Source organism: Type-D symbiont of Plautia stali (assembly GCF_001485335.1).
Taxonomy (GTDB): Bacteria; Pseudomonadota; Gammaproteobacteria; order Enterobacterales; family Enterobacteriaceae; genus Pantoea; species Pantoea vagans_C.
In genome coordinates, this window is sequence record NZ_BBOC01000004.1 from 1 (window position 1) to 57,671 (window position 57,671).

Genomic DNA, 57,671 nt, shown 5'->3' on the forward strand with positions numbered 1-57,671 from the left:
TAGCTTTTTTTTATGCCTGTTAACTTGCGTTTTTTGACGCTATTTAAGTTACATAATTTTCCTTGTTTCCAAAAAAATGAAATGCGTTCCATTTTTAATCAGGGTAGAACGTTTTTATCATTCCGTGCCATCTTTTCCAGGGTATCTGCCTGTACCGATCGGCGTTTTTTCGGGCAAAAAACACCATTCTGTGTCTTAGATCAAAAAAATACCCCCTCTAAGGGGGGGGAAATCCCCGCAAGACCTGTCAAAATATGATTGTTAAATGCACGATCCATGCATGTGAATACCCGCTACACTAAAATTAACCTCACAAACTGAAGCGATTTAGCTGGCATGAAGGGGTTCATTTGTTAATAATATGATGCTGGTGTTAATTAATGTTTGAATGCTTTTGTCAAAGTTGACAAAAGGTTATAGAAAGGAGTAAAAAACCCCATAAAAGTGCTGCTTATTTGATAATGACGGCATAGTTTATAAGGTTTTTATCCTTCCCTTGAATCGATGTGGTGTGTTTGCTGCAACAGTGCAGGATGCCAACGCCACTTTTGATGAGTAAGCAAAGAGTATGTCGACAACTACAGAAGTGATCGCTCATCACTGGGCATTTATTGTTTTTATTGTTATCGCGTTTGGCCTGTGTGCCTTTATGTTGACCGGTGGTTGGCTGTTAGGTGGCCGTGCACGAGCGCGTCACAAAGACACCCCGTTTGAATCGGGTATCGAATCCGTTGGTGATACCCATATACGCCTCTCCGCTAAATTCTATCTGGTTGCGATGTTCTTCGTTATTTTCGACGTCGAAGCCCTCTATTTATACGCATGGTCGACCTCAATCCGCGAAAGCGGCTGGGTGGGCTTTGTCGAAGCCGCAATTTTCATTTTGGTGCTCTTGGCTGGCTTGGTTTATCTGGTGCGCATTGGTGCGCTGGATTGGGCCCCTGCGCGTCGTCGCGTCGTGGTCAAATCAATCCCGGTTAGTCACAACCACACCAACCCTCATAAGCAGTAAAAGCGAGGCAATAACATGGACTACACGCTGACACGCGTAGACCCGAACGGCGGCGGTGATAACGATCGTTATCCTTTGCAGAAACAGGAGATTGTGACCGATCCCCTGGAGCAGCACGTTCATCGCAGCGTCTATATGGGCAAGCTCGAACACGCCCTGCATGACATGGTGAACTGGGGTCGTAAAAACTCTCTCTGGCCTTATAACTTCGGTCTTTCCTGTTGCTACGTGGAAATGACCACGTCATTCACTGCGGTGCATGACGTGGCGCGTTTTGGTGCGGAAGTTATGCGTGCCTCTCCACGTCAGGCTGACTTTATGGTAATCGCCGGTACGCCATTTACCAAAATGGCGCCGGTTATTCAGCGTTTGTATGACCAGATGCTGGAACCAAAGTGGGTGATCTCAATGGGCGCCTGTGCTAACTCGGGCGGCATGTACGACATCTATTCCGTGGTACAGGGCGTGGATAAATTCCTGCCTGTCGACGTGTACATCCCAGGCTGTCCGCCGCGTCCAGAAGCCTACATGCAAGCGCTGCTGCTGCTGCGTGAGTCCATTGGTAAAGAGCGCCGTCCACTGTCGTGGGTGGTAGGTGATCAGGGTGTTTATCGCGCCAACATGCAGCCAGAGCGTGAAAGAAAACGCGGCGAGCGCATTGCCGTGACTAACCTGAGAACGCCAGACGAAGTCTAAGCTTCCCGTACACGGATGGCACAGCGGCCGCAGCAGAACATCACAATTTAATGTGCGCCGCCATCCTGACGCCTTCTTTTGAGTGCCTGATAACAGGCCGGAATGGTGAGTAACGTATGACAGATTTAACCACGCAAGATCTCGCACAGCCGTCATGGCAAACCCGCGATCACCTGGACGATCCAGTGGTCGGCGAGCTGCGTAACCGTTTTGGGCCGGATGCCTTTACCGTTCAGGCCACCCGCACCGGCATTCCGGTCGTTTGGGTGAAGCGTGAACAGCTACTGGAAATTGTCGAGTTCCTGCGTAAGCTGCCGAAGCCGTATGTCATGCTCTATGACTTACATGGTTTCGATGAGCGTTTGCGTACTAACCGCGCGGGTCTGCCTGCCGCGGATTTTTCCGTTTTCTATCACCTGCTTTCGATTGAACGCAACCGCGACATCATGCTCAAGGTGGCGTTGTCTGAAAACGATCTGAATGTGCCGACCATCACTAAAATCTTCGCCAATGCCAACTGGTATGAGCGCGAAACTTGGGAGATGTTTGGGATCACCTTTAATGGCCACCCGCACCTGACGCGCATCATGATGCCACAGACCTGGGAAGGCCATCCGCTGCGCAAAGATTACCCGGCGCGCGCGACCGAATTCGATCCGTTTGAACTGACAAAACAGAAAGAAGATCTGGAGATGGAGGCGTTGACCTTCAAGCCTGAAGACTGGGGCATGAAGCGCAGTACCACCAATGAGGACTTTATGTTCCTCAACCTGGGTCCTAACCACCCCTCTGCGCACGGTGCATTCCGTATCATCCTGCAGTTGGATGGTGAAGAGATCGTCGACTGCGTACCGGATGTCGGTTACCACCACCGTGGTGCTGAGAAGATGGGCGAGCGTCAGTCATGGCACAGTTACATTCCGTACACCGACCGCATCGAGTATCTCGGCGGCTGTGTGAACGAAATGCCTTACGTACTGGCGGTGGAAAAACTGGCCGGTATCACCGTGCCGGATCGCGTTAACGTGATCCGCGTGATGCTGTCTGAGCTGTTCCGCATCAACAGCCACTTGCTGTACATCTCCACCTTTATTCAGGACGTCGGCGCAATGACGCCGGTGTTCTTCGCCTTTACCGACCGTCAGAAAATTTATGACGTGGTCGAAGCGATTACCGGTTTCCGTATGCATCCCGCCTGGTTCCGCATTGGCGGCGTGGCACACGACCTGCCGAAAGGTTGGGAGCGTCTGCTGCGTGAATTCCTCGACTGGATGCCAAAGCGTCTGAAAGAGTATGACAAAGCGGCACTGCGCAATACCGTATTGATGGGCCGTTCACAAGGTGTGGCAGCTTACAACATGGACGAAGCACTGGCGTGGGGCACCACCGGTGCTGGCCTGCGTGCCACCGGGCTGGACTTCGACGTGCGTAAATGGCGTCCATACTCAGGCTATGAAAACTTCGATTTCGAGATCCCGGTTGGTGCTGGCATCAGTGATGCCTACACCCGCGTTCAGCTGAAAATGGAAGAGATGTGGCAGTCACTGCGTATTCTGGAACAGTGTCTGAAAAACATGCCGGAAGGCCCGTTCAAAGCGGATCATCCGCTGACCACGCCGCCGCCAAAAGAGCGCACGCTGCAACACATCGAAACCCTGATCACTCACTTCCTGCAGGTGTCGTGGGGCCCCGTCATGCCGGCCAACGAATCCTTCCAGATGATCGAGGCGACCAAAGGGATCAACAGCTACTACCTGACCAGCGATGGCAGCACCATGAGCTACCGCACCCGCGTGCGCACGCCAAGCTTCCCGCACCTGCAGCAGATCCCATCCGTGATCCGCGGCAGCCTGGTATCCGACTTGATCGTTTACCTCGGTAGTATCGATTTTGTTATGTCAGACGTGGACCGCTAATCATGCACGATCAAAAAATTGCTATTCACACTATCGACCCTGATGAGGTCTTTGTGCTGAGCGAGACCGAGCACCACGCTATCGAGCACGAAAAACACCATTACGAAGATGCGCGCGCCGCCTCGATTGAAGCGTTGAAGATAGTGCAGAAACAGCGTGGTTGGGTGCCAGATGGTGCCATTAATGCCATTGCTGATGTGCTGGGCATTCCAGCCAGTGACGTGGAAGGTGTCGCCACCTTCTATAGCCAAATCTACCGCACGCCGGTTGGCCGTCATGTGATCCGTTACTGCGACAGTGTGGTATGTCACATCACCGGTTTCCAGGGCATTCAGGCTGCACTTGAGCAGAACCTGAACATAAAGCCAGGCCAGACCACAGCCGATGGCCGCTTCACGCTGCTGCCAACCTGCTGCCTGGGCAACTGTGATAAAGGCCCAACCATGATGGTGGATGAAGATACCCACGTTCATCTGACGCCGGAAGGCATCGCCAACCTGCTGGAGCAGTATCAATGACCATTAAACAGATCATTCGTACTGCGGAAACGCACCCTCTGACATGGCGTCTGCGCGACGACAAGCAGCCGGTGTGGATCGATGAATATCGCAGTAAAAACGGCTATGTCGGTGCGGAAAAAGCCTTAAAAGAATTCAGCCAGGACGAAATCGTGGCGGCGGTGAAAGACTCCGGCCTGAAAGGCCGTGGTGGTGCAGGCTTTAACACCGGCCTGAAATGGAGCCTGATGCCGAAAGACGAATCCATGAACATCCGTTACCTGCTGTGTAACGCCGATGAAATGGAGCCGGGCACCTATAAAGACCGCTTGCTGATGGAGCAGATGCCGCACCAACTGGTGGAAGGCATGCTGATCAGTGCGTTCGCTTTGAAGGCTTACCGTGGCTACATCTTCCTGCGTGGCGAGTACATCGAAGCGGCTGTTCATCTGCGCCGCGCGATTGCCGAAGCCACCGAAGCCGGCTACCTCGGTAAAAACATTCTCGGCACCGGATTCGATTTTGAGCTGATCGTGCACACCGGCGCAGGGCGTTATATCTGCGGTGAAGAAACGGCACTGATCAACTCGCTGGAAGGCCGCCGCGCGAATCCGCGCTCTAAGCCGCCATTCCCGGCGAGTGCGGGCGTTTGGGGCAAGCCAACCTGCGTTAACAACGTGGAAACCTTGTCCAACGTGCCTGCGATCTTCCTCAACGGCGTTGACTGGTACAAAAATATCTCTACCAGCGAAGACACCGGCACCAAAATGATGGGCTTCTCTGGCCGCGTGAAAAACCCAGGCGTGTGGGAACTGCCATTTGGCACCACCGCGCGTGAAATTCTGGAAGATTATGCGGGTGGCATGCGCGATGGCCTGAAATTCAAAGCCTGGCAGCCAGGCGGTGCGGGCACCGACTTCCTGACCGATCAGCATCTCGATCTGCCAATGGAATTTGCCAGCATCGGCAAAGCCGGAAGCCGTTTGGGTACCGCGCTGGCGATGGCGGTCGATCACGAAATCAACATGGTTTCACTGGTGCGTAACCTCGAAGAGTTCTTTGCGCGTGAATCCTGTGGCTGGTGTACGCCATGCCGTGATGGATTGCCGTGGAGCGTGAAGATCCTGCGTGCGCTGGAGCAGAAAAAAGGCCAGCCGGGTGATATCGAAACCCTGCAGCAGCTTTGCCGCCAGCTCGGTCCAGGTAAAACCTTCTGTGCCCACGCACCAGGTGCCGTTGAGCCATTGCAGAGCGCGATTAAATATTTCCGTGAAGAGTTTGAAGCCGGCATTGCGCCGCAGGTGTTTGGCAATACCCGATCGATCGGTGGTATTCAGCCCAACCTGCTGAAAGCGCGCTGGTAATCAGCCGCCGTACACGGAATTCACCCTGAGCCGACCCGGCTTAGGGGACAGAATTAGATGTTTAACGCTCGTCTTAGGGCGAGCCTTACGGAAGCATGTTCACTATGGCTACAATCCATGTAGACGGTAAAGAATATGATGTGAACGGAGCGGACAACCTGTTGCAGGCGTGTCTCTCTCTGGGCCTTGATATTCCTTATTTTTGCTGGCATCCGGCGCTGGGAAGCGTGGGAGCCTGCCGCCAGTGCGCGGTGAAGCAATTCCAGAATGCCGAAGATACCCGCGGTCGCCTTGTCATGTCCTGTATGACACCGGCGTCGGACGGCACCTTTATCTCCATCGACGATGGCGAAGCCAAAGAGTTTCGTGAAAGCGTGGTGGAATGGCTGATGACCAACCACCCGCACGACTGTCCGGTGTGCGAAGAGGGCGGTAACTGCCACCTGCAAGATATGACGGTAATGACCGGCCATAGCTTCCGTCGTTATCGCTTCACCAAACGTACTCACCAGAATCAGGATCTCGGCCCGTTCATCTCGCATGAAATGAACCGCTGTATCGCCTGTTATCGCTGTGTGCGTTACTACAAAGATTACGCAGACGGCAAAGATCTGGGCGTCTACGGTGCCCACGACAACGTCTACTTTGGCCGCCCGGAAGATGGCACGCTGGAGAGCGAATTCTCCGGTAACCTGGTCGAAATCTGCCCAACCGGCGTGTTCACGGATAAAACCCACTCAGAACGCTATAACCGTAAATGGGATATGCAGTTCGCGCCAAGCATCTGCCAGCAGTGCAGCGTGGGTTGTAACACCAGCCCTGGCGAACGTTACGGCGAACTGCGCCGTATCGAGAACCGTTACAACGGTACCGTGAACCACTACTTCCTGTGCGATCGCGGACGTTTCGGTTACGGCTATGTGAACCGCAAGGATCGTCCACGCCATCCGGTACAGAAACGCGGCAACGATTGGGTCAGCCTCAATGCTGAACAAGCGGTCAATGCAGCGGCTGACGTATTGCGTCAGGCGAAAAAAGTGATCGGTATTGGTTCACCGCGCGCCAGCATTGAAAGCAACTTTGCGCTGCGTGAACTGGTCGGTGCAGAGAACTTCTCAACCGGCATGCCAGCAGGTGAACAGGCTCGCGTCGAGTTAATGCTGAAAGTGCTGCAGGAGGGCGGAATCTACACGCCTTCTCTGCGCGAAATTGAAAGCTACGATGCCGTACTGGTGTTGGGTGAAGACCTGACTCAAGTGGGTGCGCGTGTGGCGTTGTCTGTGCGTCAGGCAGTGAAAGGTAAAGCACGTGAAATGGCAGCCGCACAGAAAGTGGCGGACTGGCAGATCGCGGCGATCCTCAACATTGGCCAGCACGCCAAACATCCGCTGTTTGTCACCAACGTCGATGAAACCCGCCTGGATGACATCGCGGCGTGGAGTTATCGCGCTCCGGTGGAAGATCAAGCGCGCCTTGGTTTTGCTATCGCTAATGCGCTGGATGAAACTGCACCTGCGGTAAATGGCTTCGACGCTAAGCTGAACGGCAAGCTGGATGTGGTGGTACAGGCATTAGCGGGGGCGAAAAAACCGCTGATCATTTCCGGTACTCACTCCGGTAGCATTGCAATGATTGAAGCGGCCGCCAACGTAGCGAAAGCATTGAAAGGTCGCGGTGCCGATGTAGGTATCACCTTCCTCGCTGGCGCAGCGAACAGCTTTGGTCTCGGCCTGATGGGCGGACAATCGCTGGATAGCGCACTGGAACAGCTGGATAAAGGCGAAGCGGAAGCGCTGATCGTCTTAGAGAACGATCTCTACCGTCACGCGCCAAAAGCCACCGTTGATGCAGCACTGCACAACACCGCACACGTCATTGTGGTGGATCATCAACGTACCGCCACGCTGGAGAAAGCCGGCCTCGTGCTGTCAACTGCCAGCTTTGCGGAGAGCGACGGCACCTCGATCAACCAGGAAGGCCGTGCTCAGCGCTTCTTCCAGGTTTACGATCCCGCTTACTACGACAACAGCGTTGTCATGCTGGAGAGCTGGCGTTGGTTGCACTCGCTGCACAGCACGGTAGAAAGCCGTCAAATCGACTGGACGCTGCTTGATCACGTCATTGACGCCACCGTTGCGGCGCTGCCGCAGCTGAAAGGTATTAAAGACGCGGCACCGGATGCCAGCTTCCGTATCCGTGGTCAGAAACTGGCGCGTTCACCGCACCGTAACAGTGGCCGTACCGCCATGCGTGCCAATATCAGCGTGCACGAACCGCGCCAGCCGCAGGATAAAGACACCATGTTTGCCTTCTCGATGGAAGGTAACAACCAGCCAAGCGCACCGCGCTCGCAGATTCCATTTGCCTGGGCGCCAGGCTGGAACTCCCCGCAGGCATGGAACAAGTTCCAGGCTGAAGTGGGTGGCAAACTGCGTCATGGCGATCCGGGTGTGCGTCTGTTCGAAGCCGGTGAAGGCTCATTGCCTTGGTTCACTGCGGTACCAGAAAGCTTTGTTGAAGGCAGTCAATACCGCGTTGCGCCTTACTACCAATTGTTTGGTAGTGAAGAGATGACCCAGCGTTCACCGACCTTCCAGAAGCGTATGTCACCTGCCACATTGGTGATTAACCCTGCTGATGCGGAAAAACTGGGTGTGAACAACGGTTCTGCAGTTGAGCTGGTGTGTGCCGGTGAAACCTTGCGCCTGCCGGTCCGTTTCTCTGCTTCCTTGCAAGCAGGGCAGGTGGGGCTGCCGCTGGGAATGCCGGGTGTGCCGCCATTCCTCTCGGGCGCGCAAATTGACAAATTGCAGGAGGCCGCGCAATGAGCTGGCTGACACCGGACGTTATCGACATCCTCATCCAGATCCTGAAAACCATTGTGATCTTGCTGGTGGTGGTGGGTTGTGGTGCCTTCATGAGTTTCGCCGAGCGTCGTCTGCTCGGCTTATGGCAGAACCGTTACGGTCCGAACCGTGTGGGTTGGGGCGGCTCGCTGCAGCTGGCCGCCGACATGATCAAAATGTTCTTTAAAGAGGACTGGGTTCCGCCGTTCACCGATCGCTTCATCTTTACCCTGGCACCCGTGATTGCCTTTGTGTCACTGCTGCTGGCGTTTGCCATTGTGCCGGTTTCACCGACCTGGATGGTGACAGACCTGAACATCGGTTTGTTGTTCTTCCTGATGATGGCAGGTCTGGCCGTTTACGCCGTGCTGTTCGCCGGTTGGTCGAGTAACAACAAATACTCGCTGCTGGGTGCGATGCGTGCGTCGGCGCAAACGCTGAGCTACGAAGTGTTCCTTGGCCTGTCGCTGATGGGTGTGGTGGCGCAAGCCGGTTCGTTCAATATGAACGCCATCGTCGAAAGCCAGACGCATTTGTGGAACATCATTCCGCAGTTCTTTGGCTTTGTGACCTTCTGCATCGCGGGTGTTGCGGTTTGTCACCGTCACCCGTTTGACCAGCCAGAAGCGGAACAGGAACTGGCTGATGGTTACCACATTGAATATGCCGGTATGAAGTTCGGCCTGTTCTTTGTCGGTGAATACGTGGCCATCACCACGGTTTCAGCGCTGATTGTCACGCTGTTCTTCGGTGGCTGGCACGGTCCATTCCTGCCGCCATTCATCTGGTTCGCCCTGAAAACGGCGTTCTTTATGGTGATGTTTATCCTGATTCGTGCTGCGCTGCCGCGTCCACGTTATGACCAGGTGCTGTCGTTCGGCTGGAAAGTATGTCTGCCGTTGACGTTATTGAACCTGCTGGCGACCGCCGCAGTGATTCTGTACAGCGCGCAGTAAGGGGTTTTGAGATGACTTTAAAAGATATTGTCGTTGGCTTCGGCACGACAGTGCGCAGTATCTGGATGATAGGCATGCATGCCTTCGCCAAACGCGAAACCCAGATGTATCCAGAAGAGCCGGTATATCTGCCGCCGCGCTATCGTGGCCGTATTGTGTTGACGCGCGATCCGGACGGCGAAGAGCGCTGCGTTGCCTGTAACCTGTGTGCGGTAGCCTGCCCAGTGGGATGTATCTCACTGCAAAAAGCAGAAACTGTCGATGGTCGTTGGTATCCAGAATTTTTCCGCATCAACTTCTCACGCTGCATTTTCTGCGGTTTGTGTGAAGAGGCTTGCCCAACCACCGCAATCCAGCTGACCCCGGATTTTGAACTGGGTGAATTTAAGCGTCAGGATTTGGTGTATGAGAAGCAAGACTTGCTGATTTCCGGTCCGGGTAAATATCCGGAGTACAACTTCTATCGCATGGCGGGTATGGCGATCGACGGGAAAGAGAAAGGCGAAGCGGAAAACGAAGCCAAGCCAATCGACGTCAAAAGCTTGTTACCTTAAGGAGCCAGGTATGGAATTTGCGTTTTATCTTTGCGGACTGGTGGCGGTGTTGACGACATTGCGCGTCATCACGCACACCAATCCAGTACATGCGCTGCTGTACCTGATTGTTTCACTGCTGTCGATTGCGGGCGTGTTCTTCTCGATGGGAGCTTACTTTGCCGGTGCGCTGGAAATCATCGTCTACGCCGGTGCCATTATGGTGCTGTTCGTGTTCGTGGTGATGATGCTGAACCTGGGCAAAAGCCAGCAGGATCAGGAGCGTGAATGGCTGAAGCCTTCGCTGTGGATTGGACCTGGCATCGTTTCTCTGCTGTTGCTGGCGGTCATGATTTACGCCATCAGCACCGCGCAGGATCAAGGTATTGATGGCACCGTCATTGATGCGAAAGCGGTCGGTATCAGCCTGTTTGGCCCATACGTTCTGGCGGTTGAGCTGGCCTCAATGTTGCTGCTGGCCGGTCTGGTGGTAGCCTTCCATATCGGACGTGAAGAGCGTCAGGGCGAAGTGTTAAGCAATCGCCATGCTGATGCACATGCGAATAAGGAGGATCACGCATGATCCCGTTACAACACGGCCTGATGTTGGCCGCTGTGCTGTTTGTCCTTGGCCTGACCTCACTGGTGCTGCGTCGCAACCTGCTGTTTATGCTGATTGGTCTGGAGATCATGATCAACGCTGCTGCGCTGGCACTGGTTGTCGCGGGCAGTTACTGGGGACAAGCTGACGGCCAGGTCATGTACATTCTTGCCATCAGCCTTGCGGCGGCGGAAGCCAGTATTGGCCTGGCATTGTTGCTGCAGCTCTATCGTCGTCGTCAGACGTTGAACATTGACACAGTGAGCGAGATGCGCGGATGAATCTTCTCTATTTAACCGTATTATTTCCGCTGATTGGCTTTCTGCTATTAGCGTTTTCCCGTGGCCGTTGGTCGGAGAACCTGTCGGCAACGGTAGGAATGGGATCGGTGGGTCTTGCTGCACTGACTACCATTTATGTCGGCTTCGACTTCTTCAGTCACGGCCAGCAGCCGTTCACACAAGCATTGTGGACATGGATGCACGTTGGCACCTTTGATATCAAAGTCAATCTGGTGCTGGATGGCTTGTCATTGACCATGCTTTCCGTGGTCACCGGCGTCGGTTTCTTCATCCACATGTTTGCTTCCTGGTACATGCGTGGCGAAGAGGGCTATTCGCGCTTCTTCGCATACACCAACTTGTTCATCGCGAGCATGGTGGTGCTGGTATTAGCTGACAACCTGATGCTGATGTATCTCGGTTGGGAAGGCGTGGGCTTGTGCTCATACCTGCTGATTGGCTTCTACTACAGCAATCCAGAGAACGGCAAAGCGGCGATGAAAGCGTTCATTATTACCCGTGTGGGTGATGTGTTCCTTGCTTTCGCACTGTTCATTCTCTACAACGAGCTGGGCACGCTGAACTTCCGCGAGCTGGTGGAACTGGCACCGGCGCACTTTGCCGCTGACAACCACATGCTGCAATGGGCAACGCTGATGTTGCTGGGTGGTGCGGTTGGTAAATCTGCACAGCTGCCGCTGCAAACCTGGCTGGCCGATGCGATGGCGGGTCCAACCCCGGTTTCTGCATTGATCCACGCCGCCACCATGGTGACCGCGGGTGTCTACCTGATTGCCCGTTCACACGGCCTGTTCCTGTTAACGCCGGAAGTGCTGCATCTGGTCGGGATTGTCGGTGCGATTACCCTGGTACTGGCGGGTTTTGCGGCACTGGTACAGACCGACATCAAACGCGTGCTGGCTTACTCAACCATGAGTCAGATCGGCTACATGTTCCTCGCGCTTGGCGTGCAGGCATGGGACGCGGCGATTTTCCACTTGATGACGCACGCATTCTTTAAAGCACTGCTGTTCCTTTCTTCGGGTTCGGTCATTCTGGCCTGCCACCACGAGCAGAACATCTTCAAAATGGGCGGCCTGCGTAAGAGCATCCCATTGGTGTATACCTGCTTCCTGGTGGGTGGCGCAGCGCTGGCGGCACTGCCGCTGATCACCGCAGGTTTCTACAGTAAGGATGAAATCCTGTTTGGTGCGCTGGCGAATGGCCACATCAATCTGATGGTGGCGGGTCTGGTCGGTGCATTCCTGACCTCGATCTACACCTTCCGCATGATCTTTATCGTGTTCCACGGTGAAGAGAAAATTCATGCGCACGCGGGCAAAGGCATTACTCACCATCTGCCGCTGATTGTGCTGTTGGTTCTGTCCACCTTTATCGGTGCGATGATCACTCCGCCGCTGGCGGGCGTGCTGCCACAGAACGAATTTGGCGAAAGCGGCAAAGTGGCGCTGGAAATCACCTCAGGTGTGGTCGCTATCGTCGGCATCCTGATTGCTGCGGCGCTGTGGTTGGGTAAACGTCAGCTGGTGACCAGCATTGCCAACAGCGCGCCGGGCCGTTTCTTTGGCACTTGGTGGTTTGCCGCCTGGGGCTTCGACTGGCTGTACGACAAGGTGTTCGTAAAACCTTATCTCGGCATTGCCTGGCTGCTGAAGCGCGATCCGCTGAACTCACTGATGAACTTGCCAGCGCTGATCTCGCGTATGGGTAATAAAGGTCTGGTGGTGAGCGAGAACGGTTACCTGCGCTGGTATGTGGCTTCCATGAGCGTTGGCGCCGTGGTGGTGCTGGCGCTGATGCTGGTGATCTAAAGATTGATGAGCGGGGGCGAAGCGTTTTGTAACGCCCCTGATGAAGAATGTTCAAAATTGTCTGATGCACGAGCCTTATCGGCGCAGCCAGTTTTGTCACCGCCAGCGTGCAGCAACCGGAGCGTACTTGAGTACGTGAGAATTGCGAGCACTGCCGGGGACAAAAACGGCAAGCAAGATAGCTCGAACAGAGACGAATAATAGGGAAGTATGCCGTGTTATTACCTTGGCTAATAATCATACCCTTTGTTGGGGGCTTACTCTGCTGGCTAGCAGAACGCCTCGGTGCGAAAGTACCACGCTGGATCGCCATGATCACCATGGGCCTGACGCTGGCGCTTGGCCTGCAGCTTTGGTTGCAGGGAGGCTATTCATTAACGCAGGCTGCTGGGATCCCGCAGTGGCAGTCAACCTTCTCGGTGCCATGGATTCCTCGCTTCGGCATTAACTTCCATCTGGCTATCGACGGTCTTTCACTGCTGATGGTGGTACTGACCGGTCTGCTCGGCTTGATGGCGGTACTCTGTTCCTGGAACGAAATTGAGAAGTATCAGGGCTTCTTCCACCTCAACCTGATGTGGATCCTCGGTGGCGTGATTGGCGTGTTCCTCTCCATCGACATGTTCCTGTTCTTCTTCTTCTGGGAAATGATGCTGGTGCCGATGTACTTCCTCATCGCGCTCTGGGGTCACAAAGCCTCTGACGGTAAAACCCGTATCTCGGCGGCGACCAAATTCTTCATCTATACCCAGGCGTCTGGTCTGGTGATGTTGATTGCGATTCTGGCGCTGGTGTTTGTGCACTACAACGCCACTGGCGTCTGGACGTTCAGCTACGAAGAGCTACTGAAAACGCCAATGTCGCATACGGTTGAATATCTGCTGATGCTGGGCTTCTTCATCGCCTTCGCCGTAAAAATGCCGGTGGTGCCACTGCACGGTTGGTTACCGGATGCACACAGCCAGGCGCCAACGGCAGGTTCCGTTGACCTCGCCGGTATTTTGCTGAAAACAGCTGCCTACGGTTTGCTGCGCTTCAGCCTGCCACTGTTCCCGAACGCTTCGGCAGAGTTTGCACCCATTGCCATGTGGCTCGGTATCATCGGTATCTTCTACGGTGCCTGGATGGCGTTCTCTCAGACCGATATCAAACGCCTGATTGCTTACACGTCCGTTTCGCACATGGGCTTCGTGCTGATTGCCATCTACACCGGTAGCCAGTTGGCGTTCCAGGGCGCGGTTATCCAGATGATTGCTCACGGCCTGTCCGCCGCAGCACTGTTCATCTTGTGTGGCCAGTTGTATGAGCGTCTGCACACGCGTGACTTGCGTCAGATGGGCGGTTTGTGGGGACGTATCAAATGGATTCCAGGCCTGTCACTGTTCTTCGCGGTCGCCAACCTGGGTATGCCGGGCACCGGTAACTTTGTCGGTGAATTCATGATTCTGACCGGTAGCTTCCAGGTGGTCCCGGTCATTATCGTGATTGCGACCTTTGGTCTGGTGTTCGCTTCGGTTTACTCACTGATCATGATGCAGCGCGCTTACTACGGTGAGGCGAAGTCAAAAGATCCGCTGCCGGGCATGTCACCGCGTGAATTCATGACTATCGGGGTGCTGGTGGTGCTGCTGGTTCTGCTGGGTATCTATCCACAGCCGATCCTCGACACGTCCCATGCTGCGATGAGCAATATTCAGCAGTGGTTTACCGCTTCAATTTCAACTACAAGGCCGTAATTCGCCATGACAATAACTCCTCAACATCTGATTGCGTTACTGCCGCTGTTGATCGTCGGATTGACGGTGGTGGTGGTGATGCTGTCCATTGCGTGGCGACGCAACCACTTTGTTAATGCCACGCTGACTGTAATTGGTCTTAACCTGGCGCTGTTTTCACTGTGGTTTGTAGGTCACGTAGGTGCTATGGATGTCACGCCGCTGCTGCGCGTTGACGGCTATTCGATGTTCTACACCGCGCTGGTGCTGCTCGCCAGTCTGGCTACCTGCACCTTTGCTTATCCGTGGTTGGCCGGTTTCCCGGACAACAAAGATGAGTTCTATCTGTTGGTGCTGATCGCCGCTCTGGGTGGCATCGTGCTGGCCAGTGCAAATCATCTGGCGGCGCTGTTCATTGGTATCGAACTGCTCTCCTTGCCGCTGTTTGGTTTGATTGGTTATGCCTTCCGCCAGAAACGCTCACTGGAAGCCGCGCTGAAATACATGATTCTTTCAGCGGCTGCGTCCTCGTTCCTGATCTTCGGTATTGCCTTGATTTATGCCGACTCTGGTAGCCTGAGCTTTGTGCAGTTAGGCAAGAGTCTGAATGACAGCATGATTCAACAGCCGCTGCTGCTGGTTGGCTTGGGCATGATGATTATTGGCCTCGGCTTTAAATTGTCACTGGTGCCGTTCCACCTGTGGACGCCGGATGTGTATCAGGGTGCGCCTGCACCTGTCTCCACCTTCCTGGCGACCGCCAGTAAAATCGCTATCTTCGGTGTGGTGATGCGTCTGTTCCTGTACGCGCCAGTGACTGACAGCGAAGCGGTGCGCACGGTGCTCGGGGTTATCGCCTTTGTATCGATTCTGTTCGGTAACCTGATGGCGATTTCGCAGAGCAACATCAAGCGTCTGCTCGGCTACTCCTCGATCGCCCACTTGGGCTATCTGCTGGTGGCATTGATTGCGGTGAAAACTCATCAGCTGTCACTGGAAACTGCCGGTGTTTACCTGGCGGGTTACCTGTTCAGCAGCCTCGGCGCGTTCGGTGTCGTGAGCCTGATGTCCAGCCCGTACCGTGGTCCGGATGCTGACACGCTGTACTCCTACCGTGGTCTGTTCTGGCACCGTCCGATTCTGTCAGCGGTGATGACCGTGATGATGCTGTCGCTGGCGGGTATCCCGATGACACTAGGCTTCATTGGTAAGTTCTATGTGATTGCTTCCGGTGTGAATGGGCATCTGTGGTGGCTGACTGCGGCAGTCGTCGCGGGTAGTGCGATTGGTCTTTACTACTACCTGCGCGTCACGGTGAGCCTGTACCTCAGCCCTCCTGAGATGCACACCCGTGACCGCGATACACCAGCCAACTGGGCCTTTACCGCCGGTGGTGTGGTGGTGCTGATTTCCGCGATTCTGGTGTTGCTGCTGGGTGTCTATCCGCAGCCGCTTATTTCGCTGGTGCAGATGGCACAGCCTCTGATGTGATGTAGCGTGACTAACAGAGAATCAGGCCCCCGGGCCTGATTTTTTTTGCCTGTCGAACACTAAAGGACCGCTCATTGTCGTTGGAGGGTCGCCATTTATGGCGTAAATCCGTTCAGTTAAGCATTAATTTGCATATGTATGCAGGTGCGCATGAATGCGCACCCTACTTAAAACGCGCCAATCCATTGTAGGGTCGCCATTTATGGCGACCAAAGGGCCAGTGAGTAACCAGTATCAGCTTAAAGGCCACACCCTGGACTCCGCCGAATTAACTGCCATATTTGTCGGCCCGCTTACAGCCCGCATGCTGCGCACTGTGTTAATCTCGTGAGATCATTTTTTTCGCTCAGACAAGGAAGCACCATGGAAATGCAATGGCTTGATTGCCACCACAGTGAACTCAGCGCACAGCAGTTATATACTTTGCTATCGCTGCGCAATCATGTGTTTATCGTCGAACAAAATTGCCCGTATCAAGACATTGATGGGCAGGATCTTACCGCAGATAACCGCCATATCCTGGGTTTTCTTGACGGTAAACTGATGGCCTATGCGCGCGTGTTAACCCCGGTAGAGGAAACGGCTCCGGTGATCATTGGCCGTGTGATTGTGTCGGAAGAAGCGCGTGGATTGAAGCTCGGCTATCGCCTGATGGAGAAGGCACTGGAGAGTTGTGAACAGCACTGGCCGCAGCGTGGCATCTATCTGTCCGCGCAGGCACATCTGGAAGGTTTCTACGGTCGCCTCGGTTTCAAAGCGGTGGGGGACGTCTATATGGAAGACAACATCCCACACATCGGTATGCAAAAACAGTAACGGCGAGGATTGCTCCTCGCCGTGGTTATTAGCCCGGCGTCATCTGTCGATCGTCGGTGTATTTACGCTGATCGGGCGGTGGCGGGAAGTACTGATACAGCCAGGTTTCACTGAGCGTCTCGTCTTTGGTGCGCAAGAACAGACGCATATCAACCGGCTTGGTTGAGTCACTGTTTGGATACCAGTCAAACAGGATGCGATACCCGTCGATTGGCTCAACGTAGAGAATCTCGACCTGTTTGATGGTGCCAGAATTGACCGTGATCACTGGCTCAATACCCTTTGGCGCAGCGGCTTTCAGATCGCCACCCACGAAGTCGATGGCAAAGCGACGGCTCCACTGGTCAGGGAAGTGTTCTCCCGGCGCCCAACCTTCTGGGAATCCACCAATACCGGTACGCGTTGCATCCACGCGCGCCAGACCACTGCGAACGGGCGGTAACTGGCTCCAGTAGAGCTTGTACTGGAAGTTGAATTCACTACCCGCTTTCACCGGCTCGGTGGGCTGCCAGAAGCACACCACGTTATCCAGCGTTTCACCGGTGGTCGGGATCTCCATCAGGTTGATGGCACCTTTGCCCCATTTGCCAATCGGCTCAACCCACAGGCTTGGACGTTTGTCATACCAGCCGATCACGTCCTGATAATCTTTGAAATCATGATTCAGCTGTAACAGGCCGAAACCACGCGGGTTTTCATCCTGATAGGCGTTGAACTGCAAACGCTGCGGATTATTTAATGGACGGGCAATCCATTCACCTTTGCCAGTCCACATCGCCAGACGATCGGAATCGTGGATTTGTGGGTGGTAAGTGTTGCACATGCGACGCTCATTGGTGCCACAACTGAACATACTGGTCATTGGCGCGATGCCAAGCTGACGAATCTCGTTACGCGCGAACAGGTGGTTTTCCACCTCCATTACCACGCGTTTTTCTTCGCAGTGGATGGTGAACTTGTACGCACCGGTCACGCTGGCACCATCCAGCAGGGCGTAGACCACAAAAGTGGTGTCCTCGGCTTTTGGCGTTTCAAACCAGAAGGCGGTGAAGTCTGGGAACTCTTCATGGCCATTACTGAAGGTGTTCACCGCCACGCCGCGCGCAGACAATCCATACTGATAGGTTTCATCCACGGCACGGAAATAGCTGGCACCGAGGAATGAAACGATATCGCGGCGTGCCAGTTCGGGTTTTTTGAACGCACGGAAACCAGCAAAACCCAAGTCGGTTTTGCCGACTAACTGCTGCGTATCCACATTGGCGTTGTGATAGTTAAACAGTTCCGGACGGAAGTGAATTTCGCGGGCTTCGCGGCTGTCCGCATCCACAGAGAACATACGAATACGGCGTTTAAAGCCCATTCCCACGTGGAAAAACTGCACGTCTAACTCTCGGTCGGCAATGTTGTTCCACAGCGAGTGGTTCGCATCGTACTGAATTTCGTTGTAGGCCTGGGGTGTCAAATTGGCCAGCGTGTCGGGTAGGGGGCCGGGTGCGCCGCCCCAGGGCTGTTTCGCTAGTGCGGAGGCTTTCTTTTTCAGTGAGTCGAAATCGAAGCGCACTGCGGTACCGTCGGCGATACCATCATCGGCCCAGGCGGACTGCGCAAACAGCGAGGAGAGCCCGGTCATGCCGCTGACGGCAGAGAGGGCCATGGACGCTTTCATAAATTTTCTACGATTCATGCCGGAAATCTAATCCTTAGCTGCTCTGGTGTGTTAAGACTTTCGTAAGACGCTGAGCGTCATACCCTTCATACTTCAAGTTTCAGGTGCGTTGGCTACGTGCATTCACCTCAGTCACTTACTTCAGTAAGCTCCTGAGGATTCATGCACTTGCCGCCTTCCTGAACCAAGAGTAGGCCCCATGAGGGGACTCGAATTATTTTGGGTCTAAGCTACAGGGGGTTACGACAGTCGCGAAATTAAAAAATTCAGTCTGACGAAAATTTATCAGATTAATCAAATAAGCGAAGCAGATTTCTCGTCGCCACGCCTGGCTTAACATAACTTTGCACTGAGTCAGTTAAAACCAGGTGCATTCCTGGTCTACGTTGCCCAGCAAGGTGCGAATTAATGACTATAGTTAAACAACGATAAGTTATGAACATGGAGGAAGTACAACGTGTCATCTTCAGACCAATTTGAAACTCGCCTTGATGACGATCTGGCTTTGCTGACAGAAACGCTGGAAGAAGTGCTGAAGTCGTCGGGTGATCCCGCCGATCAAAAGTACATCGAGCTGAAGCTGAAGGCGGAACAGGCGCTGGAAGACGTGAAAAACCGTGTCAGTCAGGCGTCTGACAGCTATTACTACCGTGCCAAAAAAGCCGCCTACCGCGCTGACGAATATGTGCATGACAAACCCTGGCAGGGTATCGGCATCGGTGCCGCCGCGGGTCTGTTTGTCGGTTTACTGCTGGCGCGACGTTAATCCGCAAGGGCGCGAGTTTTAGCGCGCCCGATTCCTCTCTTTTCTGCCGCTTTAACGCCCATTTGTTTCAAATCTTTGTTTCGCAACCTTTGCGATTGTGTTTCGCCTGCGTGCTTTCTACAGTAATGCGACAGGGATAAGGAGAATACAACGTGATACGTGTTGAAATGCTCTCAACGGGCGATGAAGTGTTACACGGGCAGATAGTCGATACCAATGCAGCCTGGCTGGCGGATGTGCTGTTCCAGAACGGTTTGCCGATGACCAGCCGTAGCACGGTGGGTGATGCCATGTCTTCATTGGTGGATGCGCTACAGAGCCGCAGCCAAATCGCCGATGTGCTGATTGTTAATGGCGGCCTCGGGCCAACCAGTGACGATCTCAGCGCGTTGGCAGCCGCCACCGCTTGTGGGACTGAACTGGTGATTCAGCAGGCGTGGCTGGAAAAAATGGAAGCCTGGTTCGCCAGCCGTGGCCGTGTGATGGCGCCCAGCAATCGCAAGCAGGCTGAAATTCCTGCCAATGCCGAGCTGATTGATAACCCGGTCGGCACCGCGTGCGGCTTTGCATTGCAACTCAATCGCTGCTGGATTTTCTTCACGCCGGGCGTACCCTCTGAATTCAAAGTGATGGTTGAGCAGGAGATCATTCCACGCCTGAAAGCGCGTTTTGATTTGCCCGAGCCGCCGCTATGCTTGCGCCTGACGACATTCGGGCGTGGCGAAAGTGATATCGCAGCAGAGCTTGAACCCTTGCCGCTGCCAGAAGGCGTGGTGATGGGCTATCGCTCTTCGATGCCGATCATCGAAATCAAACTCACCGGTCCAGCCAGCCAGCGCGTGGCGATGGAGCAGGCGTGGCAGCAAGTGAAACTGTTGCTGGCCGAATGCACGATTTTTCATGGCACTGAAGGGTTACCTGCGTTGTTAGCCCGAGAACTGCAAGAACGGGGTTTCCGCCTGGCACTAAGCGAACAATATACCGCTGGATTGCTGAACTGGCAGCTGGCGTCAGCTCAGGTGCCGCTCAGTGCCGCTGAGATTTTGCCGCCGCAGGCGGAGACGCTGGAAGCGCAAGTTGAACGCACCAGAGCGTTAGCCGCGCATCATGGCACCGTATTGGCGCTTTCAGTGGGAAATCTGGAAGAGGGCGAAGTGTCTGTCGCGCTGCATACGCCAGAAGCCAGCTGGGGCCAACGCGTCAAGTTCACTCACGGACGTCATAACGTGGAAACGCGACAGAAGGTCGTGGCAATGATGGCAATGAACATGCTGCGCCGCTGGTTGCACGGTAGCGAAGTCAGTACCGGGCATGGCTGGATTGATGTGTTAGAGACGGTGAAGTTGTAAACCTGTCCGGTGCGCACAACTGTGGCCAGGTATCTTGATGCAACCCGGTGCGCATAAATGCGCACTCTACGATGTAGGGTCGCCATTAATGGCGACCTGGGTCATCACAATTCTATTTCAATCTCCCCTTTAGCGCGGCAACAGCAGGGCAAAATTTCGCCCTGCTGAATAAACGCCAACGGGGTTTCCGCGTAAGCCACTTCGCCTTTCAGCAAACGCATGCGGCAGGAGCCACAGTAGCCTTCACGACACTGAAACTCCACGCACACATTATGCGCTTCAAGCGTGGTCAGCAGATTGGGATGATCTTCTGCGCACTCCAGCCGGGAGCCGGAACTGCGCAGAATAACAACAGAACGGCTCATGCTTACAGCTGGAAGTCGTTGAAGTCGTCTTCGCCCACTTCAGCATCAATCTGGCCAACCAGGTAAGAACTCACTTCGACTTCCTGCGGCGCAACTTGCACGTTGTCGGAAACCAGCCAGGAGTTGATCCATGGAATCGGGTTTGAGCGGGTCTGGAACGGCAGGTCAAGGCCGACCGCCTGCATACGGATATTGGTGATGTACTCGATGTACTGGCACAGAATGTCTTTGTTCAGACCAATCATCGAGCCGCCGCTGAACAGATAATCTGCCCACTCTTTTTCTTGCTCGGCGGCCTTCTTGAACAGGTCAAAACACTCGTCACGACATTCGGCGGCGATCTCTTTCATTTCTGGATCATCTTCACCGGTGCGTAGCAGGTTCAGCATATGCTGAGTGCCGGTCAGGTGCAGTGCCTCGTCGCGTGCGATCAGTTTGATGATCTTCGCGTTACCTTCCATCAGCTCGCGCTCGGCGAAAGCAAATGAACAGGCGAAGCTGACGTAGAAGCGAATCGCTTCCAGTGCGTTCACGCTCATCAGACAGATATACAACTGCTTTTTCAACGCACGCAGATTAACGGTGACGGTTTTTCCGGCCACTTGATGCGTGCCTTCGCCCAGCAGATGCCAGTAGCTGGTCATCTCGATCAGGTCGTCATAGTACTTCGAGATATCCTGCGCACGCGCCAGAATCTGCTCGTTGGTGACGATATCGTCAAATACCAGTGAAGGATCGTTGACGATGTTACGAATGATATGGGTGTAAGAACGCGAGTGGATGGTTTCAGAAAACGCCCAGGTCTCGATCCAGGTTTCCAGTTCTGGAATCGAAATCAGCGGCAGCAGCGCCACGTTCGGGCTACGGCCCTGAATCGAATCCAGCAGCGTCTGATATTTCAGGTTGCTGATAAAGATATGTTTCTCGTGATCCGGCAGCGCCTGATAATCGATACGATCGCGTGAAACGTCCACTTCCTCTGGACGCCAGAAGAAGGAGAGCTGCTTTTCAATCAGCTTTTCAAAGATGTCATATTTCTGCTGGTCGAAACGCGCAACGTTTACTGACTGGCCGAAGAACATCGGTTCTAACAGCTGGTCATTTTTGTTCTGCGAAAATGTGGTGTAAGCCATGACTAAGTCCAAAAGTAAGAGGGGCCGACGTATGTCGGCCCTGACATGATAGGGCGTTTGCCGGATTAGATCTTACAGGCGCCGCTTTCGCAGCCATCATCCTGAATGGATGGGGCCAGATCGTCCTGCGCATCTTCCGCACCGTCACGGGTGTTTTGGTAATACAGGGTTTTCACGCCAAACTTATACGCGGTCAACAGATCTTTCAGCAGCTGTTTCATTGGCACTTTGCCATTGGCGAAACGGCTTGGATCGTAGTTGGTGTTTGACGAAATAGCCTGATCGATAAACTTCTGCATGACGCCAACCAGTTGCAGGTAACCGTCGTTAGAAGGCATTTCCCACAGCAGTTCGTACTGATCTTTCAGACGCTCATACTCTGGCACCACCTGACGCAGAATGCCGTCTTTCGAGGCTTTAATGCTGATGTGGCCGCGCGGCGGTTCAATACCGTTGGTGGCGTTTGAAATCTGCGAAGAGGTTTCAGACGGCATCAGGGCAGAGAGCGTGGAGTTACGCAGGCCGTGAGTGGTGATCGACTCACGCAGTGCTTCCCAGTCGAGATGCAGCGGCTCGTTGCATACCGCATCGAGATCCTTTTTATAGGTATCGATCGGCAGAATGCCCTGTGAGTAGGTGGTCTCTTTGAACCACGTGCAGGCCCCTTGCTCTTTCGCTAACTCGTTCGAGGCTTTCAGCAGGTAATACTGAATCGCTTCGAAGGTTTTGTGCGTCAGGTTGTTGGCACTGCCATCAGAGTAACGCACGCCATTCTTCGCCAGATAGTAAGCGTAGTTAATGACGCCAATACCCAGCGTACGACGGCCCATTGCGCCGCGTTTTGCCGCCGGGATGGGGTAGTCCTGGTAATCCAGCAGGGCATCCAGCGCACGTACCGCGAGGGTAGCAAGCTCTTCCAGATCGTCGAGGCTATCAATCGCACCAAGGTTAAACGCAGACAGCGTACACAGGGCAATCTCACCGCTTTCGTCATTCACGTCATTCAGCGGTTTAGTCGGCAGCGCGATTTCCAGGCACAGGTTGGACTGGCGAACAGGCGCGATAGCCGGATCAAACGGGCTGTGAGTGTTGCAGTGATCGACGTTCTGGATATAGATACGGCCAGTTGAAGCACGTTCCTGCATCATCAGTGAGAACAGCTCAACCGCTTTGACGCGCTGTTTACGGATGCTGTCGTCTTTCTCATATTTGGTGTACAGACGTTCAAACTCGTCCTGGTCGGCGAAGAACGCATCGTACAGACCCGGCACGTCAGACGGGCTGAACAGCGTGATGTCTTCACCTTTCAGCAGACGTGTGTACATCAGCTTGTTGATCTGTACGCCGTAATCCATGTGACGCACGCGGTTGCCTTCAACACCACGGTTGTTTTTCAGTACCAGCAGGCTTTCGACTTCGAGATGCCACATGGGGTAGAACAGAGTCGCCGCACCGCCACGCACGCCACCTTGTGAGCACGACTTCACCGCCGTCTGGAAATGCTTATAGAACGGGATACAGCCGGTGTGGAAAGCTTCACCGCCACGAATCGGGCTGCCCAGCGCACGAATGCGACCGGCATTGATGCCGATACCGGCGCGCTGAGAAACGTATTTCACGATAGCGCTGGAGGTGGCGTTGATAGAATCCAGGCTGTCACCACACTCGATCAGGACGCAAGAGCTGAACTGACGGGTTGGTGTACGCACGCCGGACATGATTGGCGTTGGCAATGAGATCTTGAAGGTAGAAACCGCATCATAGAAACGACGCACGTAATCCATACGCGTTTCACGCGGGTAACCAGAGAACAGGCAAGCCGCGACCAAAATATACAGGAACTGCGCGCTCTCGTAGATTTCGCCGCTGACACGGTTCTGTGCCAGGTATTTCCCTTCCAGCTGTTTTACCGCCGCGTATGAGAAGTTCATATCGCGCCAGTGGTCGAGGAACTCGTCCATCTGCGCGAACTCTTCAACGCTGTAATCTTCCAGCAGATGGCGATCGTATTTGCCCATCTCAACCATTTTCACCACCTGGTCATACAGCTTTGGCGGCTCAAACTGGCCGTAGGCTTTTTTACGCAGGTGGAAGATGGCAAGACGTGCAGCCAGATACTGGTAATCCGGGGCATCACGGGAGATCAGGTCTGCAGCCGCTTTGATGATGGTCTCGTGGATATCCGAAGTACGGATACCATCGTAAAACTGAATGTGGGAGCGCAGCTCAACCTGAGACACGGAGACATTGTTCAGCCCTTCAGCTGCCCAATCCAGTACTCGGTGAATCTTATCGAGATCAATGCGTTCCTGACGGCCATCGCGTTTAGTAACGAGCAGACTTTGGTTCATGTCGCGTGTTTACCTGTCCATGAAATACATAGTTATCCCCCATCTATTCACAAGGTCTATGCACAAGCCGCTCGTTGTGAGTAAGCCTGTGGATAAACACTATATATAGGGGGTGCGGGAAGTTTGAACAACAATATGGTGAGTATTCTAGTCAGCATTCTGATCATCACAAGAGTTGATTTTCGCGAAAAAATCCGTCCTGGGGGGTGGCGAAAATCCTGGATCCCCATCCGACAAGGGCTGCAACTGGTGTCAACGGCAAAGCAGTTTTTTTTCATAATTTGATCGAGCGCGTGTTTATTGCTCAACCTTGTCCGTTCCGGATTTTTCTGAGGTCAAAAAAGCCCTGACAAGGCCGCCAGTAGCGAACTTATCTAAAATGACTTATGAATTTTTTGTGACCTAAGCAGCCTACAAAAAAGGCTGGTACGCGTCTAAAAGGAAATTGATCTGGATAGCCGTAAGATTACAAACCCGGTGCTTTCCACATTGAGGTGGTTAACCCACTGTCCACCAAGGTCAGTTGGTCCGCGTAGACCTGTTGCCAACGCGTCTTTTGCTGCTGGTAGAGTTGATGGTGCTGTGGATTAGGCTCGAATTCACGCTCCCACCGTACCAGTGCTTGTCCCGTCTCCTGCAAGCTGTCGTAAACGCCAGCCGCCACGCCAGCGGCTATCGCACACCCCAGGGCCGTTGCTTCTTTAACCTGCGGTACTTTCACCGTCAATCCGGTGACATCACTCAGTATCTGACTCCACAGTTTTCCCTTGGCCCCGCCACCGGCAAACACCAGTTGTGAGGTGCGCATGCCGGAAAACGCTGCCACTTGATCAAGATTACAGGCAGAGACGATGGCAGCGTTCTCCTGCAGGGCGCGGAATAACGTTTGTTTATTACAGCGTTCGGGATCGATGGAGAGGTTAATAAATGAAGGAGCGGCGTGATACCACTTATTGAAATGCATTGCATCGGAGAACACCGGCATCACACCCCATGAACCGGCAGGCACGCGTGCGGCCATCTCTTCCAACAGGCTGTAACAATCAACACCCAAGCGTTCTGCGAGCAATTTCTCTTCACCGCAAAAGGCATCGCGGAACCAGCGCATGGTTAGCCCGGTGAAAAAACTGATGGCTTCCGCCTGCGCCATGCCGGGGATCACATGTGGATTCACGCGGATGTTCATCTCAGGGTCAACCTGCGGTTGGGGCAAATTCACCACCTGCTGCCAGAAGGTGCCTCCCAGTACGGCGGTCTCACCCGCATTCACCACGCCTAACCCGAGCGTACCCAACTGCACATCACCGCCGCCCATGCCGACTGCTGTGCCTTTCTCCAGCCCACATTGACGCGCGGCTTCGGCAGTAACTTCTCCTAACTTGGTACCGGTTTCGGCGACCGGGGACAGGATATCGCCACGCAATCCCGCCATCTCCAGCAGGTCAGGTCGCCATTGCCGAGTGTGTAAATCCAGCAGGCCGGTGGTGCCCGCATTGGACGGATCCACTGCCAGTTCACCGCTGAGACATTTCGCTAACCAGTCGCTGATCATGGTTAAGGTGGCGGCCTGCCGGTAAATTTCTGGGCGATGGTGCGCCAACCACAGTAGGCGGGGCATTGCGCCTAAAGCCAGGGTTTGTCCCGAGCACTGGTAGATTTCACGCTCAAACTCGCCGTGATGGATCTCCTTCAGCTCACTCACTTCACGGCTGGCGCGTGCGTCCACGTTAGCGCAGGCCCAAATCGCTTCGCCTGCTTTGTTGTAAAGCACAATGCCTTCGCGCATCGAGCAGCATGCCACACTACGAATCGCGCTGGCAGGCAGTTGAGACTGTTGCAGCGCCAAGCGGATGCACTGACAGGCAAGTTGCCAGTTGTGGCTAAGGTCAAACTCCATCGAGCCCGGCACATCGGGCAGGGCGAGATGCCGCCATTCCGCTTGCGCCACGGCGACCTGCTCTCCTTGCAGATTGAAAATCACCGCGCGAATACTGCCGGTGCCAGCGTCGAGCGCCATTAAATACGGGGCGTGTGTCATCACGAAACTCCTGTCAATACGGAACGAGTGCTCCACGCCGACGGCCCAACGGGTGTTACTGCAAAGATAGCTGTGCGTGCGGGTTTTCACCTCCAGATGAAGGGGTTAGCCAGAGGATGAAAGTGCGAACTGTGATCGCTGCAAGAGTTTTATTCAACCAGCCTGGCCAGGATTGCCACTCTGCGAATGACGATGAAAGGAACGAACTGATGGAAGTGACGCTGGTCGAAATCAACGTAAAACCCGACTGTATCGACGAATTTCTGCGAGTTTTCGAGCTGAATCATTTAGGGGCATTGCAGGAACCGGGTAATCTCCGTTTTGACGTGTTACAGGACAGCAGTGTACCCACGCGCTTCTTTATTTATGAAGCTTACGCCGATGAAGCCGCAGTGTTGGCACACAAAAAAACGCCGCACTACCTGGCTTGCGTCGAGGCACTAGAGGCGTTGATGAGCGAACCGAGAAAGAAAACCGCGTTTAAGGGGATTTTCCCACAAGCTTAGGGATTAACGTCCTGAACCTGAACCTGAACCTGAACCTGAACCTGAAGTATAGACCTGCTGGGTGCGGCTTTAGGCCTTTCATAAAAGCCATGATCAACTCTAAGGGCCAGTAACCTCCCGCCCGAAGAGCAAAGCGTCCGCCGCCGGGATGCGGCGGCCGATCTGCATGGATGCATGATTCCTTTGCGATCGGGCGGGGGTGACTGGCCAACTCACCGATCCCACAGCACCAACTCACCGATCCCACAGCACCAACTCGCCGATCCCACCGCGCCCATTCGCCAATCCCACAGCGATCCCACCGCACCCGCGCAAAAACTCAATCCTGGCGATGCGTATGCACCATATAATTCACATCCACGCCACGCCCCAGACGGAACTGATTGGTCAGCGGATTGTAGTGCAGGCCAATCATACCCATCTCACGCAATGGCGTTTCATCGACCCAGTTCAGCAGTTCAGCCGGACGGATGAACTTCTTAACATCATGCGTCCCACGCGGCACCATACGCATCACGTATTCGGCTCCGAACACCGCCAGCAGCCAGGCCTTTGGATTGCGGTTAATCGTCGAGAAAAACACTTCGCCGCCGGGTTTCACTAACTGCGCGCAAGCCAGCACCACCGAACGCGGATCGGGCACGTGCTCCAGCATCTCCATGCAGGTCACCACGTCATACTGCCCGGCATGGCTGGCGGCGTGGTCCTCCACGGTTTGCTGCACATAATTGACGCTGACGCCGCTCTCCAGCGCATGTAAACGCGCCACTTCCAACGGCTCTGCACCCATATCCAGTCCAGTCACATTGGCACCTTCACGCGCCATACTTTCAGCCAGGATGCCGCCGCCGCAACCCACATCCAACACCTTCTTACCAAACAAGCCATTGCTGTGCTGAGCAATCCAGCCAAGACGCAGGGGATTGATACGGTGTAACGGCTTAAATTCACCCTCTAAATCCCACCAGCGTGATGCCACCGCTTCAAACTTGGCGATCTCGGCGTGGTCGACGTTCTGGCGGCTTTCCTGCGGTTGTTCACTCATTGAATCAAGACTCCTGACAAAATATTCCCTCAGTATAAACGCTTAAGTCTCGCCAGCGCATCTCTCACCTGAAAGGAAAAGCGGGATTAAACCCTGCTTAACGTTCACCGTGGGCAAGCAATGTGATATAGTTTCGCACCATTAAAATCCGGGATTATGTAGAGGGATAGCGGCTCCATGAGCGACCTTGCGAGAGAAATTACACCGGTCAATATCGAAGAAGAGTTAAAGAACTCTTACCTCGATTACGCCATGTCGGTCATCGTTGGCCGAGCCTTACCCGATGTGCGTGATGGCCTGAAGCCGGTGCACCGCCGTGTGCTGTTTGCCATGAGCGAACTCGGCAACGACTGGAACAAACCTTATAAGAAATCGGCCCGTGTGGTCGGTGACGTAATCGGTAAATATCACCCACATGGTGATTCCGCTGTTTACGAAAGTATCGTTCGTATGGCCCAGCCGTTCTCCCTGCGCTACATGCTGGTAGATGGTCAGGGTAACTTCGGTTCCGTTGATGGCGACTCCGCTGCAGCGATGCGTTATACCGAAGTCCGTATGGCGAAAATTTCCTCAGAACTGCTGGCTGACCTGGAAAAAGAAACCGTCGATTTCGTCCCGAACTATGACGGCACTGAGCAGATTCCTGAAGTTCTGCCGACCAAAATTCCTAACCTGCTGGTAAACGGCTCGTCCGGTATCGCCGTAGGTATGGCGACCAATATTCCGCCGCACAACTTAACGGAAGTGATCAACGGCTGTCTGGCGTTCATCGAAGATGAAGAGATCACCGTTGAAGGCCTGATGGAACACATCACCGGTCCGGACTTCCCAACCGCAGCGTTCATCAATGGTCGTCGTGGTATTGAGGAAGCTTATCGCACGGGTCGCGGCAAGATTTACATCCGCGCGCGCGGTGAGATCGAGACCGACGCCAAGACCGGCCGCGAAACTATCATCGTCAATGAAATTCCGTATCAGGTGAACAAAGCACGCCTGATCGAGAAAATTGCCGAGCTGGTGAAAGAAAAACGCGTTGAAGGCATCAGCGGTCTGCGTGATGAATCCGATAAAGACGGTATGCGTATCGTTATCGAGATCAAACGCGACGCGGTGGGCGAAGTGGTGCTGAACAACCTCTACTCGCTGACGCAGTTGCAGGTCTCATTCGGCATCAACATGGTTGCGCTGCATCAGGGCCAGCCGAAGATCATGACGCTGAAAGGCATTATCGAAGCCTTCGTGCGCCATCGCCGTGAAGTGGTGACGCGCCGTACCATCTTCGAACTGCGTAAAGCACGTGACCGTGCACACATCCTTGAAGGTCTGGCAATTGCGCTGGCTAACATCGACCCGATCATCGAACTGATTCGTCGTGCACCGACCCCAGCCGAAGCGAAAGCGGGCCTGTTGGCGCAGCCATGGGATCTCGGTAACGTCGCGACTATGCTGGAACGTGCCGGTGATGATGCTGCCCGTCCAGAGTGGCTGGAAGCGCAGTTCGGTATTCGCGACGGTCAGTACTATCTGACTGAACAGCAAGCCCAGGCGATTCTGGATCTGCGTCTGCAGAAACTGACTGGCCTTGAGCATGAAAAACTGCTCGACGAATACAAAGAGTTGCTGGACCAGATCGCCGAATTGATCCACATCCTGCAGAGCGCTGAGCGTTTGATGGAAGTGATCCGCGAAGAGCTGGTGGCAATGCGCGATCAGTTTGGTGATGCACGTCGTACCGAAATCACCGCGAACAGCGCTGACATCAACATCGAAGACCTGATCAATCAGGAAGACGTTGTAGTCACCTTGTCGCATCAAGGGTATGTCAAATACCAACCGCTGACCGACTATGAAGCTCAGCGTCGTGGTGGCAAAGGCAAATCTGCTGCGCGTATTAAAGAAGAAGACTTTATTGATCGTCTGCTAGTGGCCAACACCCATGACACCATTCTGTGCTTCTCTAGCCGTGGCCGTCTGTACTGGATGAAAGTCTATCAACTGCCAGAAGCGAGCCGTGGAGCGCGTGGTCGTCCAATCGTCAACCTGCTGCCGCTGGAAGCCAACGAACGTATCACCGCCATTCTGCCAGTGCGTGAATACACCGAAGGCTTCAACATCTTTATGGCGACCGCGGATGGTACCGTGAAGAAAACGGCCCTGCAGGAGTTCAGCCGTCCACGTAGCGCCGGTATCATCGCTATCAATCTGCGTGAAGATGATGAGCTGATCGGCGTTGCGCTGACCAACGGTAGCGACGAAGCGATGCTGTTCTCTGCCGCGGGTAAAGTGGTGCGCTTTGCTGAGACTGCTGTTCGCGCCATGGGACGTTCCGCATCCGGTGTGCGTGGTATTAAGCTGGCTGAGAATGACAAAGTGGTGTCGTTGATTGTGCCGCGTGAAGAGGGCGCTATCCTCACCGTGACGCAAAACGGTTACGGTAAGCGTACCGCTAACAGCGAGTACCCAACCAAATCACGTGCCACTCAGGGTGTGATCTCAATTAAAGTCACCGAACGTAACGGGCCAGTGATTGGTGCGGTACAGGTGGTGGATGGCGATCAGATCATGATGATCACTGATGCTGGCACACTGGTGCGTACACGCGTGTCAGAAGTCAGCGTGGTGGGTCGTAACACGCAAGGCGTGATCCTGATCCGCACCGCAGAAGACGAAAATGTTGTTGGTCTGCAGCGTGTCGCTGAGCCGGTGGAAGAGGAAGAACTCGACGCCATCGACGGTAGCGTAGCGGAAGGTGAAGATGACATCGCGCCAGAAGTGGATAGCGATGACGCGCCGGAAGCGGACGACGAAGAGTAATCCATCCCCTGGATTATTTAACGGCAGGTCGGGTAACTGACCTGCCGTTTTTTTATCTGAGTTTTACTCCCAAAGTCGCGTGCTGGCTGGCTTTTTAACCCCGATAAAGCTAGTGTATGAGGACTTTTCAACATCCTGACAACACCTTGCCGCCAGTGAGCCTCTTTTGAAATATCTCGTCTCCTTCCGTACCACGCTTCGCATCTCGCGCTATCTTTTTCGCGCACTGGCGTTGCTGCTTTGGGCGCTGGGTGCCTTACTGACCACCTTTTTCATCATCAACGTGCTGCATGAGAAAGAGAACGCGGTTCGTCAGGAGTTTGCGACAAATTATGGTCAGGCCGAGTGGTATGTCCGTCACTCCGCGGATGTGATGCGCGAATTGAAGTACATCACGGAAAATCGCTTGAGTAACAGTGCTAATGGTTTGGATGTGCTGAATGGTTTACCCACCAGTAAAGGCACGTTACCGCAGTTCACGCCGTTATTCTCAGACGGTGATTGCACCTCAATGAGCAACACCTGGCGCAACTCGCTCGATTCGCTCAGCTACTTCATTAACTACTGGAAAAGCAACTTCGCTTCCGCCTATGAGTTGAACCGGGTGTTCTTTATTGGTGGCGAGAATCAGTGCCTGGCGGATTTCACCATTGGCAACAACAACTCCGTTGACCGCGAACGTAGCCTGAAGGCGCTGCGCGAACGCGTGCTGCACTATCGCAGTGGTAATGAAGAAGAGCGGCGTAACCCCATGTATTGGATCACCCCCAGCAGCCAGCCTGGCGTGGGGAATTTCTATATGGTGATGCCGGTTTATGTGGCTAATAAATTGCAGGCGCTGTTAGGTGTTGAACAAAATATTCGTCTGGACGAGTTTATTCAACCTGGCGGGCTGCCGCTGGTGGCGACCATCACGGATGAAAACTATCGACCACTGCTCAGTTCGCGCCGCGGTGGTCCTGGCTATTCACTCGACGATTTACCCGATGACAGCACCTGGTTTGGTTATCTGGATAGTTACCGTCAACTGGTGCTGAAAAAACCGTTGCCGCCGTCCAACCTCAACGTGGTGTGGTCACTCTCGACCGATGTGTTGATGGATCAGCTTAAGCTCATGCTGATTAACGCACTGCTGCTGAATATTCTCAGCGCGCTGGTGCTGTTCACCCTGGCGTGGATTTTCGAGCGCCGCATGTTCCTGCCCGCCGAAGACAATGCGCATCGGCTGGAAGAGCACGAGCAGTTCAACCGTAAAATTGTCGCTTCGGCACCGGTGGGCATCTGTATTCTGCGCACCAGTGATGGCACCAATATTCTCAGTAATGAACTGGCGCACAACTATCTGACACTGCTGACGCAGGAAGATCGCCAGCGCCTGAACGAGATCATCGGCGGACAGCAGGTCAACTTCGTCGACGTACTGACGGGCACCAACACTAACCTGCAAATCAGCTTTGTCCATTCGCGCTATCGCAACGAAAACGTGGCGATTTGCGTGCTGGTCGATGTTTCCGCACGTGTTCGAATGGAGCAGTCGCTGCAGGAAATGGCACATGCGGCGGAACAGGCGAGCCAGTCTAAATCCATGTTCCTTGCCACCGTCAGCCACGAGTTACGCACACCGCTGTACGGCATTATCGGTAACCTCGATTTATTGCAAACCAAGGCATTGCCGAAAGGTGTCGATTCACTGGTGACGGCGATGAATAACTCGTCGAGCCTGCTGTTGAAGATCATCAGCGATATTCTCGACTTCTCGAAAATTGAATCTGAGCAATTGAAGATCGAGCCTCGTCCCTTCTCTCCGCGAGAAGTCATCAATCACATTGCCGGTAACTACCTCTCGCTGGTGGTGCGTAAGCGCCTGACGCTGTATGTGTTTATTGAGAATGACGTACCGCTGACGCTGGAAGGCGATCCGATGCGTCTGCAACAGGTGATTTCCAACCTGCTGAACAATGCGATCAAGTTCACCCACACCGGCTGCATTATTCTGCATGCCTATGTGAGGGAGGGATATCTGGCCTTCCGTGTGCGTGATACGGGGGTAGGTATTCCCGCCAAAGAGGTCACGCGCCTGTTTGACCCGTTCTTCCAGGTTGGGTCCGGTGTGCAGCGCAACTTCCAGGGAACCGGGCTGGGGCTGGCTATCTGCGAAAAGCTGATCAACATGATGGACGGCGATATTGAGGTCGACTCCGAGCCAGGCATGGGCAGTCAGTTTGTGGTGCGTATTCCGATTTACGCGGGCCAGCAACCTGCACCTCCGTTATTGGATGGATTGCAGGAAAAGGCCATCTGGCTTGACCTGCGCAATGACTATCTCGCCAAATTCCTGCAACGTTTACTGCAACAGCAGGGCATCCAGGTCGCCGACTATCAGGGGCAGGCGTCAAGTGATGATGTCATTATCAGCGATCATGATGACTTGCCTGCGCATCCCGTGGGCGCCCGCATCCGTATTTGCGGTGCGCATATCGATATGCCGCTGGAAAGCGCGCCAGGCCAATGGGTGCACAGTACCGCGACCTTACATGACCTGCCGCTGCTGTTAGGCCGCATCTACCGCATCAATATTAATAGTGATACCACCAGCACTCCGCAGCTGCCGCTGGTGCAGGAAGCCGCAAACTACGATGACATCATGGTGCTGATAGTTGATGACCATCCCATTAACCGCATGCTGCTGTCAGAGCAGTTGGGCACGTTGGGCTATCAAACCAAAACCGCTCAGGATGGTGTCGATGCCCTGAACGTGTTGAGTCGCAATCATATCGACATTGTATTGAGCGACGTCAACATGCCGAATATGGATGGCTACCGACTGACTCAGCGCTTACGCCAGTTGGGACATGCATTCCCGGTGATTGGTGTGACAGCAAATGCTTTGGCAGAAGAGAAGCAGCGTTGTATGGATGCGGGTATGGATAACTGTCTGTCTAAACCGGTCACGCTGGATGTGTTGAAAACAACCTTAGCGATTTACGCGGAGCGGGTCAGGAAAAGCAGGGAAGGGTAAGCTGGCCGCCATAAATGGTGACCCTACGAGTGCGAAGGGGGATGCCATCACCTGTAGGGTGCGCATTCATGCGCACTAAGACAAACTGGCGCACCGAAGTGCGCCTGTTATGATTAGTCTTTGTCGATCTGGGTGGCGCTAACAGATGAGAGGTAGTTCAGCAGCGCGATATCGTTATCCACGCCCAGTTTCATCATCGCTGATTTCTTCTGGCTACTGATGGTTTTGATACTGCGGTTGAGCTTTTTGGCAATCTCAGTCACGAGGAAGCCTTCTGAGAACAGACGCAGTACTTCACTCTCTTTCGGTGACAGGCGTTTGTCTCCGTAACCACCGGCACTGATCTTCTCCAGCAGTTTTGCCACGCTTTCCGGCGTATATTTCTTGCCTTTCTGCAGGGCCGCCAACGCTTTTGGCAGATCGGTAGGCGCGCCTTGTTTCAGCACGATCCCTTCGATATCCAAATCCAACACGGCACTCAGGATCGCTGGGTTATTGTTCATGGTCAGAACGATAATTGAGAGATCCGGATAGTGACGTTTGATGTATTTAATCAGGGTGATGCCATCACCGTACTTCTCGCCAGGCATGGAGAGATCGGTGATTAACACGTTCGCATCGAGTTTGGACAAGCTGTTGATCAGTGCTGTTGAGTCTTCGAACTCACCTACAACGTTGACCCATTCGATCTGTTCCAGAGATTTACGGATACCGAACAGAACGATCGGATGGTCATCGGCAATAATTACGTTCAAGTTATTCATCTTATTGGTTACCTTGCTGCAGCAGTTGGTTGACGTACGCGTCAATTTCACTGGTGGTATTTTTAATGGTTAAATCGTCACATGCTTTTATGTGTTGTTCTAACGCTTCACATAGCAGTTTACCTGGTACCAGATTTAACATGGCAAATACGCCTTTCAGGCGATGTGCTGTCTGAGCAAGCGAGGGATAATCCTTTTCCGCGGCTTCAGTATACAGTCTCTTCACATCAGGCGGTACTGTCTCGGTAAACAGCTGGAAATAGCCGCCGCTTAATAGCGGGGTGGCAGCTTCATCTTCGCTACTCTCCTCTATCAAATCATGCGCCATTTGTTTCTCAATCAGCGCGAGCAACGCATCAAGCAGCGCATTGCTCAGGTTGAAGTTGACCCGAATTTGCTGCTCGTTTAAAACGCGATATCCCATTTCGTCATCGGCCAGCAGTAATGACCAGCCGCTCAGGCGTGTTGGATCATCGGTGACCAGCACGTCATGTTCCTGCCCTGACAGACGTTCGTCAGAGGTCAGGCAATTTGCTCCCCAGTTTTCCAGATGGCGGCAAACAATTTTGTGTACGTCTTCCACCGCGATATCGACCAGTGCAGTGACGCCTTCCAGCAGCTTCTCTTCCTGCTCGCCTTGCTGTTCCAGCGCCAGCGGCAATTGAATGTTGTAGCGCGAACCGATATCGGGTTTGGCAATGATCTCAAGCTGCCCACCCATTTGCTTACACAACTGCTTGCACAGGAAGAATGCCATGCCTGAGGCCTGGCCAAAGCGGTCTTGCGTGGTTTCACCCAGGTAAGGGAAATCGACATTCGCCAGTTCGTCCACACTCAGTCCGGAGCCGGTGTCGACTAACTGCAGCAGTACGCTGTTCGGCTTGCTTTCACTGGCTTTGATTTCCAGCGTAATCTTGCCCCACTGCGTGGTCGTCAGCGCATAGTGCATTAGCGTGGTCAGCACCTTACGCAGCGCGCGGCGATCGCCAAAACGCATCTCGTCGCTGGCAAGGTGATTATTCATCACCAGTGACAGCCCTTTGCGGCGCATCAGCGGAAGACTTTCTAAGGCGATTTCGTCCAGCAGCTCTTGCAAGTTGAACACGCTGGCATCCGGTGACCAGTCGTGCGCTTCCAAGCGGTTGAGCAAGACGATGTCATCCACTAATCGTGCCAGACCCTGACTTTCGTCGAGCAGATCCAGCACTGTCTCATCATCATCACGCTGACTGAGCTGGACTAACTGCGCCACCATGCTCTCCAGTGGGCGGTTTAACGCGTGACCCAAATTTTGCATCAACTGCTGGCGCATCTGGTGATTACGATCCAACACCTGCTGCGCTTTTTGCAGCTTTTTATTGACCAGTAATTCACGATCCTGATCGCGCATCATAAACAATTGCGTATGAGCGGACAGCACACTGCGCGCGTGGCGAATCTCATACACCTCATTGTTGATGGTCGCCTGCAATACCCCCTGGTGTTGATCGGACATATTGATGATTTTTTGCAGATTCAGGTGCGGTAACAGGTGTTCGGCAATCTTGTTACTCAATAGCGTACGGTTGGTGGCGAAGTCATATACCAGCAGACCAACCGGCAAACTGGCCACAATCTCTTCATTTAACATCCGCAGCGAGTCAAGTTCCGCACTCTGGTTCTCATTCGGGCGCAGCGATTGCTGGCGTAACAGGGTGATGCCGGCAATCGAGAGCAGGAACAGCACCAGGTTAATCAACAGTGGCCACATCAGGTTGTGCAGGGTATCCAGCGCCAGACTGGTCAGCGGCACACGATAAACCAGCTGCAGCGAGGTGCTTGGCAATGATGCGGCAATTTCAAGATTAGGATTCGCCAGCGTCACATGTGTGCTTTCGCTGCTGGCATCATCACTACTGGTGCTGGTTGTCTGCGTTGCATCCTGAATCAGCTGGAAATTCTCCAGTGGCATGCTGTGTGGGATCAAATCGTTGATGGGTAAATCAAATGCCACTACGGTTGCTAAGTGACCAGGCTGGTTGAAGGTGGTGCGCAGCGTAAAGTAGTGATCGTTCTGCCAGGCAAAATGTCGCAGTGGCGAGAAGCTTTCGCGTTCATCCAGTGCATTCGCCTGTTGCAGCATTTCGGCACGGCGGCTATCGACCAGCGTATTAATCGCGCTCTCTTTATAGCGTGTTGCCATGTCTTTCAGCGGCAGCGTGGAGATCATGATCAGACTATTGTCCTGACCATTGAGAAAATACATAGACCAGGTGGGATTCTCAGCGCCCCACAGCGTATCGAGATAGTTGGACATGCGCATGGTCATGTCCAGTGTGCTGCTGTCGTGCGAACCGAAGATCAACGCTTCCGTTTTACGGCGCGTCTTTTCCAGGTAGTAGACATCCGGGCGTAATCGGGTTTCCTGCAGATTACTGTTGGGGGCAGAACCGGCGGCAGTTGTAGCGAGATTTTCATAAATCTGCCAGGTAGCAAAACGAGAAGCGTCAATGCGCTTCTGAATGGCGCGCGCTAAGTCGGTCATCGCATAGCGCTTCTCGGTTATCCAGGCATTGACGCTATTATGCACCATCGCGCCCAGCGCCAGAAAAAGCACCAGGTTGAACACCACAAAGAAGCGGGTGACGTTACCGGAGGTCAGAGGAAATTTATAAGGCAGCATAGTGTCTCAGGATCCTGCAATTAGCGCGCCACCAGGCGAGCACTGGCGGCAACGGCCAGCAGCAGTAGGGCGATAAACAAAAATGCGCCACTCAAACTGAGCCACTGGGAAATAAATCCGATTAAAGCCGGACCTGAAAGAATACCTGCATAGCCTAAGGTTGTCATGGCAGAAATCGCCCGATTCGACGGCATATCGTGTTGATTCCCCGCGGCATTGAACAGCATCGGCACGGTGTTTGCCAGACCGAAGCCGACTAACAGGAAAGCCAACAAGGCAACCTGTGGCCAGGGAAGTATTACCGCCAGCGTCATCCCTGCTGCGGCTGCCAGTGCGCCAGTCAACATCACCGGATAACGGCCAAAGCGCTGGATGACTTTATCCCCTGTCAGACGGCCCAGCGTCATCGCGATGGAGAAGATGGCGTAGCCCAAACCCGCATGCGCCACACTCATTTCCGGGCTTTGCAGTAGCAACAGAGCACTCCAGTCGAGCACCGCCCCTTCCGCGAGGAACAGGATGAAACACAGTAGGCCGAGGAAAGCGACCCAGCCACGCGGGATTACCAGCCAGGGTTGATCAGGTTGATGCAGGCGTTCTGTCATTAGAGTTGGCAGGCAGATCAAGAGTAACGCGACGATCAAAACCATCACCACCGCCACCGCCTGCAATGGCGTCAATCCACTACTCAGCAGCAAACTCACGCTTCCCGCTCCGATAATCCCGCCGAGGCTGAAAAAACCATGAAAACCCGACATCATCGGTTTGCGTGCTGCTTTTTCTACTTCGACCGCTTGCACGTTCATCGCGACGTCCAGCATGCCCAGTCCGGCACCAAAGATCATCAGGGTGACGGCCATTAGCCATATCTGATCAAGGATGGCGAGCAGCGGCAATATTGCCAGCACCACTAACGTGGAACATAGCATGACACTTCGGCCACCAAAGCGCGCAATCAGTGCCCCCGTCACCGGCATCGCGGCAAGCGAACCGATGCCAAGACACAACAGCAAGCCACCGAGTGATGCACCGCTCAGCGCCAGGCGCTGGCTAGCAAAGGGCACCAGGGGGGCCCACGCGGACATGCTTAACCCGGCAATCAGGAAAACGATGCGTGTACCCAGATTAACTCGTTGATGCAAATTGTTGTGCTGTGCGGCGTCCAGTGCTGTCATAAAAGTGGTTTTATCATTAACTGTTAAAGCGACGAAGTTTAGCACTAAAGCGGGCATCACACCTTAGATCTGGGGCGATCTGGTCGCAGCCGTTATCGTCAGAAACAGGCATATTACCGATATTTTGCCTGCCGTTATGCTTTTCCAGAACTTTCCTGGCAAGGCCCGATCATCGCGTGAGTGACTTAAGTTAAATTCTTTCCTCTCCTTCATGCCCGCCAGAAGCAATAATCTTTAATTAAGGAACGGTCTCAAATGCGCCACAACGTCCTTCTTAAACGACTGAATAACGGCAGAGAATTACCGCATGAATATTAACCTCTTAGGCCGGATAATATTTAAACGATCTTTGTTGTGTGGAAAAATTAACATTGCAGTTTCTTAGCTAACTATTTAACAAAAAGTGCTAAAATTAACAAATAATGTGAAGCGGAAGGGGGCTTAATTTATGGCAGCAAACTATCTTTACGTGGTATTAATTTTGAGCGGAGAATCGCAGACAAAAAAAAAGCCGGACAATCATGTCCGGCGGGAATTAGGGTAAAACAACTCATTCGGGGTGAATGAAGGTAATAATGAAATAAATGATGATAGCGGGAGTAATTGTATGCGTTGAGTAGCCATTTGTTTTATCATTCAGTGCGGAGGGGTTTGTGTTTTTAAATCATTGTTTTTAAATGTATAAAAATTGGTTTATCAATGTGTGCTCTATTTTTTGTTGATCTGTGCTGCTTATAAGTTCCCCGATATTTACATTTAGAAATAACTATTAAATACAATGAAACACTTTTGGAAATTTAGTATCATTTTCGTGATAGATTATTGCCCCGTATAAAATAACAATGGCTTGCCGGCTGAATTTTTAATCGTTCAGTTCGCAGTGGCATAAATAAAGGCACATTACAGAGGGTAATAAAATGAAACGTCGCGTTATCTCCCTGATGATCCCTGCATTGCTGGTTGCAGGATCAGCAAGCGCAGCTGAAATTTATAACAAAGATGGCAACAAATTAGACCTCTACGGCAAAGTCGATGGTCTGCACTATTTCTCTGACAACTCTGGCTCAGATGGTGACCAGTCCTACCTGCGTTTTGGTTTCAAAGGTGAAACCCAGGTTTCTGATCAAATCACTGGCTATGGCCAGTGGGAATACCAGGCAGCCCTGAACACCTCTGAAGCTGAAGGCACCGCTAACAGCTTTACCCGTGTCGGCTTTGCTGGTGTGAAATTCGGCGATGCTGGATCCTTCGACTACGGCCGTAACTACGGCGTAATCTATGACGTTGCAGGCTGGACTGACGTATTGCCAGAGTTTGGTGGTGATACTTACGGCGCGGATCAGTTCATGTTCCAGCGCGGTAACGGCATGGCGACCTACCGTAACTCCAACTTCTTTGGTCTGGTGGACGGCTGGAACTTCGCAGTACAGTATCAAGGCAAAAATGACAACCCAACCGAATCAACCACCGGTCGTGACGTGCTGGGTGAGAACGGTGATGGATACGGCCTGAGCACCACCTATGATCTGGGTGCGGGCTTTGGTATTGGTGCGGCGATGTTCCAGTCTGACCGTACTAACAACCAGAACACCGGCGCTATCCTGGGACGTGGTGATAAAGCGGCAGCCTACACCGGCGGCCTGAAATATGATGCCAACAATATCTACCTGGCGGCAATGTACACCCGTACCAACAACGCAACTCGCTTTGGTTCAAGCAGTGCCACCTCTTACGGCTACGCTGATACCGCTGATAACTGGGAATTGGTTGCTCAGTACCAGTTCGACTTCGGTCTGCGTCCATCCCTGGCGTTCATCTCTTCTCGCGGCAACGTAGAGAACTATGGCGATCAGAACCTGAAAAAATATGTTGATGTGGGCGCAACCTACTACTTCAACAAAAACATGTCGACCTATGTTGATTACCAGATCAACCTGCTGGACGACAACAACTTCACCAATGCGGCTGGCATCAACACTGACGACATTGTGGCGCTGGGTCTGGTTTACCAGTTCTAATACCGACTCTGTAGCAGCGCACTTCGGTGCGCTCTTCGGCGGCCTAAGGGCCGCCGCTACGCTGAACCAAGCAACTGCGCCAAAGCCTCTTTTAATACCCCAACAATCGTTGCCGCATCTTCTCCAATCTGCACCTGAACGATAGCACCTTCGACCAGCAGCACAATCTGCGCGGTTTTCCACTGCTGCTCAGCCGTCAGCCTCTCTGCAATCGCCTGCGCCATGTCTTGTTTATGCTGACGAATCAGCATGCTGGCTTCTTCAAGCGAATTCCCCAACTCTGCTGCCGTATTAATAAAGGCGCAGCCACGGTAATCCGCGTCATTAAACCAACTCAGTAAGGTCGCGGGCAGGGCGCTAATCAGGTCGTTATCCTGCGTCAGAGACATTCTAAATGCTGACATCCAGCGCTGATGACGTAACTGCAAAAACGCCACAATGAGCGCATTCTTCGCCGGGAAGTGGCGATAAAAAGTCACTTTCGTCACGCCAGCTGCGGCAATCACCTTATCCACGCCGGTGGCACGGATGCCCTGTTGATAAAATAATTGCTGAGCGCTGAGAAGAATCCGTTCACGGGCGGTAGCGCTGGCATCAAGTTCTAACGGAGCAAGCATATAAATTTTCCGATCTTACAGGTAGACAGAATTGTCTACATACGGCAGGATGAATCAAGTAGACAGATCTGTCTACATGCAGAGGAGAATATCATGCTGGTGCCCCCATTCAATCAACAAACTGCGCTGCAAAAAGTGCGTATGGCAGAAGACGCCTGGAACAGCTGCGATGCACAGCGTGTGTCGCAGGTATACAGTGAAGATACGCGGTGGCGTAACCGCAGCGAATTCGTTAACGGTCGCGCTGAAGTCCTGTCATTTCTGCAGCGGAAGTGGGCGAAAGAGTTAGAGTATCGCCTGATCAAAGAGTTGTGGGCGTGGCATGAAGACAAACTGGCGGTGCGCTTTGCCTATGAGTGGCACGATGACAGCGGCAACTGGTTCCGCAGTTACGGTAACGAGAACTGGCATTTTGGGGCAGACGGTTTGATGATTCAGCGTTTCGCCTGCATTAATGATCTGCCGATCAAGCCAGAGCAACGCCTGTTTCACTGGCCTGTGGGAAGGCGCCCGGACGATCATCCGGGCTTGAGTGATTTGGGGTTGTAGGCGTTACTGCATCGATCGCCATTTCTTCGCTTTGGGCGCGGGTTGCGCCGGCATGCTAAGCGCCGGCGCGCTACCTTCCATCGCTACGCCTGCTAGCGTAAACGCTGAGAAACGCAGCCATTGCTGCCATTTCTGTTCTGTTTTGTTCTTTTCCATTCTGCACCTCGCTGATGTTCAACCCAGTCTCAACCGTGCAGAATTCATGCCAGATCACCGCTCTCAGCGCCACGCGACTCTTCGCGGCTTTGCTATAGTGCGTCAGCGCTGACGCGGTGCAGAATGATAGTTAGTGGTGCAAAAATTTAACGCCGACGGGAAGGGTAGTGCTGGATAAGGCGATGGCGATAAGTTTGCCAGCAGCGATAAGCCCCAAAAATAAACAGGCCGGCGGATACGGCAACAATCATATAAATCATCATCTGGCGTTCCTGTATTCGTTGTCGTGCGGGAACGAGATATCCTGAGTCAGCTTTGGTTTAACATCAAGCAGCTTTAGCCTGTTTTACAAGTTGTTTATGCTTTGAAACAGGATGAATGAATGCGTTACAGATGAGGTATGGATGTACTTTAAGAATATTCTGCTGATTAGTGCGTTAGCAGTTGGCCTGAGTGGCTGTGACCAAGCACCAACGCGTTCGGCAATGGTGCTGGAAGGTAAAACCATGGGCACGGTATGGCGTGTCAGTCTGGCAGGCGTCGAACCTCAACGTAAAGACGCATTGCAGCAGGTTATTCAGCAGCAGTTAGATCAGGATGACCACGCGCTTTCAACATGGAAAAAAGATTCAGTGCTGTCGCGCTTTAACCAATATCAAGGTAGCGACCCCCAGCCGATCAGTGCTGATATGGCAGACATTGTGGTTGAAGCGTTGCGCATCGGAAAGAAGACCAGCGGCGCGATGGATATCACCGTTGGGCCGTTGGTGAATTTGTGGGGCTTTGGGCCGGTAAAACAGCCCGCGCATACCCCAACGGATGCGGAGATTAACGCTGCCAAAGCGCAGACGGGCCTGCAACACCTGCACGTTATCCAGACGGTTGAGGGGCAGTGGCTGCAAAAAGATCTGCCTACGCTTTATGTGGATCTCTCTACCATGGGGGAAGGGTATGCCACCGATCACCTGGCCCGGCTGATGGAACAACAGGGCATCACCCATTATTTGGTCTCAGTGGGGGGCGCAGTACTCAGTCGCGGCATGAATGCCAGCAATCAGCCTTGGCGTGTGGCGATCCAGAAACCCACCGATCGGGAAAATGCGGTGGAAGCGCGTGTGGATTTGCAAGGGCACGGTATCAGCACCTCGGGGAGCTATCGCAACTATTATGAACTGGATGGTAAGCGAATTTCGCACGTGATCGACCCCGCGACAGGGCGTCCAATCGACCATAAACTGGTCTCGGCAACGGTGATAGCCACCACCGCGCTGGAAGCCGACGGCTGGGATACCGGCTTAATGGTGCTGGGCACAGAACGCGCTAAAGCATTAGCTATAAAAGAGCATCTGGCGGTGTATCTCATCACCAAACAGGGCGAGGGGTTTACGCACTGGATGTCACCGCAATTTAAATCGTTCCTGATCGATCAGGAAGACAAGTAAGCCCGGGAGGCGCATATGTTGGATCTGTTTAGTGAAGAGGCTCCCTGGCAGGAGCCGCTGGCGGAAGGCGCGGTGATTTTGCGCCGCCGCGCACGCGATGAGGCCAATGCGCTTTTGGATGCAATCCATAGCATCGCTGAACAGAACCCGTTTGCCCATCGCATCACGCCGGGTGGTCACCGCATGTCGGTGGCGATGACCAACTGCGGGAATTTAGGCTGGTCGAGCGATTCGCGCGGCTACCAATACACTGAGCAGGACAACAGCAGTGGTCACAAATGGCCGCCGATGCCTGCGCTGTTCCTGCAACTCGCGCAGCAGACCGCGCGCGAGGCCGGTTTTGCCGGCTTTAACCCAGACGCCTGCCTGATCAATCGCTACGAACCCGGGGCAAAGCTGACGTTGCATCAGGATAAAGATGAGAAGGACCTGCGCCAGCCGATCGTTTCCGTCTCATTAGGATTGCCCGCCGTGTTTCAGTTTGGTGGTTTCGAACGCGGCAACGCCACGCAACGTGTCCTGCTGGAACATGGCGATATCGTGGTGTGGGGCGGACCCTCACGCTTGCGCTATCACGGTATTTTACCGCTTAAACCGGGCATTCATCCTGATGCGGGCGCCTTCCGTTACAACCTGACTTTCCGCCGCGCCCATTAACCGGCTGTGGGATGAGAATTATTCTTGCTATCAACTGATGCGCCATTAAACTGCAGGCTGCTTTATTGACCTCCGGAATCTGTTAATGGCATTGCTGCATGTGGTTTATCGCCAGTATCGCTGGCCTTTTATTGGTGTCATTCTTCTCACCCTGTTAAGTGCTGCACTGGGCATCGGGCTGATCGCCTATATCAATAACGAGCTGATCGTCGCGGTGAATACCTCCATTGCGGTGTTGCCGAGCTTCCTTGGCCAGCTGTTTTTGCTCATGGCCGTGACGCTGGGCTCGCAGCTGGCGCTGACCTTACTGGGGCATCATTTTGTCTGGCGTCTGCGTGGCGAATTCATCAAGCGTATTCTGGATACCCGTATCGAGCGTATTGAACAGATTGGCAACGCGCATTTGCTGGCCGGCCTCACCAGCGATGTCCGCGCCATCACCATCGCCTTTGTCCGGCTGCCTGAATTGATTCAGGGCATCATTATCACCCTGGGTTCTGCACTCTATATGGCGTGGCTTTCGCCCAAAATGCTGATGATCACCTCGCTGTGGCTGGTGGTGACGCTGGTGGGCGGCTGGTTGCTGGTGTCGCGTGTTTATCAGCACATGGCTAAGCTGCGTGAAATTGAGGATGACCTGTACCGCGATTTCCAGACCATCATCGAAGGGCGTAAAGAACTGCAGCTTAACCGCGAACGTGCGCAGCTGATTTATGACACGGTTTATCAGGAAAATGCTAAGGGTTATCGCCATCATATTGTGCGTGCCGATACCTACCATCTGAGTGCGGTTAACTGGTCAAATATCATGATGCTGGGTGCGATCGGCATTGTGTTCTTTATGGCGAATGGGCTGGGCTGGGCGAACACGGCGGTCGCGGCAACCTACTCATTAACCTTGCTGTTCTTACGCACTCCGTTGCTGGCGGCCGTTGGGGCCTTGCCAACCCTGTTGAGTGCCCAGGTGGCGTACCGCAAAATCAATAGCTTCGACCTTGCACCTTACGATGCTCAGTTCCAGTCGCTGCCGCAAACCCGTGACTGGCAAACCCTGGAGTTGCGTGATGTCTGCTTCCATTATGGCGAGCACGGTTTCCAGGTAGGGCCGATTAATCTGACGCTGCGTCGGGGTGAGCTGGTGTTTCTGATTGGTGGTAACGGCAGCGGAAAATCGACGCTGGCCATGCTACTGACTGGCCTGTATCAGCCGCAGTCCGGTAGCCTGTTGCTGGATGGGAAAGAGGTGGATTGTCATAATCTTGATGCTTATCGTAAACATTTCTCGGCGGTGTTTACGGATGTGCATCTGTTTGATCGTCTTATCAGCCACGGTGGTCAGCCTGCCAATCCGGCGCTGGTGCAGCAGTGGCTTGAACGCCTGAAGATGCAAGACAAACTGAAGTTGCAGGGGAATAAGGTACTCAATCTGCAACTGTCTAAAGGACAGAGTAAACGCCTTGCACTGCTGTTAGCGGCGGCAGAAGAGCGTGACATCTTGCTGCTTGATGAATGGGCCGCGGATCAGGACCCACACTTCCGCCGCATCTTCTACCGTGAATTACTGCCGTGGTTGCAGGCGTCAGGCAAAACCGTGTTTGCTATCAGCCATGATGATCATTACTTCATTCATGCCGATCGTTTACTGGAGATGCGTGAAGGCCAGTTAAGCGAACTGACCGGCAACGAGCGCGAAATGGCAACACTGGATGCGGTTAAACGCACCGACACCGGCCATTAACGCCACGCGGGATAGCTTAGCGAAAAGCCTTATTGGGCAAAGTGTTGTCTGACGGGTAAGGTGAATTCCAACAGAGATTCCTCGTCTCTGTCTCCCTGGAACACTTCTGTCGTCTTGTGTTGTCACCGGCTCGGGTTTATTTCTGAGCCGGTTTTTTATTGTCTGGTAGCGGGTGGCTGACCAGCGTAATGATGCGATCATCACGCAGCCAGAACTGGGCCTGCAAAGGAGTATGCGCGGTAAAGTCTGCGGAGAAGTCTTGCGTCAGGAGCAGCGTTGCCTGCGCTTGCGACATATCCAGATTAACCAGCTCAGCTTGCAGGAACTCCATAGGCTGATGCAATTGCGGCCAGAGCGCTTTGTACAGACTCTCTTTCATTGAAAACAGCAGGGTCGCGGCAACTGCAAAGGGCAGCGGCAGTGTTTCCAGCAACCTGCGCTCTTTGTCACTCATCAGTAAATCCACCGTCTCCAGCGCAGTTTGTTCCGCCATCACCTGTTCCACATCCACGCCAATACACAGCGGTGCCTGCGTCACGGCGATAACTGCCATCTGCTGAGAGTGGGATAACGATGCCTGAACACCCGCAGGCCAGACTGGGGATCGGTCGGGCGCATTGCGCAGCACAAAATCCGGCAGCGCAAAGCGTGCCAGCATCTGCTGTGCCAGCCAGCGGCTTGCCAGATGCTCAGCTTTGCGTTTGGTTACCGCACTCTCAAGGGATACCGGCAGCGGCAATTGCCATTGCTGATGTAGGTCTTTATGCCATGCGAGCTGATCAAACTGACACCAGGCGATCGACACTTTTTCCGCCTGGATGGCAGCCGCGGTGATAAACGGGGGAGAGGGCAATGCAAGTGGGGTTTCAGAAGCAAACATAAAGCATCACAGCCGACGGAAAAACGTAGTTTTACCAGTCAGCTGCGAGGAGAGCAAGTCAAAGGGACTGCCGACTTTTAACGGTTTGGCGGAATCGACATGCCTTTGATCTGCACCACAAAGTGCTGATTGCCTTTCGTGATGCGCGCACCGCGCTCACACCACTGAGAGGCCAGACGGAAGAAATCGTCGCTGCCAATATCGTAAGCCAGTTCAACTTTATTGATACCTGAGTGCAGGAGTTCTTCCGCATCCTGCAGGTTTTTTGCCTTGATGACCATAATCATTGTCCATCGAAAAACAGGAAGGATAAGAGTAATTAAACTGTATGACATTTTTGTTTCAATTAGGTGAAATGCTGTCATATTTGATGAGAAATGTGATCCCGCTTCGTTTTGGTTGCTTTCGTTGAGTGATTGATAAATAGAAAAAAGGGTTTCCTTAAGTGCAATTTCCCGATATCACTGAGAGGGTTAACCAAGGAGGTCATAATGGAAATCCCCCGTCTGGACACCGCGCGTCTTATTCTTCTGCCGCTGCAAAGTGACGATGCCTTACAGGTTCAACAAGTTTTCCCGCGCTGGGAAATCGTGCGTCATCTGGTCAACACCGTGCCCTGGCCTTTTCCTGCTGACGGGGCCAGTCACTACATTGATGATATTGCCTTACCGGCAATGGCTGCGGGGCAGGCCTGGCACTGGAGCCTGCGCCATCGTTCGCAGCCGGATAATCTCATTGGCCTGATTTCATTACGTCTGGGCGCGGAAGATAATCGCGGGTTTTGGCTGGTGCCTGAATGGCAAGGGCAGGGCTTGATGAGTGAAGCTTGCGAATTAGTGACCGCATTTTGGTTTGAACATTTACAGCAGCCACGTTTGCGCGTGCCTAAGGCGATGGATAATCATGCCTCACGCCGCATATCAGAACGCACCGGCATGCGTTTAGTCGATACCTATCGCAAAACCTTTGTTGAGGGCGAGCTGGAGGCAGGGACGTGGGAGTTGACGCGTGAAGAGTGGCTGGCACGACAAACATCAGACTGAGATTGATAGGTTTGGTCAGGCTTAAGGCAATAAAAAGCAGCCATTAAGGCTGCTTTTTTGGGATTTTGGTCGGCACGAGAGGATTTGAACCTCCGACCCCGGACACCCCATGACCGTGCGCTACCAGGCTGCGCTACGTGCCGAACGTGAGGCAGTAGTCTACTGGTTCCACTACCGAATGCAATATGTGCAGGTTTTAACTGCCTCATATTTAATCAGTTTGCCGTGAAACGCTTCTCTTCCGTTAACACCTGCAACAGCAGAGCCAGTTGCGGCTTATGATCTTTCAACGGTTTGCCTTTTGCATCATAGGCGCTGTAACTGCCATTGTTATTCAGCACCAGCGTCACTGTTGGTGTGGTGACCACCAGTCTGCCATCTTCGCTGCTCGCCACCCAATTGTGACTACGCTGGGCAGCGAACAGATCTTCACCCTGTGAATAGTTCGCCGGGTTAGTGCGCACATGCAGCAGACGCTGCATCAGCGTGGTCATCACATCCTGCTGATCGGTCAGACGATCAATGGTCTGCGCAGGCGTATTTGGCCAGTGCACCACCAGAGGTACTTGAAGCGTTGCACGATTGCCAGGATTGTCATCATTGCCATTCAACGTCACCGCTCGCTGTGCCGTCACCACCACCACGGTATTTTTCAGCAAGTCGCGCTGTTGCAATGTTTGCAATACTGCGGCGATCTGCTCATCAACGCCCACAGCCTGACGCAGGTAGCTGCGCTGGCGCACTTTGGCACTGTCACCATTTACCGTCACGCCGTTTAAGGCAATCCATGAGAACCATGGGGAACCATTGCCTTTCTGACCGTTCAGCCAGTTTTGCCACTGGCTAACGGTGCTGCTGTTCGGTTGGGTATCGGCATCCGGCAGGCTGTAATCGGCTAACAGTGCCTGGCGATACAGTGGTTGGCTAAAGCCATCAGAGGAGAACAGCCCAAACTGATAGCCCTGAGAATTCAAAGCACTGAGCAGCGCCGAAGGCATTCGTGCCGCCAGTACGCCATCCATATAGCTGGACGAGATGCCATAGAACAAACCGAACAGACCTTTTTCTGGCTGCAATCCGGCACTGTAATGCTGCGTGAATCGGACATTGTCGCTGGCGAATTGGTTTAGCGAAGGCAGCGATTTATCCAGGTTTTCATTGCTCAAACCATCCACTGTCAGCAACAGCAGGTTATGGCGTGTGCCACCATCGCGGAAGGTAATATCACTGAGCGGGTACTGTACTGACAGCGCTTCAGGATCGCCTTGTTGTACCAGGCGGCGCTGATACTCTTGCGCATCCAGCAAGCCATGACGCTCCAGAAAGCGTCGTGCTGTCATGGGGTAGGAGAGCGGTAAATTGGCACGCTGCATAGTGATCGGGCGATAGAAGTTCGCATCGGCCCAGATATACATCAAGTGGCTGGCAAAAAAGGCCGAAATAAACAGCGCAGCCAACGGCTTACCGAACGAGCGGCGATTAAGACTGCGCAGCTTCTGCCAACTCCAGGTGGCGAACAACATCTCCACCAGGAAAATCAGCGGCACGCTAATGAACATCAGCTGCCAGTCACGCGCCATTTCACTTTGGTCGGGGTTGATAACCAACTCCCACACCACCGGATTAAGGTGCAGGTGGAAGCGGTTAAACACCGCACTGTCGACCATGATCAACGTCAGCCCAGCGGTGGCGATAATCGCTGATAGCACCCTGAGTAAGCGTTGAGACATGACCACAAAGGTCAGCGGAAAAATAACCAGCAGGTAACCGGCGAACACGATAAAGCTAAAGTGGCCAATCCAACTGGTATACGCATAGATGCGACCCGCGAGCGAAGCGGGCCAGTCAGCGACCAACAGATAGCGGCTACCTAAAATCAGCGCAAAGATGATGTTAAAAAGCGCAAACCAGTGCCCCCAGCTAATCATCTGGGAGACTTTTTCGCGGTAGCGCTGCCGGTTGGTTACCATATTATGAAGTCAGATCTGCAATTTAATGGGCGTTGTCATCGCGTACGGAAGACTGCAACGCTTCCGCGAATGATTTCGCCAGGCTACGGCGCTGCGCCGGAGAGACACTGGTGTTGATCAAGTTAGTTACCATGTTCCCTAAAACCATCAGGGAAAGGTCGGTTGGCGCTTTGTCTTTTTCAAGAATCTGCGCCATCTGCGCGAGAAGCTTCTCTACGCGCTCGTCGCTGTAACGGGATGATTGTGGCATATCGTCGACTAATCAAGTGTGAAAAGGCGGTATATTACCGTAACAACGCACTTTTTTCCGCAATTTTATCGCAAGCAGAACGATCAGTTTGTGCGTGCAGTTGAAAGCAGCGGCAGGCGGTGTTTGAATACGCGGCTGAGCCTAAAGGAGAGTCTACCATGAGTCTGGATATCGACCAGATTGCCCTGCATCAGTTAGTTAAACGTGATGAAAACCAGCTGGAGCTGGTCCTGCGCGATACCTTGCTGCCGACGACCCGTGCGGTGGAAGAGATGGCGGAAGAGTTGCACCGGGTTTACAGCGCGAAGAGTAAAGCCTATGGCTTGTTCAACGAAGAGAGTGAGTTAGCCGATGCGCTGCGCAACTGCCGCAAAGGGGAAGATGACTTTCTGGCTTTCAGCCGTGCGGCGACCGGTCGTCTGCGTGACGAACTGGGCAAGTATCCGTTTGCCGAAAGTGGCGTGGTGCTGTTTTTACACTATCGCTATCTGGCGGTGGAGTATCTACTGGTGGCGATGTTGAGCAGCCAGTCGAGCATGCGTGTGAACGAGCAGTTGGATATCAGCAGCACCCATTATCTCGACATCAATCACGCTGACATTGTGGCGCGTATCGATCTCACTGAATGGGAAACCAATCCTGAATCGACGCGCTATCTGACTTTCCTGCGCGGCCGCGTGGGGCGCAAAGTGGCAGACTTCTTCATGGATTTCCTCGGCGCCAGTGTCGGTCTTGATACGAAAGCGCAAAACCGCGGTTTACTGCAGGCGGTGGATGATTACTGTGCGGAGTCGAATCTCGATAAAAACGAACGCCAGAATTATCGTCAGCAGGTTTACAGCTACTGCAACGATCAATTGCAGGCGGGTGAAGAGATCGCGCTGGAGGATCTTTCCAGTGAACTTCCTCCGCTAGGCGAGAAAACCTTCCAGGCGTTTACGCAGGAACAAGGGTACGAGTTAGAGGAACACTTCCCAGCGGATCGCAGCACACTGCGTCAGCTCACCAAATTTGCCGGGAGCGGCGGGGGCATGACCCTGAATTTTGATGCGATGCTGCTGGGTGAGCGCATTTTCTGGGATCCCGCTACCGATACCTTGACCATCAAAGGTACGCCGCCGAATCTGCGCGATCAGTTGCAGCGTCGAACCGGCGGCAACTGAATTTTGACATAAAAAAAACGCCGCAGATGCGGCGTTCTCTTTTCAACTCGTTGGCGATTAAGCGCGAACGAAGTCGATGTGGTGCAGTTTTGGCTTGAACGGGTGACGTTGCACCGCCTGAGCTTTAACTTTGATTTCTTTACCATCAACAACGATGGTCAGCACGTCGGTGTAGAACTCAGGCTTAGCCTGCAGGTTCATCACAACGTCGTGGTCCAGTTCGATAGCAACTGGTGCTTCGTTTCCGCCATAGATGATGGCTGGGAATTTATTTGCTACACGCAGACGGCGGCTCGCACCCTTACCCTGCTCTTTACGTACTTCAGCGTTGAAAGTGGTCATTCTTGTATCTCTTCAATAGTTCCTGCTACAGGCGACCCAGCAACAGGACGGTTATTCAAATGCTTTTACGGATGCAAAAGCGGGCGGGATTATAGCCATATTCAGAGGGCGGGGCAAATGATTCTGCCGCTTAACGCAATTCATTGGCACGGCGATAGCGGCCCTGATAATCAAACATCTTTTCGCGAATTTGCCAAAAATGGCCTTTGGCGCGCGCCACCACAAAATCGGGATGACGCAAAAGAGGTTGTAAAGCGATGACATCGGCAGCGGTTTGCCAGCCCAACTCAACGCCTGGCGCGCGCTGATGTGGGCGCATAAACAATTGCTCAAAGGCTTTACGTTGTGCTGGCGTTTGCAGACGAAATCGTTCGCTAACGCTGGTGCCATCCTCATCGAAATAGGTGGCTTTAAGCCATTCCCCTTTCTCGTCGCGGCCTTGTTCCAGCGCCATGCCACCACAGCGCAATACACGGGCATCTTTCAGTTTTAATGCCGCTTTGAGCATATCGTCGGGATCCACCATGATGCGGTCACACTGATGGCAGCGGCGGGCGGCAATATCATTCTCTGCTCCGCAATCCGGGCAGCTTTTAAAACGAAAACGGTAATCACACTGCTCACGGTTTCCCTCGTCATCCTCCAGCACACCCTGACAGCGGCGACCAAAATGTTCGATGACATGGCCATCCTCGGTGGCTTTTCCCCAGAAAGTATTGGCGAATCCGCAGGAAGGGCAGAATACCTGTACCGGTTGATTGTCGCTGGCACCTTTTGGCGTGCCGACTTCAGGGGTGAAAAGGTCGTGCGGATTGCCGGCATAATCCAGAATCAGGCAATCTGTTTTACCCGGTGACAGGCGCAGGCCGCGCCCAACAATTTGCTGATAGAGGCTGACGGATTCGGTCGGGCGCAAAATGGCGATCAAATCCACGTGCGGTGCATCAAAACCGGTGGTCAGCACCGCGACATTCACCAGAAACTTCAGCTGCTGCGCTTTAAAAGCGTTAATAATGCGATCGCGCTCTTTGACCACCGTTTCTGCCGATACCAGCGCACTGTTTTCTGGCAGCAGCGACAGAATTTCGCGCGCATGTTCCACCGTCGCCGCGAACACCATCACACCACGCCGGTCGTCTGCGAATTCAACAATCTGGCGGATGATATGCGGGGTCACACGGTTTTGTTGCTTCAACTCGCGATTGAGGTCGGCTTCACTGAATAAGCCATTATTTTGCGGGATCAGGCGGCTGAAATCGTACTGCACCACCGGCATATCCAGTCGTTCGGGCGGGACAAGGAAGCCGTGTTTGATCATATAACGCAGCGGCAGTTCATAAATGCAGTCACGGAACAGTGCCTGCTGGTCGCCACGCACCATACCGTGGTAATGAAACTGATAAATCCAGCCTTTTCCGAGGCGGAAAGGGGTGGCAGTGAGACCAAGCAGGCGCAGTTGTGGATTATGCTGGCGCAAATGGGCAAACAACTGCTGGTACTGGCTTTCTTCATTGTCACTAATGCGATGGCACTCATCGACGATCACCAGCGAAAAGGCGCTGTCAAAACGGTCAAGATTACGCGCCACCGATTGCACGCTGCCGAACACCACCTTGCTCTCGCTTTGCTTGCGCTGCAAACCGGCAGCGAAAATATCCGCCTGCAAACCGTAAGCCTGATATTTGCTGTGGTTTTGTTCGACTAACTCTTTGACATGGGCCAACACCAGCACCCGACCGCGCGCCACGCGTGCCAGTTCAGCAATGACCAAACTTTTACCGGCGCCGGTCGGCAACACAATCACCGCTGGTGTAGGGTGACGGCGGAAGTGTTGCAGGGTGGCGTCAACGGCTTCTTGCTGGTACGGGCGCAGGGTGAAAGACATCGGGGCAAACTTTTTCTGGAACGGGGGCGTATTATGCCATGAAAGCATCTGAAACACAGGATCGCTACTGTTAGCAGGCGAAGGATCAAGCTATACTGACCCCACTTTTTTAACGGACAAAACGCCGTTTCAGTTTCCCTCCGCAGTAACAGGCAAAACGAATTCATGCGACTCGAAAAATTCATATCTCAGCAACTGGAAGTCAGCCGTGCTATCGCTGGCCGCGAAATCCGCGCCAAAAAAGTCACCATCAACGGCGAAGTCGTACGTGATGCGGCTTACAAAGTGCAGCCAGACGACGAAATCGAATATGACGGCACTCCGCTGGTGGTGCAGCAAGGTCCCCGTTATTTCATGCTGAACAAGCCGCAGGGTTATGTCTGTTCCACTGACGATCCCGATCATCCTACCGTGCTGTTCTTTATTGAAGAACCGGCGGCGTTCAAGCTGCATGCAGCGGGTCGATTAGATATTGATACCACCGGTTTAGTACTGCTGACCGACGATGGCCAATGGTCGCACCGTATCACGTCTCCGCGCCATCATCTGGAAAAAACCTATCTGGTGGAAGTGGAAGAGCCGATCGATCCTTCGCTAATTGAGAAGTTCGCGGCGGGTATTCAACTGCACAATGAGCGTGAGCTGACTAAACCGGCTGTGCTCGAAATTCTCGATGAAAAAGCGGCACGCTTAACCATCAGCGAAGGGCGTTATCACCAGGTGAAACGCATGTTCGCAGCCATGGGCAATCACGTATCCGCGTTACATCGCGAAAGTATTGGTGACATCGTGCTGGATGAGGAACTCGGTGAAGGCGAATACCGTGAACTCACCGTCGAAGAGATCGACAGCATCGGACTGCCAGAAGAACTGAAAAAACGCAAATAGCGGGAGAAAGCGGTGCGTAAGGAAAAGAATTCACCGATAGGTTTGGTTGTGATTCTGGGATTGCTGGCGATGCTGATGCCACTGTCCATTGATATGTATCTGCCAGCGATGCCGCAAATTGCACGTGAGTTTGCCGTTTCTGCAGGCAGCGTGCAGATGACGCTCAACCTTTACATCCTTGGTTTTGCCATTGGTCAGTTAGTTTATGGTCCACTGGCGGACAGCTACGGACGTAAACCGGTGATTGTGCTGGGCACATTGATCTTTGCCTGCGCAGCCGCCGCCTGCGCGCTGTCACAATCTATCGATCAACTGATCTTTATGCGCTTCCTGCACGGTCTCTCGGCGGCAGCGGCCAGCGTGGTGATTAATGCCCTGATGCGAGATAGCTACTCGAAAGAGGACTTCTCACGCATGATGTCCTTCGTGATGCTGGTGACCACCATTGCACCGCTGCTGGCCCCGATTATTGGCGGCTGGCTGCTGCTGCTGTGGAACTGGCATGCCATTTTCTGGACATTATCGGTCGCTGCTTTGATCACCACGGTGCTGGTGGTCACGCAGATCCGTGAAACTCTGAAACCCGAGCAGCGGCAGCGTTTTCATTTACGTACTACCCTGAGCAACTTTGTGGCACTGTTCCGGCATAAGCGCGCGTTCAGTTACATGCTGGCAAGCGGCTTCTCCTTTGCCGGACTGTTTACCTTTCTCAATGCCGGACCCTTTGTTTACATCGAAGTGAATCACGTCTCGCCACAGAACTTCGGCTACTACTTTGGCCTTAATGTGGTGTTCTTGTTTGCGATGACCTTGATTAACAGCCGTGCCGTGCGTCGTTTTGGGCCGCTGGCGATGTTCCGTATTGGTCTGATCATTCAGTTCGCCATGGGTATCTGGCTGTTAATTTCCAGCGCGCTGGATCTGGGCTTCCTGTCACTGGTGCTGGGCGTCGCGATGTTTATCGGTTGTGTCTCGACCGTTTCGTCCAATGCCATGGCGGTAATACTGGATGAGTTCCCGCATATGGCGGGCACGGCCTCTTCGCTGGCCGGCACATTACGCTTCGGCGTAGGTGCTCTGGTGGGTGCACTGCTGTCACTGGTCAGTATTAACAGTGCCTGGCCGATGGTGGCAACCATTGCGCTGTGCGCTACGGTGTCCATCGTGCTGTTCAGTTACGCCTCACGTCCACGCCACGCATAATCTTGTAGCGGCGCAATAAATTGCTCCGCTACTGATTTATGACTGACATCTTCAAACACAACACTCCCCGCAAATTCGCGAATCCCCACATATTCGTTATGCTTAATGTTTCCATAATGTGAAAATTAAGAGATAAAAAAGTAACGACATTGCGTCTAAAATGATTGTTAACTGCCGCCGAACAGGGTACACATAGGCATAAATGCGAGAAGACTCGCAAATAATAACTTTGCTACATGCTTTGTGCTTAAAACGAGAAGGCAAACCTTGACGTCCGTATTCTGAGCTAACCAGGAAAGGATTCACGCGTTACCGCCGTCGTCGTGAATAAGAGTTAACGTCTCTGGGGACCGTACTTATGCTACAACTTTCGGTTATGCATCGCTTACCGCAACACTATCGCTGGTCGTCAGATCATGCGGGTGAAATTGAGTGTCAGGAAGCGGCAAACGGTGTGCACGATGAAGATTTAGTGGTACTCCGCCTGCTCAGCCATGATGGCCATCCCGCGCTGGAGATTCTGCACCAGTTGCAAGAAACACTGGCGCAGATTCAGGTGGAATGCAAAATTGCCAGGTGTGAAGGGCAGCCGTGTCTGCTGATTCAGCGCGGTGATGAAAGCGCCACCAACTGCTGCCTGAAAAATCAGGGCGTTGCGATAGCTGAAACTTTTGAAGGTCATTAACTCAAGGGCTGGCCTTGCGCTGAAGCCAGCAACTGACGGGTATAATCGGTGGCTGGCGCGTTAAACAGTGCCTCGCATTCTCCCTGTTCCACCACCTCTCCCTGACGTAACACGATCAACTGGTGACAGAGTGCACGCACCACCTGCAAATCATGGCTGATAAACAGATAGGCCAGCTGATGCTGCTGCTGTAAACGACGGAGCAGCGTGAGAATTTGCTTCTGCACTGAGCGATCCAGTGACGACGTCGGTTCATCCAGTACGATCAACTGTGGCTCTAAAATTAACGCGCGCGCAATCGCGATACGCTGGCGCTGACCGCCGGAAAACTCTGCGGGATAGCGCGAGCGGCTCTCGGCCTCCAGTCCCACTTCCTCCATCACCGCAATCACTTTCGCTTCCTGTTCGGCAGCACTCAGCTCTGGTCGATGGACGGCCAACCCTTCGGCAATCACCTGCTGCACCGTCATACGTGGATTCAGTGAAGAGTTCGGATCCTGAAACACCACCTGAATCTTCGGGCGCAGCGGCATCAGTTGCTTGCGCGTCAGCGTATGCAGAGGCTGATCGTCAAACCAAATCTCGCCGCGGGCGGCGATCAAACGCAGCAGTGCCAGGCCAGTGGTACTTTTGCCGGAGCCTGATTCACCGACCAGGCCGAGGCTTTCACCCCGGCGAAGCGTGAAGCTCAAGTCCTGTAGCGCCGTCTTTTCCGCTACTGCCCGCTTGAACAATCCGCGGCGAATGGGAAAGCCCACATGCAGATTTTTAACCTGCAACAGCGGTTGCGGATTCCTGAGGGGAACCGGTTGACCATCGGGTTCGGCAGCCAAGAGTTCGCGGGTATAAGGATGAGTCGGCAGGCTGAAAAGCGCGTCGCAGCGGTTGTGTTCGACTTCTCGCCCATTGCGCATCACCGTCACACGATGCGCCAACTGGCGCACAATATTCAGATTATGGGTGATAAACAGCATGCCCATATTCAGCTCTCGCTGCAGTTCTCGCAGCAGTTGCAGAATCTGCGCCTGTACCGTGACGTCGAGCGCGGTGGTGGGTTCATCGGCAATCAGCAACTTGGGCTGCATCAGCAGCGCCATGGCGATCATCACGCGCTGACGTTCGCCACCAGAGAGTTGATGGGGGAAATCCTGCAGCCGAGACGCGGCCTGTCGAATCCCCACGCGATCCAGGCAACTGAGAATTTCACCGCGCGCCGCCTCTTTGCGCATTCCCCGATGCTGAGACAGCACCTCATACAGCTGTTTCTCAACGTTATGCAACGGGTTAAGCGAGACCATCGGCTCCTGGAAAATCATCGCCATTTGGTTACCACGCAAGCCGCGCATCTCGCGTTCACTGGCCTGCAGGATGTTCTGTCCATTGAACACAACTTCGCCCTGCGGATAGGTCACGGGTGGCTGAGGTAACAAGCGCATGATCGACAGGGCAGTCACGCTTTTGCCCGATCCTGATTCGCCGACCAATGCCAGGGTTTCACCCGCATCAATGTGCAGTGAGATATCTTCCACCACGCGGCGTTGATTAAACGCCACGGCCAGATGATTAACGGTCAGTAAGCTCATTTAACGTCCCCGACTTGGATCAAAGGCATCGCGTACCGCTTCACCTATAAAGATCAGCAGTGATAGCAGCAGGGCGAGTGCGAAGAAGCCAGAAAGCCCCAGCCAGGGTGCTTGCAGATTATTTTTGCCTTGCAGTAACAGCTCACCCAACGACGGTGATCCCACCGGAAGGCCAAAACCGAGGAAATCCAGGGATGTCAGCGTGGTGATCGAACCACACAAAATAAAGGGCAGGAAAGTCAGCATGGCCACCATCGCATTGGGCAACATATGCCGCAGCATGATGCGTCCATCGCTGACCCCCAGCGCCTGCGCGGCACGAATGTAATCAAAGTTACGCGTGCGTAGAAATTCCGCGCGTACCACGCTGACCAGGCTCATCCAGCCAAA

Annotated in this window: 49 protein-coding genes and 1 tRNA gene (1 of these 50 running past the window's edge); 29 read left to right on the forward strand and 21 right to left on the reverse strand. The window is 53.5% G+C overall.

Annotation, left to right across the window (positions count from 1 at the left end; genetic code table 11):
- Nucleotides 1-568: 568 nt before the first annotated feature.
- From PSSD_RS02065 to PSSD_RS02130, 14 genes are all read left to right on the forward strand, one after another.
- Nucleotides 569-1,012, forward strand: a complete 444-nt coding sequence (locus PSSD_RS02065) for an NADH-quinone oxidoreductase subunit A (RefSeq protein ID WP_034825074.1) — start codon at nt 569-571, stop codon at nt 1,010-1,012.
- Nucleotides 1,013-1,027: 15 nt separating this feature from the next.
- Nucleotides 1,028-1,708, forward strand: a complete 681-nt coding sequence (locus tag PSSD_RS02070) for a NuoB/complex I 20 kDa subunit family protein (RefSeq protein ID WP_007889318.1) — start codon at nt 1,028-1,030, stop codon at nt 1,706-1,708.
- Nucleotides 1,709-1,824: 116 nt separating this feature from the next.
- Nucleotides 1,825-3,624, forward strand: coding sequence for an NADH-quinone oxidoreductase subunit C/D (gene nuoC, locus PSSD_RS02075; protein WP_058969161.1), 1,800 nt, complete (start codon nt 1,825-1,827; stop codon nt 3,622-3,624).
- 2 nt (nt 3,625-3,626) lie between these two features.
- The gene (gene nuoE, locus PSSD_RS02080) at nt 3,627-4,142 is read left to right on the forward strand and encodes an NADH-quinone oxidoreductase subunit NuoE (protein ID WP_038645741.1); all 516 of its coding nucleotides are present in this window, start codon (nt 3,627-3,629) and stop codon (nt 4,140-4,142) included.
- 2 nt (nt 4,143-4,144) lie between these two features.
- Complete coding sequence (gene nuoF / locus PSSD_RS02085; protein ID WP_197063376.1) at nt 4,145-5,485, forward strand: NADH-quinone oxidoreductase subunit NuoF; 1,341 nt, start codon at nt 4,145-4,147, stop codon at nt 5,483-5,485.
- A gap of 104 nt (nt 5,486-5,589) precedes the next feature.
- The gene (nuoG, locus tag PSSD_RS02090) at nt 5,590-8,313 is read left to right on the forward strand and encodes an NADH-quinone oxidoreductase subunit NuoG (RefSeq protein ID WP_058969163.1); all 2,724 of its coding nucleotides are present in this window, start codon (nt 5,590-5,592) and stop codon (nt 8,311-8,313) included.
- Nucleotides 8,310-9,287, forward strand: coding sequence for an NADH-quinone oxidoreductase subunit NuoH (gene nuoH / locus PSSD_RS02095; RefSeq protein ID WP_034825063.1), 978 nt, complete (start codon nt 8,310-8,312; stop codon nt 9,285-9,287). The genes nuoG and nuoH overlap by 4 nt, the downstream gene beginning before the upstream one ends.
- Nucleotides 9,288-9,298: 11 nt before the next feature.
- Nucleotides 9,299-9,841 (forward strand): NADH-quinone oxidoreductase subunit NuoI, encoded by a 543-nt coding sequence (gene nuoI / locus PSSD_RS02100; protein ID WP_034825061.1) that lies wholly within the window; start codon nt 9,299-9,301, stop codon nt 9,839-9,841.
- A gap of 10 nt (nt 9,842-9,851) precedes the next feature.
- Entirely contained in the window at nt 9,852-10,403 is a 552-nt protein-coding gene (gene nuoJ / locus PSSD_RS02105) for an NADH-quinone oxidoreductase subunit J (protein ID WP_039336491.1), read from the forward strand.
- Nucleotides 10,400-10,702 (forward strand): NADH-quinone oxidoreductase subunit NuoK, encoded by a 303-nt coding sequence (gene nuoK / locus PSSD_RS02110; RefSeq protein WP_034825057.1) that lies wholly within the window; start codon nt 10,400-10,402, stop codon nt 10,700-10,702. The genes nuoJ and nuoK overlap by 4 nt, the downstream gene beginning before the upstream one ends.
- Nucleotides 10,699-12,534 (forward strand): NADH-quinone oxidoreductase subunit L, encoded by a 1,836-nt coding sequence (nuoL, locus tag PSSD_RS02115; protein WP_058969164.1) that lies wholly within the window; start codon nt 10,699-10,701, stop codon nt 12,532-12,534. Before nuoK ends, nuoL begins: the two co-directional genes overlap by 4 nt.
- A 215-nt stretch (nt 12,535-12,749) precedes the next feature.
- Nucleotides 12,750-14,270, forward strand: a complete 1,521-nt coding sequence (gene nuoM / locus PSSD_RS02120; protein ID WP_039328358.1) for an NADH-quinone oxidoreductase subunit M — start codon at nt 12,750-12,752, stop codon at nt 14,268-14,270.
- A 6-nt stretch (nt 14,271-14,276) separates the two neighbouring features.
- On the forward strand, nt 14,277-15,740 hold the full coding sequence (nuoN, locus tag PSSD_RS02125) for an NADH-quinone oxidoreductase subunit NuoN (RefSeq protein ID WP_039328356.1): 1,464 nt from the start codon (nt 14,277-14,279) through the stop codon (nt 15,738-15,740).
- 363 nt (nt 15,741-16,103) lie between these two features.
- Nucleotides 16,104-16,556, forward strand: coding sequence for a GNAT family N-acetyltransferase (locus PSSD_RS02130; RefSeq protein WP_058969166.1), 453 nt, complete (start codon nt 16,104-16,106; stop codon nt 16,554-16,556).
- Between the two features lie 28 nt (nt 16,557-16,584).
- Here PSSD_RS02130 and PSSD_RS02135 read toward each other — a convergent pair whose 3' ends face one another.
- A complete protein-coding gene (locus tag PSSD_RS02135) occupies nt 16,585-18,243 on the reverse strand; it encodes a glucan biosynthesis protein D (RefSeq protein WP_039328353.1) in 1,659 nt (552 codons plus the stop codon).
- A gap of 439 nt (nt 18,244-18,682) precedes the next feature.
- Between PSSD_RS02135 and elaB the strand changes: the two genes are divergently transcribed.
- On the forward strand, nt 18,683-18,991 hold the full coding sequence (elaB, locus tag PSSD_RS02140) for a stress response protein ElaB (RefSeq protein WP_039328351.1): 309 nt from the start codon (nt 18,683-18,685) through the stop codon (nt 18,989-18,991).
- Between the two features lie 152 nt (nt 18,992-19,143).
- Complete coding sequence (locus PSSD_RS02145; RefSeq protein WP_058969168.1) at nt 19,144-20,340, forward strand: nicotinamide mononucleotide deamidase-related protein YfaY; 1,197 nt, start codon at nt 19,144-19,146, stop codon at nt 20,338-20,340.
- A gap of 104 nt (nt 20,341-20,444) precedes the next feature.
- On the opposite strand, the gene yfaE is transcribed toward PSSD_RS02145, so the two are convergent.
- The 4 genes from yfaE to lsrK all read right to left on the reverse strand — a co-directional run bounded on the left by yfaE (nt 20,445) and on the right by lsrK (nt 26,227).
- On the reverse strand, nt 20,445-20,705 hold the full coding sequence (gene yfaE, locus PSSD_RS02150; protein WP_039328349.1) for a class I ribonucleotide reductase maintenance protein YfaE: 261 nt from the start codon (nt 20,703-20,705) through the stop codon (nt 20,445-20,447).
- Between the two features lie 2 nt (nt 20,706-20,707).
- The gene (nrdB, locus tag PSSD_RS02155) at nt 20,708-21,838 is read right to left on the reverse strand and encodes a class Ia ribonucleoside-diphosphate reductase subunit beta (protein ID WP_039328348.1); all 1,131 of its coding nucleotides are present in this window, start codon (nt 21,836-21,838) and stop codon (nt 20,708-20,710) included.
- A gap of 65 nt (nt 21,839-21,903) precedes the next feature.
- On the reverse strand, nt 21,904-24,189 hold the full coding sequence (gene nrdA, locus PSSD_RS02160; RefSeq protein WP_058969170.1) for a class 1a ribonucleoside-diphosphate reductase subunit alpha: 2,286 nt from the start codon (nt 24,187-24,189) through the stop codon (nt 21,904-21,906).
- 466 nt (nt 24,190-24,655) lie between these two features.
- Entirely contained in the window at nt 24,656-26,227 is a 1,572-nt protein-coding gene (lsrK, locus tag PSSD_RS02165; protein ID WP_058969172.1) for an autoinducer-2 kinase, read from the reverse strand.
- 209 nt (nt 26,228-26,436) lie between these two features.
- On the opposite strand from lsrK, the gene lsrG reads away from it, so the two are divergent.
- A complete protein-coding gene (gene lsrG, locus PSSD_RS02170; protein ID WP_039328345.1) occupies nt 26,437-26,733 on the forward strand; it encodes a (4S)-4-hydroxy-5-phosphonooxypentane-2,3-dione isomerase in 297 nt (98 codons plus the stop codon).
- 319 nt (nt 26,734-27,052) lie between these two features.
- Here lsrG and ubiG read toward each other — a convergent pair whose 3' ends face one another.
- On the reverse strand, nt 27,053-27,778 hold the full coding sequence (ubiG, locus tag PSSD_RS02175; protein ID WP_039328344.1) for a bifunctional 2-polyprenyl-6-hydroxyphenol methylase/3-demethylubiquinol 3-O-methyltransferase UbiG: 726 nt from the start codon (nt 27,776-27,778) through the stop codon (nt 27,053-27,055).
- 177 nt (nt 27,779-27,955) lie between these two features.
- On the opposite strand from ubiG, the gene gyrA reads away from it, so the two are divergent.
- Both gyrA and rcsC read left to right on the forward strand, forming a co-directional pair.
- Nucleotides 27,956-30,592 carry a DNA topoisomerase (ATP-hydrolyzing) subunit A gene (gyrA, locus tag PSSD_RS02180; RefSeq protein WP_058969174.1) on the forward strand — a complete coding sequence of 879 codons (2,637 nt, stop codon included), beginning with the start codon at nt 27,956-27,958 and terminating at the stop codon, nt 30,590-30,592.
- 166 nt (nt 30,593-30,758) lie between these two features.
- Nucleotides 30,759-33,611 carry a two-component system sensor histidine kinase RcsC gene (gene rcsC, locus PSSD_RS02185; protein ID WP_039328342.1) on the forward strand — a complete coding sequence of 951 codons (2,853 nt, stop codon included), beginning with the start codon at nt 30,759-30,761 and terminating at the stop codon, nt 33,609-33,611.
- 113 nt (nt 33,612-33,724) lie between these two features.
- Here the strand turns inward: rcsC and rcsB are convergent, their stop codons facing one another.
- The 3 genes from rcsB to PSSD_RS02200 are packed head-to-tail and all read right to left on the reverse strand — an operon-like array spanning nt 33,725 to nt 38,212.
- Complete coding sequence (gene rcsB / locus PSSD_RS02190; protein ID WP_039328341.1) at nt 33,725-34,375, reverse strand: response regulator transcription factor RcsB; 651 nt, start codon at nt 34,373-34,375, stop codon at nt 33,725-33,727.
- A gap of 1 nt (nt 34,376) precedes the next feature.
- On the reverse strand, nt 34,377-37,034 hold the full coding sequence (rcsD, locus tag PSSD_RS02195) for a phosphotransferase RcsD (RefSeq protein WP_058969269.1): 2,658 nt from the start codon (nt 37,032-37,034) through the stop codon (nt 34,377-34,379).
- A gap of 23 nt (nt 37,035-37,057) precedes the next feature.
- Nucleotides 37,058-38,212 carry an MFS transporter gene (locus PSSD_RS02200; RefSeq protein WP_039328340.1) on the reverse strand — a complete coding sequence of 385 codons (1,155 nt, stop codon included), beginning with the start codon at nt 38,210-38,212 and terminating at the stop codon, nt 37,058-37,060.
- Nucleotides 38,213-39,129: 917 nt separating this feature from the next.
- Between PSSD_RS02200 and ompC the strand changes: the two genes are divergently transcribed.
- On the forward strand, nt 39,130-40,230 hold the full coding sequence (ompC, locus tag PSSD_RS02205) for a porin OmpC (RefSeq protein ID WP_058969176.1): 1,101 nt from the start codon (nt 39,130-39,132) through the stop codon (nt 40,228-40,230).
- Between the two features lie 56 nt (nt 40,231-40,286).
- Here ompC and PSSD_RS02210 read toward each other — a convergent pair whose 3' ends face one another.
- Nucleotides 40,287-40,847: a TetR/AcrR family transcriptional regulator gene (locus PSSD_RS02210; protein ID WP_058969178.1), complete on the reverse strand. Its 561-nt coding sequence runs from the start codon at nt 40,845-40,847 to the stop codon at nt 40,287-40,289.
- Nucleotides 40,848-40,940: 93 nt separating this feature from the next.
- On the opposite strand from PSSD_RS02210, the gene PSSD_RS02215 reads away from it, so the two are divergent.
- Nucleotides 40,941-41,396 carry a nuclear transport factor 2 family protein gene (locus tag PSSD_RS02215; RefSeq protein WP_058969180.1) on the forward strand — a complete coding sequence of 152 codons (456 nt, stop codon included), beginning with the start codon at nt 40,941-40,943 and terminating at the stop codon, nt 41,394-41,396.
- A gap of 3 nt (nt 41,397-41,399) precedes the next feature.
- On the opposite strand, the gene PSSD_RS27695 is transcribed toward PSSD_RS02215, so the two are convergent.
- Nucleotides 41,400-41,552: a hypothetical protein gene (locus tag PSSD_RS27695; RefSeq protein WP_167347653.1), complete on the reverse strand. Its 153-nt coding sequence runs from the start codon at nt 41,550-41,552 to the stop codon at nt 41,400-41,402.
- A gap of 146 nt (nt 41,553-41,698) precedes the next feature.
- Entirely contained in the window at nt 41,699-41,815 is a 117-nt protein-coding gene (locus tag PSSD_RS27930; RefSeq protein WP_231568828.1) for a response regulator, read from the reverse strand.
- Nucleotides 41,816-41,956: 141 nt separating this feature from the next.
- Between PSSD_RS27930 and apbE the strand changes: the two genes are divergently transcribed.
- The 3 genes from apbE to PSSD_RS02230 all read left to right on the forward strand — a co-directional run bounded on the left by apbE (nt 41,957) and on the right by PSSD_RS02230 (nt 45,389).
- Entirely contained in the window at nt 41,957-42,994 is a 1,038-nt protein-coding gene (gene apbE, locus PSSD_RS02220) for an FAD:protein FMN transferase ApbE (RefSeq protein WP_058969181.1), read from the forward strand.
- A gap of 15 nt (nt 42,995-43,009) precedes the next feature.
- Nucleotides 43,010-43,651 (forward strand): DNA oxidative demethylase AlkB, encoded by a 642-nt coding sequence (gene alkB, locus PSSD_RS02225; protein ID WP_058969183.1) that lies wholly within the window; start codon nt 43,010-43,012, stop codon nt 43,649-43,651.
- A gap of 85 nt (nt 43,652-43,736) precedes the next feature.
- The gene (locus tag PSSD_RS02230) at nt 43,737-45,389 is read left to right on the forward strand and encodes a multidrug ABC transporter permease/ATP-binding protein (RefSeq protein WP_039328331.1); all 1,653 of its coding nucleotides are present in this window, start codon (nt 43,737-43,739) and stop codon (nt 45,387-45,389) included.
- A gap of 136 nt (nt 45,390-45,525) precedes the next feature.
- On the opposite strand, the gene PSSD_RS02235 is transcribed toward PSSD_RS02230, so the two are convergent.
- Together PSSD_RS02235 and PSSD_RS02240 are read right to left on the reverse strand one after the other, a co-directional pair.
- Nucleotides 45,526-46,269: a 4'-phosphopantetheinyl transferase family protein gene (locus tag PSSD_RS02235; protein ID WP_058969186.1), complete on the reverse strand. Its 744-nt coding sequence runs from the start codon at nt 46,267-46,269 to the stop codon at nt 45,526-45,528.
- Between the two features lie 77 nt (nt 46,270-46,346).
- Nucleotides 46,347-46,550 (reverse strand): hypothetical protein, encoded by a 204-nt coding sequence (locus PSSD_RS02240; protein WP_039328329.1) that lies wholly within the window; start codon nt 46,548-46,550, stop codon nt 46,347-46,349.
- 210 nt (nt 46,551-46,760) lie between these two features.
- Here PSSD_RS02240 and PSSD_RS02245 point away from each other — a divergent pair, with 210 nt between their 5' ends.
- The gene (locus PSSD_RS02245) at nt 46,761-47,312 is read left to right on the forward strand and encodes a GNAT family N-acetyltransferase (RefSeq protein ID WP_058969188.1); all 552 of its coding nucleotides are present in this window, start codon (nt 46,761-46,763) and stop codon (nt 47,310-47,312) included.
- Between the two features lie 66 nt (nt 47,313-47,378).
- Here PSSD_RS02245 and PSSD_RS02250 read toward each other — a convergent pair.
- From PSSD_RS02250 to PSSD_RS02260, 3 genes are all read right to left on the reverse strand, one after another.
- Nucleotides 47,379-47,455, reverse strand: a tRNA-Pro gene (locus PSSD_RS02250).
- 72 nt (nt 47,456-47,527) lie between these two features.
- On the reverse strand, nt 47,528-49,282 hold the full coding sequence (yejM, locus tag PSSD_RS02255; RefSeq protein ID WP_058969190.1) for an LPS biosynthesis-modulating metalloenzyme YejM: 1,755 nt from the start codon (nt 49,280-49,282) through the stop codon (nt 47,528-47,530).
- A 22-nt stretch (nt 49,283-49,304) separates the two neighbouring features.
- Nucleotides 49,305-49,532 carry a YejL family protein gene (locus tag PSSD_RS02260; protein WP_034824987.1) on the reverse strand — a complete coding sequence of 76 codons (228 nt, stop codon included), beginning with the start codon at nt 49,530-49,532 and terminating at the stop codon, nt 49,305-49,307.
- Nucleotides 49,533-49,690: 158 nt separating this feature from the next.
- On the opposite strand from PSSD_RS02260, the gene yejK reads away from it, so the two are divergent.
- Nucleotides 49,691-50,695: a nucleoid-associated protein YejK gene (gene yejK / locus PSSD_RS02265; protein ID WP_058969192.1), complete on the forward strand. Its 1,005-nt coding sequence runs from the start codon at nt 49,691-49,693 to the stop codon at nt 50,693-50,695.
- Nucleotides 50,696-50,752: 57 nt separating this feature from the next.
- Here yejK and rplY read toward each other — a convergent pair whose 3' ends face one another.
- The gene (rplY, locus tag PSSD_RS02270; protein ID WP_039333718.1) at nt 50,753-51,037 is read right to left on the reverse strand and encodes a 50S ribosomal protein L25; all 285 of its coding nucleotides are present in this window, start codon (nt 51,035-51,037) and stop codon (nt 50,753-50,755) included.
- A gap of 130 nt (nt 51,038-51,167) precedes the next feature.
- Nucleotides 51,168-52,922 carry a DNA repair helicase RadD gene (gene radD, locus PSSD_RS02275; protein WP_058969194.1) on the reverse strand — a complete coding sequence of 585 codons (1,755 nt, stop codon included), beginning with the start codon at nt 52,920-52,922 and terminating at the stop codon, nt 51,168-51,170.
- A gap of 165 nt (nt 52,923-53,087) precedes the next feature.
- Here radD and rsuA point away from each other — a divergent pair, with 165 nt between their 5' ends.
- From rsuA to PSSD_RS02290, 3 genes are all read left to right on the forward strand, one after another.
- Complete coding sequence (gene rsuA / locus PSSD_RS02280; RefSeq protein ID WP_039333729.1) at nt 53,088-53,810, forward strand: 16S rRNA pseudouridine(516) synthase RsuA; 723 nt, start codon at nt 53,088-53,090, stop codon at nt 53,808-53,810.
- Between the two features lie 12 nt (nt 53,811-53,822).
- Nucleotides 53,823-55,013, forward strand: coding sequence for a Bcr/CflA family multidrug efflux MFS transporter (locus PSSD_RS02285; RefSeq protein ID WP_058969196.1), 1,191 nt, complete (start codon nt 53,823-53,825; stop codon nt 55,011-55,013).
- Between the two features lie 358 nt (nt 55,014-55,371).
- Nucleotides 55,372-55,698 (forward strand): YejG family protein, encoded by a 327-nt coding sequence (locus tag PSSD_RS02290; RefSeq protein ID WP_058969199.1) that lies wholly within the window; start codon nt 55,372-55,374, stop codon nt 55,696-55,698.
- Here the strand turns inward: PSSD_RS02290 and yejF are convergent.
- Together yejF and PSSD_RS02300 are read right to left on the reverse strand one after the other, a co-directional pair.
- Entirely contained in the window at nt 55,695-57,281 is a 1,587-nt protein-coding gene (yejF, locus tag PSSD_RS02295) for a microcin C ABC transporter ATP-binding protein YejF (RefSeq protein WP_058969201.1), read from the reverse strand. The genes PSSD_RS02290 and yejF overlap by 4 nt on opposite strands.
- Nucleotides 57,282-57,671, reverse strand: the final stretch of a protein-coding gene (locus PSSD_RS02300) for an ABC transporter permease (RefSeq protein WP_058969202.1). Its footprint extends 633 nt past the window's final position; 390 of the gene's 1,023 nt are visible here — the last part of the coding sequence; its start codon lies beyond the right edge, outside the window; its stop codon occupies nt 57,282-57,284.

Excerpts from the sequence above, each read along its gene's own strand:
- PSSD_RS02065 (WP_034825074.1), top strand. The coding sequence starts at position 569 with ATGTCGACAACTACAGAAGTGATCGCTCATCACTGGGCATTTATTGTT.
- PSSD_RS02070 (WP_007889318.1), top strand. The coding sequence starts at position 1,028 with ATGGACTACACGCTGACACGCGTAGACCCGAACGGCGGCGGTGATAAC.
- nuoC (WP_058969161.1), top strand. The coding sequence starts at position 1,825 with ATGACAGATTTAACCACGCAAGATCTCGCACAGCCGTCATGGCAAACC.
- nuoE (WP_038645741.1), top strand. The coding sequence starts at position 3,627 with ATGCACGATCAAAAAATTGCTATTCACACTATCGACCCTGATGAGGTC.
- nuoG (WP_058969163.1), top strand. The coding sequence starts at position 5,590 with ATGGCTACAATCCATGTAGACGGTAAAGAATATGATGTGAACGGAGCG.
- nuoH (WP_034825063.1), top strand. The coding sequence starts at position 8,310 with ATGAGCTGGCTGACACCGGACGTTATCGACATCCTCATCCAGATCCTG.
- nuoI (WP_034825061.1), top strand. The coding sequence starts at position 9,299 with ATGACTTTAAAAGATATTGTCGTTGGCTTCGGCACGACAGTGCGCAGT.
- nuoJ (WP_039336491.1), top strand. The coding sequence starts at position 9,852 with ATGGAATTTGCGTTTTATCTTTGCGGACTGGTGGCGGTGTTGACGACA.
- nuoK (WP_034825057.1), top strand. The coding sequence starts at position 10,400 with ATGATCCCGTTACAACACGGCCTGATGTTGGCCGCTGTGCTGTTTGTC.
- nuoL (WP_058969164.1), top strand. The coding sequence starts at position 10,699 with ATGAATCTTCTCTATTTAACCGTATTATTTCCGCTGATTGGCTTTCTG.
- nuoN (WP_039328356.1), top strand. The coding sequence starts at position 14,277 with ATGACAATAACTCCTCAACATCTGATTGCGTTACTGCCGCTGTTGATC.
- PSSD_RS02130 (WP_058969166.1), top strand. The coding sequence starts at position 16,104 with ATGGAAATGCAATGGCTTGATTGCCACCACAGTGAACTCAGCGCACAG.
- PSSD_RS02135 (WP_039328353.1), bottom strand. The coding sequence starts at position 18,243 with ATGAATCGTAGAAAATTTATGAAAGCGTCCATGGCCCTCTCTGCCGTC.
- yfaE (WP_039328349.1), bottom strand. The coding sequence starts at position 20,705 with ATGAGCCGTTCTGTTGTTATTCTGCGCAGTTCCGGCTCCCGGCTGGAG.
- nrdB (WP_039328348.1), bottom strand. The coding sequence starts at position 21,838 with ATGGCTTACACCACATTTTCGCAGAACAAAAATGACCAGCTGTTAGAA.
- nrdA (WP_058969170.1), bottom strand. The coding sequence starts at position 24,189 with ATGAACCAAAGTCTGCTCGTTACTAAACGCGATGGCCGTCAGGAACGC.
- lsrK (WP_058969172.1), bottom strand. The coding sequence starts at position 26,227 with ATGACACACGCCCCGTATTTAATGGCGCTCGACGCTGGCACCGGCAGT.
- lsrG (WP_039328345.1), top strand. The coding sequence starts at position 26,437 with ATGGAAGTGACGCTGGTCGAAATCAACGTAAAACCCGACTGTATCGAC.
- ubiG (WP_039328344.1), bottom strand. The coding sequence starts at position 27,778 with ATGAGTGAACAACCGCAGGAAAGCCGCCAGAACGTCGACCACGCCGAG.
- gyrA (WP_058969174.1), top strand. The coding sequence starts at position 27,956 with ATGAGCGACCTTGCGAGAGAAATTACACCGGTCAATATCGAAGAAGAG.
- rcsB (WP_039328341.1), bottom strand. The coding sequence starts at position 34,375 with ATGAATAACTTGAACGTAATTATTGCCGATGACCATCCGATCGTTCTG.
- PSSD_RS02200 (WP_039328340.1), bottom strand. The coding sequence starts at position 38,212 with ATGACAGCACTGGACGCCGCACAGCACAACAATTTGCATCAACGAGTT.
- ompC (WP_058969176.1), top strand. The coding sequence starts at position 39,130 with ATGAAACGTCGCGTTATCTCCCTGATGATCCCTGCATTGCTGGTTGCA.
- PSSD_RS02210 (WP_058969178.1), bottom strand. The coding sequence starts at position 40,847 with ATGCTTGCTCCGTTAGAACTTGATGCCAGCGCTACCGCCCGTGAACGG.
- PSSD_RS02215 (WP_058969180.1), top strand. The coding sequence starts at position 40,941 with ATGCTGGTGCCCCCATTCAATCAACAAACTGCGCTGCAAAAAGTGCGT.
- PSSD_RS27695 (WP_167347653.1), bottom strand. The coding sequence starts at position 41,552 with ATGGAAAAGAACAAAACAGAACAGAAATGGCAGCAATGGCTGCGTTTC.
- PSSD_RS27930 (WP_231568828.1), bottom strand. The coding sequence starts at position 41,815 with ATGATGATTTATATGATTGTTGCCGTATCCGCCGGCCTGTTTATTTTT.
- apbE (WP_058969181.1), top strand. The coding sequence starts at position 41,957 with ATGTACTTTAAGAATATTCTGCTGATTAGTGCGTTAGCAGTTGGCCTG.
- alkB (WP_058969183.1), top strand. The coding sequence starts at position 43,010 with ATGTTGGATCTGTTTAGTGAAGAGGCTCCCTGGCAGGAGCCGCTGGCG.
- PSSD_RS02230 (WP_039328331.1), top strand. The coding sequence starts at position 43,737 with ATGGCATTGCTGCATGTGGTTTATCGCCAGTATCGCTGGCCTTTTATT.
- PSSD_RS02235 (WP_058969186.1), bottom strand. The coding sequence starts at position 46,269 with ATGTTTGCTTCTGAAACCCCACTTGCATTGCCCTCTCCCCCGTTTATC.
- PSSD_RS02240 (WP_039328329.1), bottom strand. The coding sequence starts at position 46,550 with ATGGTCATCAAGGCAAAAAACCTGCAGGATGCGGAAGAACTCCTGCAC.
- PSSD_RS02245 (WP_058969188.1), top strand. The coding sequence starts at position 46,761 with ATGGAAATCCCCCGTCTGGACACCGCGCGTCTTATTCTTCTGCCGCTG.
- yejM (WP_058969190.1), bottom strand. The coding sequence starts at position 49,282 with ATGGTAACCAACCGGCAGCGCTACCGCGAAAAAGTCTCCCAGATGATT.
- PSSD_RS02260 (WP_034824987.1), bottom strand. The coding sequence starts at position 49,532 with ATGCCACAATCATCCCGTTACAGCGACGAGCGCGTAGAGAAGCTTCTC.
- yejK (WP_058969192.1), top strand. The coding sequence starts at position 49,691 with ATGAGTCTGGATATCGACCAGATTGCCCTGCATCAGTTAGTTAAACGT.
- rplY (WP_039333718.1), bottom strand. The coding sequence starts at position 51,037 with ATGACCACTTTCAACGCTGAAGTACGTAAAGAGCAGGGTAAGGGTGCG.
- radD (WP_058969194.1), bottom strand. The coding sequence starts at position 52,922 with ATGTCTTTCACCCTGCGCCCGTACCAGCAAGAAGCCGTTGACGCCACC.
- rsuA (WP_039333729.1), top strand. The coding sequence starts at position 53,088 with ATGCGACTCGAAAAATTCATATCTCAGCAACTGGAAGTCAGCCGTGCT.
- PSSD_RS02290 (WP_058969199.1), top strand. The coding sequence starts at position 55,372 with ATGCTACAACTTTCGGTTATGCATCGCTTACCGCAACACTATCGCTGG.
- yejF (WP_058969201.1), bottom strand. The coding sequence starts at position 57,281 with ATGAGCTTACTGACCGTTAATCATCTGGCCGTGGCGTTTAATCAACGC.